Raw genomic sequence first — 56736 nt, forward strand, 5'->3', positions numbered from 1 at the left:
AGGGCGGATTCACACGTCCTATCATCAGGCTGTCGCGGCGACCGGGCGTTTGTCGTCCAGTGATCCGAACCTGCAGAACATTCCGATCCGCACCGCCGAAGGCCGGCGCATTCGTCAGGCGTTTGTTGCCCCCACAGGCTACAAACTGCTCGCGGCGGATTACTCACAGATCGAACTGCGGATCATGGCCCACCTGGCCAAGGACGAAGGTTTGTTGCATGCGTTCCGCAATGATCTGGACGTGCACAAGGCCACCGCCGCTGAAGTTTTCGGCGTGGAACTGGCGGACGTCACCACCGATCAGCGCCGCAGCGCCAAGGCGATCAACTTCGGCTTGATCTACGGCATGAGCGCGTTTGGCCTGGCCAAGCAGATCGGCGTGGATCGCAAACAGTCTCAGGCCTACATCGACCGTTATTTCGCCCGCTATCCGGGCGTGCTGCAATACATGGAGCGCACGCGCGCCCAGGCGGCCGAGCAAGGTTTCGTTGAAACGATCTTCGGTCGTCGCTTGTACCTGCCGGAAATCAACGCGAAAAACCCGGCCCTGCGCAAAGGTGCCGAGCGCACGGCGATCAACGCCCCGATGCAAGGCACGGCGGCGGACATCATCAAGAAAGCCATGGTGGCTGTGGATAACTGGCTGACCTCGTCAGGTCTCGACGCCAAAGTCATCCTGCAGGTGCACGATGAATTGGTGCTTGAGGTGCGTGAGGATCTGGTCGATCAGGTTCGCGAAGAAATTCGTATCCACATGAGTGATGCGGCGAAGCTGGACGTACCGCTTCTGGTGGAGGTTGGGGTCGGGAATAACTGGGATGAGGCTCACTGAGCCGTCTGAACAGTCGTTTTCTGCTGCGGCATAGTGCCGCGGCAGAAAATCAGGGAGCAGCATTATGTCGAAAAATGCTTGGGCTTATTTCCAATGGATTTGGAACTTCCTCGGAACTAATCCCGTCAACCGCCACTCAGAGTTACTGAATGGCTGGTGAAGCCCTTCGATGCTCCTATGTTGTGTTAAGTGTTGGCAGATATCTGGACCCCGCCCTAGCGGTCCGGAACTTGGACCCCGGAACTTCCCCCTCCCCATAGAAGTCCGGGGTTTTTTTTGCCCGCGATTTGCCTCAACGCCTTACTCGGCGGCCTCGGAACCCTTGTCCGCCAGCTCCATCCAGCCCGCCAGTACAGTGTAGGCGTCTTCCAGACCCAGGCGTTTTGGCGCCGAGAACAACTGGATACTGACCGCATCCCCCCAGCCCTTGCGGATATCGGCCTGAACCTTCAGCAGGACGTTTTTCGCTGCGCCGTACGTCAGCTTGTCGGCTTTGGTCAGCAAAATATGCATCGGCATACCGGCGGCGACGGCCCAATCGAGCATCAGCAGGTCGAAGTCGGTCATTGGATGACGGATGTCCATCATCAAGATCAGACCTTTCAAACTCTCGCGACCGCCCAGGTACGCTTCCAGGTGACGCTGCCAGTGCAGCTTCAACGGAATGGGTACTTTTGCGTAACCGTACCCCGGAAGGTCGACCAGACGACGATCATCGTCTAGCTTGAAGAAGTTCAAGAGCTGCGTGCGCCCCGGAGTTTTCGAGGTTCGCGCAAGACTGGCGTGCGTCAGGGTGTTCAGCGCACTGGACTTGCCGGCGTTGGAACGGCCCGCGAAGGCCACTTCAAAGCCTTCATCGTCCGGGCATTGGTCGACTTTGGCAGCGCTGAGCATGAAGGTGGACTGTTGGCACAGGCCGAGGATGGGATTCTTGAGTTGCATGGGATTTCCGATGTGGGCGGCGCCGGGAATGGACGCGGCAAGCGGTGTCGTTTCCGTTTCAGTGACGCCAGTATATAATGCCGCAGATTTTGTGTGCGCTTTGTCCCAGCGTAGGATGAAGTTCACGAGAGCGATTGACCTTGATTGCGCATTAGAACGCAGAACGCTCTCAACCCTGAAAAGGTCGTTTTATGACGAAATGGCTGCTAGCTGCCGGTGTCTTGATACCGCTTTACAGCGCTCAGGCTACACAGGATCCGGAAGCTGTGTACAACCGTGTTTGTGGTGCCTGTCATTCCGGCCAACTACCCATGGCGCCTCAAAAGGGCGATCAGGAAGCTTGGACGCCGAGGTTGGCGAAAGGTATGGAGACGCTGGTGCAACACGTGACCCAGGGTTTCAAGGCGATGCCGCCGCGTGGTTTGTGCATGGACTGCAGTGCCGAGGATTACCAGGCCATCATCCACTGGATGAGCGAGTGATCCCGGTCCATAACTCTTTAACCCTTAGCCGTAGTTGGATTAGCTGATGAACAAATTGATCGTGAGTCTGCTGTTGACCGTGGGGATCTCCGGCATTGCCCATGCTGCAGGTGATGCGACTGCTGGTCAGGCGAAAGCCGCAGTATGTGGCGCCTGTCATGGCCCGGATGGCAACAGCATGGCGCCTAACTTTCCGAAGCTGGCGGGTCAGGGTGAACGCTACCTGACCAAGCAATTGCACGACATCAAGTCGGGCAAGCGCACCGTTCTGGAAATGACCGGCCTGCTGACCAACCTGAGTGACCAGGACCTGGCTGATATCGCAGCCTACTTCGCCAAGCAGAATGGCAGTGTGGGCGCCGCCGACCCTAAAATCGTGGCTCGCGGTGAGGCACTGTTCCGTGGCGGCGACCTGGCCAAAGGCTTGCCAGCCTGCACCGGTTGCCACTCGCCAAATGGCGCAGGCAACGTTGCTGCCGGCTTCCCTCACCTGGGCGGCCAGCACGCTCAATATGTCGCCAAGCAGCTGACCGATTTCCGCAAGGAAGAAGGCGGACGCACCAACGATGGCGATGCCAAAACCATGCAAACCATCGCCAAACGACTGAGCGACGAAGATATCGCCGCCGTGTCCAGCTACATTCAAGGCCTGCACTAAGGCCGGTTGATCGAGCGTTGCGAGCGATGAACATCTCCTGCAACGTTAACGCTCGATTAATCCGTCGCAGCAAGTATAAAAAGGGTGGCTTTGGCCGCCCTTTTTTGTGGCCGCTGCCGTTACACTACAGAACTCAAGCCCGCCAGGACCTGTCTGAAAACAGGTCGCGCGAGGCGACCCAAATTGTCCAGGAGTAAAGCATGCGTAATCTGATCATCAGCGCCGCACTCGTCGCTGCCAGCCTGTTCGGCATGACTGCCCAAGCCGCCGAAGCACCCGCCGCCCCTTATGTCGAACTGACCAATCCGGTTCCGGTTGCCGTGCCTGGCAAGATCGAAGTCGTGGAGCTGTTCTGGTATGGCTGCCCGCATTGCTACGCTTTTGAGCCCGTGATCAATCCTTGGGTCGAGAAGCTGCCTTCCGACGTCAACTTCGTGCGCATTCCGGCCATGTTCGGCGGCCCTTGGGACGCACACGGCCAGATGTTCCTGACCCTGGAAGCCATGGGCGTCGAGCACAAGGTTCACGCCGCCGTTTTCGAAGCGATCCAGAAAGAACACAAGAAACTGGTCACTCCAGAAGAAATGGCCGAGTTCCTGGCCACTAAGGGCGTCGATAAAGACAAGTTCCTGGCCACCTTCAACTCCTTCGCCATCAAGGGCAAAATCGTCCAGGCCAAAGAGCTGGCCAAGAAGTATGAAATTTCTGGCGTACCAACCATGATCGTCAACGGTAAATACCGTTTTGACGTGGGTTCTGCCGGCGGTGCCGATAAAGCGCTGGAATTGGCCGACAAACTCGTCAACAAAGAGCGAGCGGCTAACAAGGCTGCCGCCAACTAAGCGAAGCACTGCCATGCGCCGCTGGGGAACTGAACGCGTTGTTGGCCTGCATGATCCACGGGTCAACGAACATCACCTGGAGTCCACGGGCCTGCCCGCAGACAGTCGTCTGCGCTTGCTCAGTTTTAATATTCAGGTCGGCATCAGTACCGAGCGGTATCGGCACTACCTGACCCGGGGCTGGCAACATTTGTTGCCGCACACCGGGCGTGCCGACAATCTGCAAAAAATCGGCAACCTGCTGGGCGACTTCGACCTGGTCGCCCTGCAAGAAGCCGATGGCGGCAGCCTGCGCTCAGGCTACGTCAATCAAGTCGAGCACCTGGCGCAGCTCGGTGCCTTCCCCTACTGGTATCAACAACTCAACCGCAACCTCGGACGACTCGGCCAGCACAGCAATGGTGTGCTCAGCCGCTTGCGCCCGTGGGCGATTGAAGACCACCCGCTGCCGGGGCCCAAGGGTCGCGGGGCCATTCTGGTGCGCTTTGGCGAAGGTCCGGAGGCGCTGGTGGTGGTCATGATGCATCTGGCGCTCGGCGCTCGCGTGCGCAGCCTGCAACTGGCCTACATCCGCGAATTGATCGGCGGCTATAAACACCAGGTGCTGATGGGCGACATGAACACCCATGCCAGTGACCTGCTGCAAAACTCCCCGTTGCGTGACCTCGGCCTGCTCGCGCCGCAACTGGAAGCGACCTTTCCCAGCTGGCGCCCGCAACGCTGCCTTGACCACATTCTGCTAAGCCCGACACTGACCCTCGAAAAGGTCGAAGTGCTGGCACAGCCCATTTCCGATCACCTGCCGGTCGCGGTAGAGATTCGTCTGCCGGGTTCGCTCACGGCTGATGCATTGCCCGCGTTGAGTCCTGCCCTTCGCGGATCCCATGAATGAGCGACGAAACACAGCGCTGGAAAGAGAAATACCTCAAAAGCATCGAACAACAGGAAAAGCTTGAGCGTCGCTGGGATGCTCGGCTCGACCTGCTGCGCCGTGGGCTGGTGCGCAGCACGCTGGCGGCGGAGGGCACTGACCGCGCTGTCGACCAATGCATGAAAGAGATGCGCGAAGTCGTGCGCACCGATGACATGGACGCCGGCTTGGCCGCCCTGCTGCCGCGACTCGAAAAAGCCGTGCTCGATTCCGAGCAGCGCCGGGAAACCCGAGTCAACCAGACCAGCGCCGCACTGACCGCGCTGGTCGCGCAACTGCAATCGCTGCCGCTGCCCCGGGAAGTCAGCCGACCGCTCAAGAGCTTCGCCAAAAAGCTCGATGGACGAGTCAGTCAGGCCCGCGAGATGCCACTTCTGCTCAGCGAACTGAGTGGCCTGCAAGGCAAAGCCTTGAGGCAATTGGAGAACCCCGCCGAACCTGACCGGCCCGGTTTTCTGCAGAGATTGTTCGGTAGCCACGAAGCGGATGAAGAAGTGCCGCAAGTCGTCGCTCCTGCCGTTCACGCACCGGCTGTGCAGGCTGAAGAGCGGGTTGTCGAGATGGCGCACGCCGATGACGCCGATGATGCAGATGAGGAGGACCTGCCGCCAGTCGCACCGCCAGCGGTGCACAGCGTCCACCCCACGGTGACTACCCCGGAGCCTCAAGAGACTCCCGCACCGGAGCCCGCTGCGGAGGTGGTCGCGTTTGTCCCGCCTGTTCTTCAGCCCGACATCGCGCCCGCGCCTGAATCGCCAACACCCTCGAACAGTGAACGACCGGAAGAGCCCGCCCTTCCCCTTCCAGCGCCAGCCATTCAGGTTCAACCAGCCATCAATCCCGATGAACTGACCCGGGCATTGACGACTGACGATCCGGAACAAACCGAACACGAGGACATCTTCTACGCCTTGCCCGATTCACCGGAGCCGTCCTATAGCTCCGTCGCCAGGCACATCGAAGACACCCTGCTGGGACTGCTCGACGACCTGACGCTGCCGGAACGCTACCGTCCGCAAGCCGAAGCGATGCGCGATCGCCTTCAACATGGCCTGAACTGGTACGAACTGATCCCGATCCTTGACGATCTGGCAACGTTGATGCTGGCGATCAACGACAGCGGCCAGCACGAATTCGAAGTCTATTTACAACAACTCAACGAACGCCTGGAGTCTTTCCAGAGTAATTTGCAGGCGGCCAGCGAAGGGCACGCCGACAACCGTTCTGCGGCGCGCCAGATGGACACGCAGATCCGCGAACAAGTCGACGGCTTGCACAGCAGCATGCAGGAAGCGGCAGACCTGGACGACCTGAAGCGGGTCCTGGAAAACCATCTTGAAGGCCTGCTCGGCACCATGGATCGCCACCAGAAGCAGCGCGACGAGCGCGAACAGGAAGTGGCGACGCGGCTGCACAGCCTGGCTGAACGGGTGGCGCACATGGAGCAAGAAGCGCAAGGCTATCGTGAGCACCTAGAAGAGCAACGCCAAAAAGCCCTGATTGATCCGCTCACCGGCCTGCCCAATCGCGCCGCCTGGAGCGAACGCCTGGATCACGAAATCGGTCAGTGGCAACAGCACGGCAATACCCTGTTGCTGGCCATGCTGGATCTCGATCACTTCAAAAGCATCAACGACAACTACGGCCACCTGGCAGGCGACAAGGTGCTGAAGATCATCGCCAACGTGTTGCGCAAGCGCCTGCGCGGGACGGATTTCATCGCACGATTTGGCGGTGAGGAATTTGTACTCCTGATGCCCGGTACAGCGCCGGCAGTCGGTGCAAAGCTGCTGGAAACTTTGCGCGCCGCGATCGAAGCCTGCCCTTTCCACTTCAAAGGTGAGCGGGTCACCATCACTATTTCCATGGGCCTGACGACGCTCAAGCCTGGCGAACATAGCGATGTGGCGCTGAAAAGAGCTGATCAAGCACTGTATCGCGCCAAAAACGCCGGACGTAATCGGGTGGAGACTGGCTGACGTCCAATTGTTCCATTTTGTTTAAAACCGGGCTTTTGCCGTCGGCACGCAAGGCAGTACGTTACACTGTTGCATTACTGTCTTGTGTGTACGTCTACTGCCATGAAATATCTCGCTCTCATTGTGTCGCTGTTGCTGTTGGCCGCTTGTTCCAGCGGCCCGCGTATCGACACCAGCCACCCTTCGGCCAACTACGACAGCCGCATCCAGTTCGTGGTGGTGCATTACACCAATGCCTCGCTGGAGCGCTCGCTTCAACTGCTGACCCACGGCGAAGTCAGCAGTCACTACCTGATCGGCGACGACAAGGGCGCCACTATCTATAAGCTGATGGACGAGAATTTTCGCGCCTGGCACGCGGGCGAAAGCGAATGGCAAGGCCGGACCTGGCTAAACTCCAGCTCCATCGGTATCGAGATCGTCAACCCGGGCTTCAAAGACACCCCCACCGGGCGCCTCTGGTATCCCTACAGCGAAGACCAGATCAACTCGTTGATCGTCCTGCTCAAGGACATCAGCAAGCGTTACAACATCAATCCCCACGCCATCATCGGCCATAGCGATATCGCGCCGCTGCGCAAACTCGATCCCGGTCCGCTGTTCCCCTGGAAACGCCTGGCTGCCGAAGGCCTGGGTGTCTGGCCCAACGAGCAGGCCGTGGCGCGCCAGCAAGCCCAGTTCGCGATACAACTGCCAAGCATCAGCTGGTTCCAGGGGCAACTGGCCAGGCTGGGTTATGCCACACCACAAACCGGTGAACTGGACGTAGCGACGCGTCATGTGTTGGCGGCTTTTCAGATGCATTTCCGCCCTTCCCGCTTCGACGGCACGCCTGACGCCGAATCCGCTGCGATCCTGCAGGTCCTGAATCAGACAAAATAATGGCGCCCGTCCGAAGGTAAGAGCTTTTTCCCAATCAGCAGCTATAACTCATTGGTAATTCTTCGGATATCAATAATGGCTGCCGCACGAGAGACACTCCGTAGCTGGTTTTATCGCCCCTGGTTTCTGGCGATACTGGCTGCTGCCCTCAGCGCAACTATCTTGATGGCCGGCAGCCTGTTTGTGGCGATGCATCAGGTTGAACAGAACGAAAGCGAAGAAATGAATGCTCAGGGTGAGCGCTTCCTTGCCCGCCTGGAGCAATTGTTCGGGCAACTGCGCGAAAGCCTCGATGACCTGGAAGCCCAGCCGCTTCGAGGCTGCGATGCAGAGATGATCGCCACTTTGCAACAGGTCAGCTTCAACTACCGCTTCGTCTACGAAGCGGCCTACATTGATTCATCCCGCCTGTGCTCCAACCGTCCTCGCCAGGAAGGGCTTTCGCTGCTGCGCCCTCCCGACATCCGGGGCCCCACCTACAGCTACTGGCTGAACACCACCACCGAACCCGATGAAAACCGTGCCGCGCTGATGCTCGGCAGAGGCAACTTTCGGGTGGCGACGTCTCGCGGGCATTTGACGGACATGGTCGACCTGACGCCCGGAAGCAGCCTGCTGGTGGTGCTGGACCACGGCACTCGCGCCATTCCCGTATTGGGTGCTGCCCAAGTCTGGCCACCGACGGAATCCTGGGCTCCCAAAAGCCGCGACGCATTGCAAGTCACGCAAACCCGCCTGATTTACCGCATGCCGACCAACAACCCTGAATACCAATTGGTATTGATCACACCACGCACAGGCATCCACGTGCCGGCGGTGTGGTGGTGGCTCCTTCCCGCCAGCCTGGTACTCGGGATCATTGTCGGCTTCCTGGTGTTTCTGCTGGTGCGCCAGCGTCAGTCGCTGGATGCCGAATTGCATGGCGCCATACGCCGGGGTGAGCTGCAGGTGTTGTATCAACCGATCTTCGATCTCGACAGCCGCAACTGCGTCGGTGCCGAGGCGTTGCTGCGCTGGCGAAGGCCTGATGGCACGCTGACCAGCCCGGACCTGTTTATTCCAATGGCGGAAAATACCGGCCAGATCCGCCAGATGACCGATTTCGTCCTGCAGCGCCTGCTCGAACAATTGGGACAACTGCTGCGCGCCAACCCGCAACTGTACATCTCGGTCAACCTGGCAGCGTGTGATGTGATGGTGCCCCGAATCGGCCAGGTGATGGCCCGCCTGCTGACGTTGCACCGTGTCGCGGCCAAGCAGATCGCCTTCGAGGTGACCGAACGGGGATTGATCGATGTGGTGGTGGCCAGGGAAAACCTGCAAGCGTTGCGCGATGTCGGGCATCAAGTGCTGATCGATGACTTTGGCACCGGCTATTGCAGCCTCGCCTACCTGCAAACCCTGCCCGTGGACTGCCTGAAGATCGACAAGGCATTCATCGACGCACTGGGTCATGACGCCGCCAGCAGTGGCGTGGCACCGCACATCATCCACATGGCGCAAGCGCTGCAACTCAAAGTGATTGCCGAGGGCATCGAGCATGAAGCGCAGGCGGCGTTTCTAAGCAGCGAAGGCGTGAAATTCGGTCAAGGCTGGTTGTTCGCTCATGCCTTGAGCTCCGTGCAGTTCATCGAACTGATTACCCGCGGCCGGCGAATGAAAGGCCGGCGCCTGGATGACGAGGCGTGAAAGCGCCTTACACCGCCAGCGCCATGTAGAACTGCGTACCCTGCCCCGGCCGCGAATAGACGCCCATGCGCCCACCATGCAGTTGCACGATTTCCTTGCACAGCGCCAGGCCAAGCCCGGCGCCGCCCTTCTTGCGGCCGACCTGGACAAAAGGCTCGAAAATTCGCCCTTGCTGGCCATAGGCAATGCCTTCGCCGTTATCCTCGACACTGATAATCACCCGCTCGCCATGGCGCCGGGCCTGCAATCGGATCAGGCCTTCCCGTGCGGTATGGCGCAAAGCGTTGTCGATCAGGTTGTCGAGCACCCGGTCCAGCTGCGGTTGGTCGGCCTGCAATCGGGGTAACGGCCCTTGCACCTCTATGCGCAATTCGATGCCCTGCTCAGTCGCCGCCTCGGCAAAGCGGGCATGGGCCTGCGCCAACAGTTCCTCGATGGAGCATGGGGCCAGGGTCAGTTTCTGCAAGCCGTTCTGGTAGCGAGAGAAGTTCAGCAGGTCGTTGATCAACTGCATCAGGCGCTGCATTTCTTCATTGACCGTATCCAGCAGGTCGGCTTCGCGAGAGTCCTGTGGAAATTTCGCCCGCTCACGGAACAGACCGAACGCCATGTGCATGCCGGTCACCGGCGTTCGCAATTCATGGGACGCGCGCAGGACAAACTCGCTGCGCACCCGTTCGAACGCCCGCTGTTCAGTCACGTCATGCAACACCATGACCGCGCCGAGAATGTGCCCTTGGGTATGGCTGACCGGCGTCAGGCTGTAAGTCAGCAACCTCGATTCACCATCGACCTCGATACTCAGGTCTTCCGGCGCACGCTCCAGCGTGCCGCCGCGCAGCACCAGTTGCAGCTGTTCATCCAGCTCGGGACGTTCAAGGGCCGCGCCCAGCCCTTGGCCAAGGCGATCGGTGTCCCAACCCAACTGGCGCTGAGCCACCGGATTGAGGTGCTCGAGATGACCGTCGCGATCGATCATCAACAAGCCGTCATCGATGCTGTCGAGCACGGCTTGCAGACGTTGCTGACCGGCGAGCAGTTCATCGATGTTGGTGGCCTGATGCTCACGCAATGCCTCAGCCATGATCCCGAAGCGCTTGGTCAGCAGGTTCAATTCCACAGCAGACGACACCGGCAGGGTCACCTCGAAATTGCCCTGGCCAATATGATCGGCGGCCTGCGCCAAGGCTTCGATCGGTTCGCCAAAGCGCCGGGCAATCGCGTGTGCCGTCACGAACCCGATGATCAACACCGCCAATCCCACCAGACCCAGCAAGCCCGCCACCAGTAACGCGCGCTCCCGGGACTGGCGTTCGGTGCTGTTGATGTCATCCAGCGCCCGCTTGTGCTCTGCGAGAAGACCGTTGCGCAAGGTGTTGAATTTTTCCGTGAGGGCTTCGCTGCCACTCAGAACCTTGGTGGGCTCAGTGGCCTGGCCGTAGGCCTGAACAAACTCCAGATAATCAACCTTGGCCTGTTTGAACCCGTATTGACCGCCATTGCCGTTTTGCTCAAGGGCAATGCCCTCATCGAGCAACTGCAAGTAGTGTTGCCTGGACGCCTCGAACCCGGCTGGATCCGGTTTTTCGTTGACCATGATCATCAGTTGATCGCCCAGGGTCTGGCGTAGTTTCAATCCCAGATCGAGCGTGACGAAGTTGTTGCGAACGAGCGCTTCCTGGGACCCGGCCATCTGCATCACGCTGACCAGTCCGAGCAAGAGCCCGAGCAGTGCCACGGTGATCAGTGCAGAAATACTCAGAAACAGCCGAGTACGCAGCTTCATCGCCAATTTCATCGGTGGCAGCTCACAAGTTGTATTGCTTGCGTTTGCGGTACAGGGTCGAGGCATCAATGCCCAGGGTCTTGGCCGCTTGATCCAGTGTATCCGCCGTGGCGAGGACTGCACCGATGTGAGCTTTCTCAAGTTCGTCCAGACTCAACGCCGCGCCAATGCGCGGCGCATTATTGACCGGGGTTTCGGCCATGCCCAAATGGCTGATTTCGACCCGTTCTTGTGGACAAATAATGCTCGCCCGCTCCACCACGTTACGCAGTTCGCGAATATTGCCGGGCCAGCGATAACCTAGCAGTGCCTCGCGGGCCTCATCGCTGAAGGCTCGGGCCGGGCGCGCATACTCCTTGACGAAGCGAGCGAGGAAACGGTCGGCCAGGTTCAGGATGTCTTCACGGCGCTCGCGCAGCGGCGGCAGGTGCAACGTGATGACGTTCAGGCGATAGAGCAAGTCTTCGCGGAAGCGGCCGTCGCGCACCATGTCTTCAAGGTTCAGGTTAGTCGCCGCCAGAATGCGCACATCGGCGCGGCGGGTCACCGGGTCCCCTACCCGCTCGTATTCCTTGTCTTGAATGAATCGCAGCAACTTGGGTTGCAAAGTCAGCGGAAAATCGCCGATCTCGTCGAGAAACAGCGTGCCGCCGTCGGCCTGGTTGACCCGCCCCAATGTACTTTCGCTGGCACCGGTAAAGGCCCCACGGCTGTGACCGAACAGTTCGCTTTCCATGAGTTCGGCGGTCAGGGACGGGCAGTTGATCGTGACACAGGACTTCTTCTGACGCTTGCTCCAGCCGTGAATCGCCTGGGACAGTTCACCTTTACCGGTGCCGGACTCACCCAGGATAAGGATGTTGGCATCGGTCCCGGCCACCTGGCGGGCGGTTTCGAGCACGACTTTCATCGCCGGGCTGTGGGAGTCCAGGCCATCCTTGGGTTTACGCACTTCACCTTCAAGGGCTTCCAGGCGGGCGGACAGTTGCCGCACTTCCAGTTGCTTGGCGGTGGCCAGACGCAATTGATCAGGGCTGCAGGGTTTGACCAGGTAATCGGCGGCGCCCGCCTGAATCGCATCGACCGCCGTGTCCACGGCCGAGTGCGCGGTGACGATCACCACACGCATCCACGGCGCCTGAATACGCATCTGAGCCAGCACATCCAGGCCATTGTCCTCACCCAGGCGCAGATCCAGAAAGCACAGGTCGAACACCTGACGCTGCAACAAGGCATCAGCCTGAGCGGCGCTGTTCGCGGTTGAGACGCTATAGCCCTCGTCTTCGAGGCAATAGCGGAAGGTTCGCAGGATAGCGGACTCATCGTCTACCAACAGAATGCGGCCTTGATGCACCGTGGCTGATTCCATGTTCCTGCGCTCCTTTAATGATTGATCTTGGTTAGTCCCGGATAAATCGGGCAAGTTGCATGGTCGATTCTGATCCATTCCAGCACCGGCAGGGTAGCTATCTAAGGCCTGTCTGACTAATTCGCTGATTTTCATGGCTTTTTATCAAAACACCGCATTTTTGGCGGTTACCCGCTTCCCTTTCTGACATCTGCGCCCGTCGCGCAATTCAAAAATATTCAAAGTGCCTGCGAATCTATCGTGCATTTCGCACGACCCTGGAGGGGTCATCGTGCAGGATGCGTCGCAAACGATTTTCATAAACTTGTTAACTTGTTGATTTTATTCAGTTTTATTCGCGCAAAAAAGCTGGCATGCAGGCTGCAATGGTCTGAGTAATCAGGGCATTTATCTCTATGCCCACCAACAAGATCACCACCAAAGTGGGAGGAGCTTCAGGATGAATCGCTACCGTGCCGCCCAACTGCGAATCTCGCCACTGCATATCCAGCAAGGCTTATTTGCTGTTCTGGCCTTGCTGATCACGCTGATCGCCGGCCAACAGTTCATGCGTTGGGAGCAGAGCCAGCAGCCAGAGGCACCGCACGTTTCGATTCAACCTGCAGCCCAAACCCACTTCAGCGCCGCCAGCAGCAGTCAGGCCGACCTCACCCCCATGCGGATGATGGACGTCGACCAGGCGCAGCCACTGGACGAGATGCCTCGTCAGGAGCGCTGGGTGTTTTAGGTAATCGAACTTGGCGTGCGGTCTGCGCCGGGACAAGCACCAAAAGCGACACCTCTAAATAATGAAGCGTAAGGAGAATCACCATGTTGAGCTGGGCAATCACCTTCTTGATCATTGCCATCATCGCTGCAGTACTGGGCTTCGGTGGTATCGCGGGCACCGCCACGGGTATCGCCAAGATTCTCTTTGTCGTGTTCCTGGTGATGTTTATTGCTTCCTTCTTCTTTGGCCGTCGCGGTCGAGGCTGAACATGAGCGTTTTGTACAAGACACTGGCAGCCGCCCTGCTTTTGGGCGGTAGTGCCATGGCAATGGCGGCCAATGACGGCCAAATGCGGGCCAACGGGTTACTCACCACCGACCCGCAGTACCGTGACACATGGCAAGGCGTGGTGAAGAAGGAAGAACGCCTGCCGGAATGGGTGATGAACCTGTCTGGCGATGCCGAACAAATGAATGCTGTTGAGGAAGATGGCCACAAGTATCTGGTTGGGCCGCTGTGTGAATCACAGCCCACCTGCCTGAAGGAACGCTTGATCGTGGCTTTCAGTTTCGACAAGGAAGATGCCTACGCCATGCTGGTCGAAGTGCCCGCAGGACTGCCGGCCGACAAGTCGCCCACGCGACATGCCAGTTACCGCTTCCTCGGCAAACCGGACCAGGGCATGCAGGACCTGTTGATGGAACAGCTGAAAAAAGATCCGAACTGGTACTGAATTTGTCATATGAAAGAAGCACCCTGCTTCTCTCTACTGCGCTACCCGAGGAAGGTAGACGCATGACCATGGGGCCGGGACGTTCTGACTGTTGCAGGGTCGGAGTGACCTACGGGTACAGGGAGTACCTGCGCAAGGGCCGGGTCAGGCAAAAGCTGCGACGCAAATTCGCCGGGTCATCGGGACTCGACGAATTTGCGGAGAGCTTCATTCGCAAAAAAGCAGCGATCCAGAGCGCATCGCTCATTTATCTTTATGCCATTTCCGCTACAAACCCCGCAAAAACATTTCGCGGTATTTCTTCGCGACCGTATATCGAGAAATCTGTCTGCAAATGACTGCGATTTTTTACAGCTAAACGTAAGTTTTTCCTGAAGTTTTAACCCTGAATCCCCCGCTCAAAAAACAACCAACCTCCTCTGAGATGGCCGGTTCACGGCACTTATGGCTGCCGAAATGGCGTATTCGAACCGGTTGGGACGCCAGTTTCATTTGAAAAAGCTCATGCCGATTCGGCATAGGGTAGGCGTTTACGGCATTAGACGTCGCTTCCTTGCATCGGAATAGTTGCGCCTTTTTTCGCCTGCCAGAGAGCCACTAACAAGCGCTCCGGGGCTCCTTATACGGGGGCAGATGCACGCACTTTTCGCCACAAGCGAACCAGTGAATGCGTCTGCCTGAGTCAAACGCAAGTAAGGGTAATGATATGAAGAAGGCAAAGCTTAGCCTCGCCTGGCAGATCCTCATCGGTCTGGTATTGGGGATTGCAATCGGTGCGCTGCTCAACCATTTCAGTGCCGAAAAAGCCTGGTGGATCAGCAACGTCCTGCAACCAGCAGGCGATATCTTTATCCGTCTGATCAAGATGATCGTGATCCCGATCGTGATCTCTTCGCTGGTCGTCGGCATCGCTGGCGTCGGTGACGCCAAGAAACTCGGGCGCATCGGCCTGAAGACCATCATCTACTTCGAGATCGTCACCACCATCGCCATTCTGGTCGGTCTGGTGTTGGCCAACGTGGTCCATCCAGGCACCGGCATCGACATGAGCACCCTGGGTACCGTGGATATTTCCAAGTACCAGGCCACTGCCGCCGAGGTTCAGCATGAACACGCGTTCATCGAAACCATCCTCAACCTGATCCCGTCGAACATCTTCGCGGCCATGGCCCGCGGCGAGATGCTGCCGATCATCTTCTTCTCCGTGTTGTTCGGCCTCGGTTTGTCGAGCCTGCAATCGGACCTGCGCGAGCCGCTGGTGAAGATGTTCCAGGGCGTCTCGGAAAGCATGTTCAAAGTCACCCACATGATCATGAACTACGCCCCGATCGGCGTATTCGCACTGATCGCGGTGACCGTGGCCAACTTCGGCTTCGCTTCCCTGCTGCCACTGGCCAAACTGGTCGTGCTGGTGTACTTCGCCATTGCGTTCTTTGCCTTCGTGGTGCTGGGCCTGATCGCCCGCCTGTTCGGCTTCTCGGTGATCAAGCTGATGCGCATCTTCAAGGATGAGCTGGTACTGGCCTACTCCACTGCCAGCTCCGAAACCGTGCTGCCGCGCGTGATCGAGAAGATGGAAGCCTACGGCGCGCCGAAAGCCATTTGCAGCTTCGTGGTGCCGACCGGGTACTCGTTCAACCTCGACGGTTCGACCCTGTACCAGAGCATCGCGGCAATCTTCATTGCCCAGCTGTACGGCATCGACCTGTCGATCAGCCAGCAATTGCTGCTGGTGCTGACCCTGATGGTCACCTCCAAAGGCATCGCCGGCGTACCGGGCGTGTCCTTCGTGGTGCTGCTGGCCACGTTGGGCAGCGTCGGTATTCCGCTGGAAGGCCTGGCATTCATCGCCGGTGTCGACCGCATCATGGACATGGCCCGTACCGCATTGAACGTGATCGGTAACGCGCTGGCCGTGCTGGTCATCTCGCGCTGGGAAGGCATGTACGACGACGCCAAGGGTCAGCGCTACTGGAACTCCCTGCCGCACTGGCGCAGCAAGGAAAAACTCCCGGCTGGCGAGGTTTCCAAGAACTGACGCAAAACCTTGCAGGAGTGAGCCTGCTCGCGATAGCGGTGTATCAAACAACAGAGATGTTGGATGTGCCGCCCCATCGCGAGCAGGCTCACTTCTACAAAGGTCCGGTGTAAGCCGAACAAACAAACCCCGGAGAAATCCGGGGTTTGTCGTTTCTGGCTACCCCGCTATCATTCGCCGCATATTCCGGGGGATTTGACTGATGCTTAATGGCCTGTGGCTTGGCTTCTTCATCGTGGCGGCCGTTTCGGCGCTGGCGCAATGGCTGATCGGTGGCAACGCCGGGATCTTCGCGGCGATGGTGGAGAGTATTTTCGCCATGGCCAAACTGTCGGTCGAAGTCATGGTCCTGCTGTTCGGCACCCTGACCTTGTGGCTGGGCTTTCTGCGCATCGCCGAGAAAGCCGGAATCGTCGAATGGCTGGCCAAAGCCCTGGGCCCACTGTTCCTGCGCCTGATGCCGGAAGTGCCGCCTGGTCACCCGGCCCTCGGCCTGATCACCCTGAACTTCGCCGCCAACGGCCTGGGCCTGGACAACGCCGCCACACCGATCGGCCTCAAGGCGATGAAAGCCCTGCAGGAGCTCAACCCCAGCGCCACCGTGGCCAGCAACGCGCAGATCCTGTTCCTGGTGCTCAACGCCTCCTCCCTGACCCTGCTGCCGGTGACGATTTTCATGTACCGCGCCCAGCAAGGCGCGCCGGACCCGACGCTGGTGTTCCTGCCAATTCTGCTCGCCACCAGTTGCTCGACTGTCGTCGGCTTCCTGTCGGTCGCATTCATGCAGCGCCTGCGCATCTGGGACCCGGTGGTGCTGGCGTACCTGATTCCCGGTGCCCTCGCCCTCGGTGGCTTCATGGCGCTGCTGGCGACGCTCTCAGCCACCGCGCTGGCCGGCCTGTCATCGATCCTCGGCAACCTGACGCTGTTCGGGCTGATCATGCTGTTTCTGATCATCGGCGCACTGCGCAAAGTAAAGGTCTACGAAGCGTTCGTCGAAGGCGCCAAAGAAGGCTTCGACGTGGCCAAGAACCTGCTGCCGTACCTGGTGGCGATGCTCTGTGCGGTGGGTGTGCTGCGGGCGTCCGGCGCGCTGGACTTTGGTCTGGACGGAATTCGGCACCTGGTGGAGTGGGCCGGTTGGGACACGCGCTTCGTCGACGCATTGCCGACGGCGATGGTCAAACCGTTCTCCGGCAGCGCCGCGCGGGCGATGCTGATCGAAACCATGAAAACCTCCGGGGTAGACAGCTTCCCGGCGCTGGTGGCGGCCACGGTTCAGGGCAGCACCGAGACCACGTTCTATGTGTTGGCGGTGTACTTTGGTGCGGTGGGCATCCAGCGCGCGCGGCATGCGGTGGGGTGTGCGTTGCTGGCAGAACTGGCCGGCGTACTGGGCGCCATCGGGGTGTGCTACTGGTTCTTCGGCTGACCGATATCCCCCTGTAGAAGTGAGCCTGCTCGCGATAGTGATGTAACAGTCGGTATTTATTGCGACTGATACACCGCTATCGCGAGCAGGCTCACTCCTACATTGGGTTTGTATTGGCCTTAAGGTCTCGCGGGCAGCTCGACCTTCTGCCCTTGCTCAACCGCCCAGTTCACCACCTGCACCGTCAATTGGTCGCTCGCCTGGCCAAACCCCGCAACCACTGCGGGCACGTTCACATCGCTCAGTGGCTGGCGCACTTCGAAGCGGCGGCTGGCGAGGATGCGCTGGTCATAACCGCGCACCAGCAAGGCATCCAGGCTTACGACAACAGTGGCGGTCGTGCCCTGATACTCAGTCTGAAACGCCTGCAAATGCCCGCCCAGCTCAAGATCCGCCTGGAAAATGCTGTCGTCGGTGCTCAACAGCGGCACCCGGCCGTCACGCTGAAAGCCATCCAGCAGACGATTGCGCAGCAGTACCGGCGCCGGATCGCTCCAACGTGAGCCCTTGTAGCTGCTGATCACATCGCCTTGGGGGATTACCGCGATGTTCGGGCCGTCCAGTGCGTTGCTGGCCTGGAGTTTGGTCAGGCGCAGCGACCAGCGTTGCGGCGTGCCATGACCGGCCGACGCGGAGCTCTGGGCCGACGGCAATCGATAAACATCGAACGGCTCGGGCTTGGGCAGGATCGAGCACGAACTGATCAGCGTGAAGCCGGCGAGGAGGGCGATACGAGTCAGCTTCATGGCGTGAATTCCTTGCTCTTGTCACTGCCCAGCAGGTAACCGCTGGGGTTTTCCTCGAGGCGTTGAGAGATGGCGCGCAACGAGGTCAGGGTTTCACGCAGCTCGCGCACCGCCGGGGCCAGGCCATTGAGGCCCTGCATGCCGCTGTTGAGCGAATCCTGATTGGTGGCGAGCAACTTGTTGATCGTCGCGGTGCTCTGCTGCAGCGATTTCATTGCCTGCTCGGCGCTGCCCAACGCGTCCTTGCCATGGTCATTGAGCAGGCCGTTGGCATTGCGCATCAACGCCGTGGTCTGTTCCAGCATGTTGTTGGCCTGCTTGCCCACCGACGCCAGTTGCTGCATCGCCTGACGGATATCGCCGCGCTGATCGGCAATCGCCCCGGTGGTTTGCTCCAGGTGCTCCAACGTGTTGCTGATGCGCTCGACGTTTTCCGTGGAGAACAACAGGTTGGCATTCTGCATCAGCGTGTTCACCCCGGACATCAGGTCGTTGCTGTCATTGAGCAGGCGCGCGATGGGCGAGGGCGAGGCGACGATGGTCGGCAGGTTGCCGTCCTTGCCCTTGAGCGCCGGGCTCTGCGGAGTGCCGCCGCTGAGCTGGATGATCGAAGTCCCGGTGACGCCGGTCAGTGCCAGTTTGGCCTGGGTGTCTTCCTTGACCGGAGTGTCACCACCCAGACGAATCCGCGCCAACACCCGGCGCGGGTCTTTCGGGTCCAGGCGCAATGTCACCACGTCGCCGACCTTGATCCCGCTGTACTGCACCGAACTGCCTTTGGACAGGCCGCTGACCGCCTCATTGAAGACCACTTCGTAATCCTTGAACTCGGTGTCGACGCTGGACTTGGCCAGCCACAAGCCGAAGAGCAGGGCGCCTGCCACCACAATCACGGTGAACAGGCCGATCAATACATGATGGGCTCGGGTTTCCATGTCAGACCTCGTTCAACTGTTGAGCGGCCGTCAACGCCGCGCGGCCGCGAGGGCCATGGAAGTATTCGTGAATCCACGCGTCATCGGTTTCCGAGACCTTGTCGATGGCGTCCGCCACCAGCACTTTCTTCTGCGCCAGCACCGCCACCCGGTCGGTGATGGTGTAGAGCGTGTCGAGGTCGTGGGTTACCAGAAACACACTCAGGCCCAGCGCATCGCGCAGGGTCAGGATCAATTGATCGAATGCCGCCGCGCCAATCGGGTCGAGGCCGGCCGTGGGTTCGTCGAGAAACAGGATGTCCGGGTCCAGCGCCAGCGCGCGGGCCAGCGCCGCCCGCTTGATCATGCCGCCGGACAGCGAAGCGGGGTACTTGTCGGCAGCCGACAGCGGCAGCCCGGCCAGCGCCAGTTTGACCGCCGCCAGGTGCTCGGCGTCTTCACGGCTCAGGCCGGCGTGTTCGATCAAGGGCAGGGCTACGTTTTCGGTCACGGTCAGCGAAGAGAACAGGGCACCTTGCTGGAACAGCACACCAAAACGCCGTTCAACCTTCGAGCGCTCCAGCTCGGACAAGGTCGCCAGGTTTTTACCGAACACCTTCACGTCCCCATCGTTAGGCCGACGCAGGCCGACAATGCTGCGAAGGAGCACCGATTTGCCGCTGCCGGAACCGCCGACCACGGCGAGAATTTCACCTTTGTACAAATCGAGGTCGAGGTTTTCGTGCACGCTTTGACTGCCAAAGCGATTGCATAGCCCGCGGACTTCGATCACCGCCTCGGAAGGCGCTCGGGGTAAACGACTCACCAGCCCATCTCCATGAAAAACAGAGCGGCCACCGCGTCGAGCACGATCACCACAAAAATCGACTGGACCACGCTGGACGTAGTGTGCGCTCCGACCGACTCGGCGCTGCCGCTGACTTTGAACCCTTCAAGACAGCCAATCGAGGCGATCAAAAACGCGAAAATAGGTGCTTTGACGATCCCCACCAGAAAATGCTGAACACCGATGTCCGATTGCAGCAGCGAGAGGAACATCGCTGGCGAAATATCCAGCGACACCGCACAGACCACGCCGCCGCCAATGATCCCCGAGAGCATCGCCAGAAAGGTCAGCATCGGTAAGGCGACCAGCAATGCCAAAACACGCGGCACCACCAGCAACTCCATCGGGTCGAGGCCCAGGGTGCGGATGGCGTCGATTTCTTCGTTGGCCTTCATCGAGCCGATCTGCGCGGTGAACGCACTGGCGGTGCGCCCGGCCATCAGAATCGCCGTCAACAGCACCGCGAATTCGCGCAGGAAGGAAAAGGCCACCAGGTCCACGGTGAACACCGTGGCGCCGAAACGGGCTAACACCGTCGCCCCGAGAAACGCCACCACTGCGCCCACCAAAAAGGTCAGCAGGGCGACGATGGGCGCGGCGTCGAGACCGGTTTGTTCGATGTGCGCGACCATGGGCGTGATGCGCCAACGCTTGGGCTGAAACAGGCTGCGGGCGATGGTTTCGATAATCAGTCCGACGAAACCCAACAGTTGCAGGGTGTCCTGCCAGACCGCGTCCACGGCACGGCCAATGCGGGTCAGCAATTGAATACTGACGCTGATTTCCGGTTCCTTGATGGGCACACAGAAATCGGTCATTGAGCGGTAGATGGTCTGCAGCAGGGCGCGATCGGCGGTGGACAGGGTGCAATCGGGGTGTTCGGCGGACCGGCCGAGGCGCTCGGTCCCCAGCAGCTCGACCAGAAGCGAGGCACCGGCGGTGTCGAGGGCACCGAGACTGTTGAGATCGATGTGGGTGTTGTCGTCGTACTGGCCGCGAAGCTTTTCGCACAAGGTCTTGAGATCGGCGTAATGGGCAAGCGTCCAGTCACCCGTAACCCGCAGTTGAGCAGGGGAGTGAGAGTCGTCCAACTGGGCATTACCGGCCATTGTGCTGCTGGTCATAAGCTCCGTGCTTGTTCGGTTAATTACACAGAGCTACGTAATAGCATGAACCGAGCTACTTTTCTTTGGTCGGTGTGCTGTCCGTGACGATGAAGCGCAGCACGCCGATAACCTGGCCATCTTCGGTCAACACCCGGACCTGCCATTTGCCCGCCGGGTTACCCGGGAAGTTCTGTTTGTGGGTCCAGGCGCGGTAGCCTTCCTTGCGTCCACCATGGATATCCAGCGGGATGCGGTCGACCTCTTTACCGTTGAACTGCCACACGTGATAGATGCGCTCATCCAGACCGCGCGGGGCGTTGATCGCGGTGTAGGCATACAGCCCGCCACCACGAATCTGCTCGGCAGTCACTTCATCCAGGCTTTCGCCGGGGGTGCGGTCCTGCATTTGCGTGCTGATTGCCACGTCGGTCATCCACAGGGTCGCCGGCGGCACCCACGAACGCAGCACCCAACCGAGGGCGCCGATGCCCAGGGTGATACTGAGGATCGCCAAAGCGTTGCGCACGGTGCGGATCGGGAAGATCGACGCCAGGCTCGGGAACGACAGCAGCACGGCGATCCCCAGCGCCAGTTTGAAACTCTGGGACGTGGTGAGGTGCATGATGACGGGCAGGGCGGTCAGCAACGCCGCGAACAGCGTCAGGGTATGCAGCGCCAGGAACGCCCAGCGCCGGGGCGCCAGCCATTTGTAGTAGAGCGGGTCGATGATGGAAATCAGCGCGGCGATGCTCAACAGCCCGGTGAAGAATAATTGGCCGCTGTTCCAGGTGGTGGTGATGAAAAAGAACGGCAGGACGAAGAACAGGCTTTCCTGGTGGATCATCTGCGTGGCGTAACGCAGCAGCGGCTGGGGAATCTCGCGTTTGAAGATTTTGGTGAACAGCTGGGTGAGGCTGTTTTCCAGCATCAGCCAGACCCAACTGAGCACCATGATGATGGTGATCCAGGTCGCCAGGCCTTGTTGGCGATCCACCAGGATGAAGCTGCCGACACCGGAGATGAAACCACCGAGCGCGATGACCCCAGGATAGCGCTTCATCAATTCCAGGATGCGCTGGACGTATTGGGTCAGGATCGGCATTCGGCGGTTCACATTCGTCGTAGGAAATATCCTCGACAGGTTACCCGCCGGCGGGCGACGTGGCGAGGCCCGCGGTCGACCCGGAGCCCTTGTAGCAGCTGCCGAACGCAGCCTTCGGCAGCGGCTACACGGTGGGCGGTGTCCTTCTGTACAAGCGCCAGCCCAATAAGCCGAACACCAGCAGCCCCAACACCCCGGCAATTACCCACATCAACTGGTCATCACCCATCAGCGGCTTCTCGATCCGCAAATACCCGGGCTGCAGCAGCAACTCACGCAACGCCTTGTTCGCTTCCTCCAGCGTCACCCCTTGCAGTTCCCTCGCCGGATCAGCGAAGCGCCCGTCCTCATAGTCGCCAAGGGCACTCCAGTAATAATCCGCCAGCGCGCTATTGCCTTGCACGGCCCAGGCCTGACGGGCGATGGCCGCCTGCTTGAGACGGTTGAAGGTGTCGGCGTCGAGACCGTCCTTGAGCAACTGCGCCTTCAACGCCTCAAGGACCCGTTCAGCCTGAGGCACATCATCGCGCTCAAGGTCGGCGTTCAGGCTCATAAAGCCCACACCGCCGAACAACTCGCGTTCCGCCGAAGGCCCGTAGGACAAGCTATGGACCAGACGCATCTGGCGATACAGCGCCCAGTCCAGATAGTCCTTGAGCAGGTCGAACGTCTCGTCGTGCTCATCCTCAAGCACCGGCTCCGGCACCAGCCAGTGCAACTTGGCACCATCGCCGACGAAACCACTGCTCAGCGTGCGTTCATGGGCGGCACTGGAACGAATTTCCGGCAGGGGCAAGTGCTCGCTCGGGTCGACTGCCACCAGCTCCCCCCAGGCCCGTTCCAGATAGGCCGGCAGCAACCGGTCGAGGTCGCCGACCATGATCAGCGTCATGTTGTTAGGCGCGTACCAGAGCTTGCGCACCTTCTCCAGTTGTTCACGGGTCAGGTGATCGACTTCAGCGCGCTGTGGGCATTTGAGGCCCAGTTCCACCGCCAATTGATTACTGGCTGTATGGCCAAGGTCCTGGCGATCCAGCCAACGTTGCAGGTGAGTGTAATGACCGCCGTCTTCGCGCTCGACCACTTGCTTGGCGGCGTTGATGGCGTTGTCGTCGATGCGGGTCTGGGTCAGCAGCGCCAGCAACAGGTCGAGGACCTTGCGCTGGTTTTTCGCCGGGGCTTCGATGACGAACGTGGTGTCGGCGTTGCTGGTGTAAGCGTTCCACTCACCCCCCAGCGCCTGCATGCGCTCCTCCAGCCCCCCTTCGCCGGTGGCGTCGATACCGCTGAACAACAAGTGTTCGAGCAGATGGGGCAGTTCTTTGTCGGCGCAATTGAAATCATCCAGGCCTACGCCGACCACCAGGCGAATCGCCACATGCCCGCGGTCAGCGCCCGGTTTGAGCAGCAATTGCAGGCCATTGGGCAGCGTATAGCCCTCGACCTGAAAACGATCCAGGGCAAACGAAGGAAGTGAACCCAGCAACAAACAGGCGAACAACAGACAACGCATAACAGGTTTCCATACGGCTGATTGGAGATCCGTGTCGCTTTCCGGCAGCCATCGCGAGCAGGCTCGCTCCCACAGTTTCACCGAAGCTCCAGTGTGGGAGCGAGCCTGCTCGCGATGCTTTTAAGCCGGAACCCATGTAACTGACTGATCACACTGCCAGACGTTCAAGGCGAATGCGTGATGTCCGCGAAATCGTCGACCGACAATGCCCCCGTGTCGGACGTTTCCAGCACCACATACGCGCTGCTGCAAAACAGCGAATTCAAACGTTTCATGTCGGCAATCAGCTCCAGGTGCAGCGAACTGGTCTCGATGCTTTGCACAATCTTACGTTGCAAGCGGCTGACATGGGCATGGGCCAGACGCCTTTCCTGTGCGCGAAAACGACGTTTTTCGCGCAACAACTGACGGGCACTTTCCTTATCGGAGCTCAGGAATACGGACAACCCCAGTCGCAGATTGGAGATTAGCTGGCTGTGCAGCCCGGCCAATTCCTCCAGCCCCACCTCGGAAAAAGACCGGCGCTGCGAGGTTTTCTGCTGCTGAACCTTGCGCAACATACGTTCGATCAGGTCGCTGGCGAGTTTCAGGTTGATCGCCAATTCAATGATTTCAGCCCAGCGCCGGCTGTCCTGGTCGCTGAGGTCTTCACGGGGCATTTGCGCCAGGTAGAGTTTGATTGCGCTGTAGAGCGCTTCGACATCATCGGTCAGGCGGCGCATTTCCTGGGTCACGGCGGTTTGCTTGCCGCGCAGCACATCGAGCATCGCTTCGAGCATGTTGTCGATCAGATCGCCCATGCGCAGGGTTTCCCGCGCCGCATTGGCCAGCGCCAGGCTCGGCGTGTCCAGCGCGGTCGGGTCGAGGTGCCGGGGTTTGGCCATTCCGTTGACGACCGGCCGCTCTGGCAACAGCCAGGTGCATAGCCTGGCCATCCCTGCGACAGTCGGCGTCAGAATCAAGCAGCGGACGGTGTTGTAGAGCAGGTGGAAGCCGATGACCGTTTCCTGAGGACTGAAGTCCAGGCCATCGAGCCAGTGCACCAATGGGTTAAGCACCGGAATGATCAACACCAGGCCAATCAGTTTGTACAACAAGCTGCCCAAGGCCACTTGGCGCCCGGCGGAGTTCTGCATGCTGGTGCTGAGAAACGCGAGAACACCGCTGCCGATATTGGCGCCGATCACCAGACCGATGGCCACCGGCAAACTGATGACCTTGGCCCCGGCCAGCGTCGCCGTCAGCAGCACCGCGGCCAGGCTCGAGTAGGAGATCATCGCGAACAATGCGCCGACGAGGGCGTCGACCAGAATGTCGCCGGTCAACGAGGCAAAGATCACCTTCACCCCTTTGGCGTGGGTGATCGGCGCAGCCGCTTCGACGATCAATTGCAGCGCCAGAATGATCAATCCAAGGCCTATGGCCACGCGGCCCATCTGCCCGAGCCGGGTCTGTTTGCGCGACAGGAAGAAAATCACCCCGACAAAAATCAGCAGCGGCGACAGCCAGGAAAGGTCCAGGGTCAGCACCCGCGCCATCAGTGCTGTACCGACGTCGGCCCCCAGCATGGTCACCAGCGCAGGGGTCAACGCCATCAGGCCTTGCCCGACAAACGAAGTGACAAGCATGGCGGTGGCGTTACTGCTCTGCACCATCGCCGTCACCACGATCCCGGCGATAAACGCCAGCCAACGCTTGGACATGTTCTGGCCGATCACATGGCGCAGGTTGGTGCCGTAAACCCGCAGGATGCCGGTTCGGACGATGTGCGTGCCCCAGATCAACAAGGCCACAGCCGATAACAAATTGAGCAGGGTGAGCATAAAGGCCCCCTGTGATGGTCGCGCCCCAGAGGGGCAAATTGACGGTACCGCGCGTTCTTCTACGTTCTGTACTTAAGCTGTAGTTGGCTAACGGTCTGGGCGCCAGCATTGCACAGCTAAAGACGTGAATGAAACAAAACTGTCATGAAAATAGTGTCACCCTTGTGGGGGCGAGCCTGCTCGCGATGGCGGTATTGCATTCATCCCAATGTGGGCTGACCTCCGCTCAGGGGGGCTCAGTCACTGAAATGATCCTCACCCAGTCCTACGTCGATCAGATACTTGGCTGTTTCGGTGTTTCGCTTATCGCAGCGGGCATAGCATTTGATATGAAGGATCAAGCTGTACTTGTGCGGGATCAACAGGATTACACCGTCCAGTTGATCGAAGAGTTTGGCCTGAAGTCGATTTTTTCCTCTTTTGTTTCTATTTTTAGCCAATCGTTAACTTCAACAGGTTCTGGAGTCCATCCGACTTGCTTGAACTTTTGTTGTAATTCATCAAGGAGTAATACCGCTTGCTCAAATGGCAAGGTTTCAAGCATCGGCGACGTAGTCAGGGTAATCGCTTTGAAATCGGACCACCCAATCGCGCCAAACCTGGTAGCTGGCAACGTGAATCCATGCTGCTTGTCATCAAAGGTGATAATGACTGGGGTGCTAATCCAGGTTGAGCTCGGGTGAGGTGGCTCACTGGGATAAATGGCAGTTTTACGCAATACAGGAAACGTCGAACCCCTCACGACGCTTTCGTATAGCTTACCGATGTGAATAACCAAAAATCCATTGGGTAGTGAAAAGACGTCAGGCAAAAAAACAACATGAAAAAACGCTACACCCTCCAGCATGTAACGCGCCTCTTACAGCGATTGCTCATGTCCCGCTTCGATCCCGGCCCACACTAATATCGATCAGATATTTAGCCGCCACCGAATCACGCGTACCACAGCTTCCATAACACTTGATCAATAGCAGCAGACTGTATTTTCCCGGTACATACAAATCGATGCCCACTGGCTGATCGAAGAGCTTCACCTGCAATCGCTCACGCTCTGCAGCAGAGTCGACACTGAACCAGTCGTTATTTTCCAAAGGCTCAAGCATCCACCCTCCGGACTTGAGGGTGTTTTGTACATCCACCAATCGATCCACAGCGGCCGTGAATGGCATCGTTTCCAACATGGGTGATGTGGTTACAGTCGATACTTTCTGCCCTCCATAAGTAACGGCACCAAACACCGTCGGAGGAAGTTTGAATCCATAAGCTGGATCATCAAACTCAATGACAGTCGGGCTGCTGATCCACGTGGAACCAGGTCTACGAGGATCTTTCGCGTTATTAGGGTCACCTGGATAGATAGCCGTTTTTTCTTCGACAGGGAAAGATGAGTCTTTAATGACCTGTTCGTAGGGCTTTCCGATATGGACGGATAAGGTTTTGGTGCTCAAACGGGCATACACCAGGCTTCCCGACACCAGAAGAATGAAAACAATAAAAATCAACCAGCGCTGCTTTGATTCAGTCACTGGTGCACTCCATTTCCACTTGCGATGTCGGTTATAGAGCGTTGCAGCTGTCTTTTAGTCGCGGGATTATTTAGCAAGGCATTGAACTGTGCTGCGGCCCGAAGCACGAATGTCATCCTTTGATCCTTGTCCGCCAGATTTGCCAACGGGTTGCTGCTGAAAGTGACGCTTCGACTGTCGGGAGCTTTGCACTGACTGGCCAAGGTGAGCTGTATCCCCTCTGGAACGCCGGAAAGCAGACCAGTAACGACGGAAACGATGTCAGAGGCATGCGTACCACGGATGAGCGAGGCGAAGTGCACATCGTCATACATCGCCGGTTGCAGAATATTGATCTGCTCGTGCGCAGCCATGTAGTTAACGCTGTCGGCGATGTTTCCCGCTTCGATTGCTTCAAAGGTATCAAAAATTTCTTTATGGGCAACGCCGAAACGGACGCTATCACCGATGGACCACATCACGTCTTTTGCGATTTCTATCCGACTTCTCAGGCATTTCTCCATTTCCTTATACCCCCGAACCATGAAAAACCGATGGAGAGGATAAACATCCAGAAATAGCGCAGTGTTTCCCAACGCCAACATTTCGTACACATAGTCGAGTTGTTGTTGAACCAACGACCGAGAATTGTCGCCGAGCGTGATGTCCGTCGTGGGTACCGGATTCTCTGACCTAGCTTTGTCTACTTCAGACTGAATATCAGGATCAGTTCGGCTTAGCTTGAACCCAAGCCCTTCAAATAAGGTTTCTGATGGGGCCTGACGCAATCTTTGGTGGGCTTTCTTTTCTGCGGCAATACCTTTTTGCAACTTGGCCGCGTGCAACAACCCACACCCCACCTGCTTCGACGCAAACGCCGCCAACCCCGCCCATTGAAACCGGTTATCCGCCAGCCACAACTGCGCATATGCGGCGTTGATCTTGCGGTTACGTGATTGTGGGTCGGCGATCAGTACGCCACCCGGAGCGACCCATTCTTCGGCTTCTTTCTGAAACCGGCGCCACAGGCAGTTGCAGGTCAGCAACGGCACTTCGACGCGGGTCTTGGGGTTGGGACCGCCTGTGGTGGTTTCGCGCTTGCAGGCAGGCAGTTCGCAGGTGCTGTTCCAGAGTTTTTTCATGTCCAGGTCGTCTGGGGCGATGCATTGTCCGGTCAATTGATTCTTCCTTGAGGCTTAGACGGTCCAGCGGACGACGGCGAGATCGGGTTTTAGCGTGGCGACACTTTGGGTCATGCCCAAGGCGTTGGTCTGGCCTTTGACGATGCGGCCTTCGGCGGTTTCGATTTCGTAGCCTCGTTCGGCTATCGGTTCGCCATTGCCAGCGCTGACGGCTTTGAATTCCACGACGGGCTGGCCAATGATCGGGAGGGGCGGAATGAACGGCGCCGGGGTATGGGTGCTGCCGATGATTACGTTGCCGGAGCCGCCGACTATTACGCCGCCGTGCTCGTGGTGCCATCGAGGGTCATGGCGTTCAGGCCGTTGATGAACACCGTGGAGGAGAAGCCGCCGCTGAGTGCCTGGCCGCAGGTGCAGGTGTCGCTGACTCTCGCAGCGGCGAGGCCATTAAAAAACACATCGGGGGAGCCGCTGGCGATGGGGTTGGTGCCATGGCCCGGAATCGGGCAAGTGGTCGGGTCCGTGACGCGTGCAGCCGGTTTTCCAGACATATGCACTCCTTGTCATTGTCGTTTGAGGCGAGTGCGGGACGCTAACCACCAAGGGGCTGTGCGTCAACCTTGGAGTGCGACCGTATCAAGCACCACGCGCGATGGCTGTAGGAAAATGCTTAAATGTTCGAGCGCGGGGAGCCCTGTTTAAAAATACTCCGAGTTACTTCTCAGAGGCTACAACGCCTTGCGTCGTTGCCTACGGTTACTACAGAATCCGCCGGCTTGTGCGCCTTGAACCAGGCCTCTATCGTTTCCCGGTCGCTGAAAACAGTGATCGGGTTTGGTAGCCCGGAGTTCTGGCGCATAGCCACTTTCTGCGGACGCTTTCTCAGTTCGCAGCTTTATGGTGGCCATGCGCAGGGTCCCTTCGGGGGCGCCGGTTCCAGTACTCCGGTCTACCAACCTGTGTATGGCCACCACCTTCGTTTGGTAGCGAGTGTGAGGGCTCCACGTAACCAGTACTGGAGTTCTATTTATGTTCAAGGTAACGCCCAACCCACCGGACAGCGATCCGGTCCCCCACGACTTCCCGCCGCGCAAACCCAGCACCATCTTCCTTATAGACCCCAAGATTGATAACGAAACCCTGCTAGCGCATGCCTGCGAATCGTTGGCGTCAGCCAGCGTCATGGCGAGTGATCTCGCCGGGTTTCTGGGGGGCCCGCAACGCCATACGTTGCTGGGGATTCAGCAGGTCATCATGCTAGGAGAATTGGCGGTGAATCGAGTGCTGGATAACCTCGATCCGCCCGCTACCCACTAGTCCCTGAACCCTGCACAAAAAAAATGTGGGAGCGAGCTTGCTCGCGATGGGGCCTTCACATTCAACAGTGCTGTTGACTGAAAGACCGCTATCGCGAGCAAGCTCGCTCCCACAGGGTATTGCGCTGACGTTTGGGTTATTGGCCCGGAATGTCCTTGCGCAGTTTCACCGGATCTTGCTGTTTCTTCTTTTTCGCGATGGCAGTGCGCATCTTGATGTTGATCGCTTCAACCGCCAGCGAGAACGCCATGGCGAAGTAGACGTAGCCTTTTGGCACGTGTACGTCCAGGGATTCGGCAATCAGCACGGTACCGACGATCAGCAGGAACGACAGCGCCAGCATCTTCAGCGACGGGTGCTTGTCGATGAACTCGCTGATGGTGCCGGACGCCCACATCATCACCAGCACAGCCACGACGATCGCGGCGACCATGACCGGAACATGGGAGACCATGCCGACGGCGGTGATCACCGAATCCAGCGAGAACACGATGTCAATGATCGCGATCTGGATGATGGTGTAGAGGAAGTTGCCGCCCTTGCCGCTCGGCTCTTCGTTGGTTTCGTCTTCACCTTCCAGCGCGTGGTACATCTCTTGCGAGCTCTTCCACAGCAGGAACAGACCACCGAAGAACAGGATCAGGTCTCGCCCGGAAATACCCTGGCCGAACACCTCGAACAGGTCGGCAGTGAGGCGCATGACCCAGGTGATCGACAGCAGCAACAGGATCCGCGTGATCATGGCCAGGGCCAGACCGAAAATCCGGGTGCGCGCCTGCATGTGCTTGGGCATGCGGCTGACCAGGATCGAAATCATGATGATGTTATCGATACCCAGGACGATTTCCAGGGCGGTCAGTGTAAAGAAGGCAACCCAGATTTCAGGGTTGGTCAGCCATTCCATGTGTATTCCTTTGAGCGAGTGTTAAACCACGAAAGGCCCGGGCTTCAAACCGCGAAGACCGGACCCGTCGTGATGAGTCTTTGGTTATAGAGTGCTGAACAGCGGAAAAATCCCCATCAGCAACGCTGCAACCAGTATGCACATGCACACCAGCACGGCCCATTTCAGGGTAAAGCGCTGATGGTCACCGAATTCGATACCGGCCAGGGCCACCAACAAATAGGTCGATGGTACCAGCGGGCTCAGCAAGTGGACGGGCTGACCGACGATCGAGGCACGTGCCATTTCCACTGCGGTTATACCGTAATGACTGGCGGCTTCGGCAAGCACTGGTAACACGCCGTAATAAAATGCGTCGTTCGACATGAAAAACGTAAACGGCATGCTCACCAGCGCAGTGATCACGGCCAGGTACGGCCCGAGGAAATCCGGGATGACCCCCAGCAGGCTTTTGGACATCGCGTCGACCATGCCGGTGCCGGACAGGATACCGGTGAAGATACCCGCCGCGAAGATCAGACCGACCACCGACAACACGCTACCGGCGTGAGCCGCAACGCGGTCCTTCTGCATTTGCAGGCAAGGATAGTTGACGATCATCGCGATACTGAACGCCACCATGAACAGCACCGGCAGCGGCAACAGGCCGGCGATCAGGGTGCACATCAGCGCGAGGGTCAGCAAACCGTTGAACCAGATCAGTTTCGGACGACGGGCGTCCGGGAACTGCGAAACGCTGATTTCACTGTGGTCGATTTCATCGCCGGCCAGGTGCAATTCACCCAGGCGCGCACGCTCGCGCTTACCGTAGAAGTAGGCAATCGCCAGGATCGCCACCACGCCCGCCAGCATTGCCGGAATCATCGGCACGAAAATGTCCGACGGGTCGACATGCAGGGCGCTGGCCGCACGAGCGGTCGGGCCACCCCATGGGGTCATGTTCATCACGCCACCGGCGAGGATGATCAGGCCGGCCATGATCCGCGGGCTCATGCCGATGCGGCTGTAGAGCGGCAGCATGGCGGCCACGCAGATCATATAAGTGGTCGCGCCGTCCCCATCGAGGGAAACGACGAGCGCCAGTACGGCGGTGCCGACCGAAACTTTCAGCGGGTCGCCCTTGACCAGTTTGAGGATCTTGCGCACGGCCGGGTCAAACAGGCCGGAGTCGATCATCAGGGCGAAATACAGAATGGCGAACATCAGCATCACGCCGGTCGGCGCAAGCTTGGTGATGCCTTCGAGCATCATCGGACCGATCTTCGGCGCAAAACCGCCGAACAGGGCAAAGACGATCGGGATGATGATCAAGGCGATCAGCGCGGACAGGCGCTTGGTCATGATCAGGAACATGAACGTGATGACCATGGCAAAGCCAAGGAAAGTCAGCATGGGAATACTCCAGGCGTAGCGCGGCTAGGGGAAATGGGCGAACCGGTTGGGTCAGCGCAGAACGGGAAGCACGAGGCGTACGGGCGGAGTGACAGCGAAGCGGCGGGTAGCAAAGGACATCAGGATCACCATTGTTGTTGTTAAATGGGCCGTGCGAGCGATAAAACACTCATTGGCCAACCGGTCTGTTGCCGGCAGTGGGGGCGATCCTAATCGGGGAAGCTTTCAGCCAGCTTTCGCCGGTAAAAGCATTGCGCGGATGGGCGACCGGTCGTCGGACCGGTTTATCCAGATGGACCGAGTTGCGGCCTTCGCGAGCAGGCTCGCTCCCACCATAGATCTGTGGCCACTGAGACCCCACTGTGGGAGCGAGTCTGCTCGCGAAGGGGTCAGCACATAGGCAACAGGAGCAAACAGGATGACCAACATTCACACCGGCGGCTGCCACTGCGGACATCTGCGCTATCAATTCAACGGGCCGTTGCACGACATCGCCCACTGTCATTGTTCGATTTGCCGACGGGTCAGCGGCGGGATCGTCACCACCTGGATCACCGTGCCCGCGTCAGCCTTTCAATGGCTGAAAGGAACACCCGCGCAGTACCTGTCTTCTTCAACCGGCGTGCGCAATTTCTGCCCGAACTGTGGGGCGCAACTGACGTTCATGAACCCTCTCAGCCCCGAGAGCATCGACGTCACCGTCGCCACCTTCGACCATCCAGAGCTGGCACCGGCCGAGCGGCATATATGGACCGACAGCCGCTTGCCCTGGCTGCACCTGGACGAACACTTGCCCGGCGAAGCAGAAGAAACGATCTGATCAAAAAATAGACAGATCCAGGGCCCGGATCGCGCCCATCCAGATCGCGTGCTCGGTGTGATCGAGCAAGTCATTACCGGTGTCCGGGTGCAGGAACACCACCAACCCGTTGCGGTTGAGCGCCAGCCACGGCAGCACGTCACCAATGAGTTCGGGCCCGAACGCCAGTTGGCAGCTCCAGTCCGGGTGCGGGCCGACCGGGCGTTCGTGTACGCGGCCCATTTTTAGCGAGAACAACTGCGCCGCCTGTTCGCACAGTGTCCGAGCCTGATCGATGGTGCTGGCGTCGAAATACACATGGGCGTGATAACCCTTGATCTGCTGCATCTGAATCCCCCTGAAACCCGGTCGAACCCTCACCGTTTCCTACAGGTCACACGCCATATACGCAGGAAACAAGGAACTTCAGCAATGAAAAATGCCGAAACCCCGGTGGTAAAAGTGGTGCTTTATGGTGCCATGAGTAGCCTGGGCAGTGCGCTGATGGCTGAAATGCTGCGGCGCCAACATGAAGTGATCGCCATTCTGGACGACCTGACGGCGTTGGCGCCACGCCCGGGCCTGCGCACAAAAACCGGCGACCTGTTTGAAGCCGAGCGCGTTAAACAAAGCGTGGCGGGGTGCTCAGCCGTGATCTGTTTACTGGATGCGCCAGGATTGCCGTTCAACAGCGAATACGTCGAAAAAACCATCGTGCCGGGTCCGGTCGAGCAAGTGCTTGCCGTGGATGCGTTGATCGATGGCATGCAGGCAGCAGGCATTACGCGGCTGTTTCTGGTAGGTGATTTTGAATTGCTGGACGATCCGGAAATAGAAGATCGATTGCAACGCCACGCCGCCGAAGAAATCCGCGAAGCGCTGCAAAACAGTGCTTTGCGCTGGACGCTGGTCAATGCGCCGCGCGGTGTGCCCGGTCTGACGATCGAGCACTTCAGCCATGTCAGCGACAGCCTCGAACCGGGCTTGGCAGAACCCCTTCAACGGTTGAACCGCGTGGCCGTAGGGATTGCCGATGAACTGCATCTGAACCTGCATGTTAGCGAGCACGTGAACTTCATCGCGGCTGAGACTAAACAGCAATAGAGGGCAATGGCAGGCCATTAAGCGATTGCGCGCTACTGGCCTGTTCCTCCATCAACCAGTCCACAAACTGTTGAATCAACGCTCCACGCCGTTTTCGCTGGGGCAGGACCACGTAATAGCCCAGCCTGGAAATTACCGTCTCGGCAATCGGCCGACACAACAAATCCTGCGCCAGCAAGTTATCCACAAGGTGCCGCCAGCCAATCGCTACGCCTTGTCCGCCAATCGCCGCTTGAATCAATAGCGTGTAATTGTCGAAGCGTAACTGCCCCGGTGCGGGTGCCGACGTTATCCCCAACTCGCGAAACACACCGCTCCAGTCGAACCAGTTACTGCTGTTTTCACCCCTTAAATGAAGCAGCGGAAACTCCAGCAACGACTGTGCAGACAAGGGCAGGGAACGATCCTTGAGCAACAGCGGGCTGCACACTGGAAACACTTCTTCGCTGAACAGCCAATGGCTTTCACCCTGCTTGAAGCGTCCGTCGCCAAACAACACCGCCACATCAATATCGGTGCGCAGCATGTTGTGGCTGCGTTCACTGGTGACCAGGCTGACGTCCACCTGTGGATTGGCTTTGTGAAAACGGTGCAGACGCGGCATCAGCCAGTAAGCGGCGAATGCGAAATCGGTCGCGACTTGCAGCACCTCATGTTGCTGCTGTGCGCTGATCGCGCTCAATCCCGCGTCGATATTCTGCAAACCGAGCTGAACTTGCTCAAAAAGAATAGTCCCGGCTTCTGTCAATTCAATACCGCGATAAATGCGGTCAAACAACCGCGTCGCGAGTTGCTCCTCCAATCGCTTGATCTGCTGACTGACCGCCGGCTGCGTAGTGCCAAGCTCAACCGCCGCCGCGGTAAAGCTGCGATGACGGGCGGCTGCTTCAAAGGCACGAAGCAAGTCGAGCGACAAATCACCAAGGGCGTCATACATAAGCTGGGCTAATCCTAGTCATTGCCTGGCATGGGCTTTACCGCAAAGTGCATGGGTAACATGCTCGGTCGCAGCACTCTCGCATAAATATTCACTATGGAATGCCGCGATCACATGAAGCGCAAGAACATTCTTTTCATCATGGCCGATCAAATGGCCGCGCCAATGTTGCCGTTCTACGGTCCTTCGCCGATCAAACTGCCGAATCTGAGCCGCCTCGCCGCCGAAGGTGTGGTGTTCGACGCTGCTTATTGCAACAGCCCCCTATGCGCGCCGTCGCGCTTTACCCTGGTCAGCGGTCAATTGCCGAGCAAGATCGGCGCTTACGATAACGCGGCCGATTTCCCCGCTGACGTACCGACCTACGCCCACTACCTGCGTCGCCTCGGCTACCGCACTGCGCTGTCCGGCAAGATGCACTTTTGCGGCCCGGACCAACTCCATGGCTACGAAGAACGCCTGACCAGCGACATCTACCCGGCCGACTACGGCTGGGCCGTGAATTGGGATGAGCCGGATGTGCGTCCGACCTGGTATCACAACATGTCGTCGGTGCTGCAAGCCGGGCCGTGCGTGCGCACCAATCAGCTGGATTTCGACGAGGAGGTGGTGTTCAAGGCCCAGCAATACTTGTTCGATCACATCCGCGAGGACGGCGACCAGCCGTTTTGCCTGACCGTTTCGATGACTCACCCGCACGATCCGTACACGATCCCCAAGGCTTTCTGGGACATGTACGACGATGCCGACATTCCGTTGCCTGAAACCCCGGCGCAGACCGCACTCGATCCGCACTCCCAGCGCTTATTGAAGGTCTATGACCTGTGGGATAAACCGCTGCCTGTGGATAAGATTCGCGATGCCCGCCGTGCCTACTTCGGTGCATGCAGCTATATCGACAGCAACGTCGGCAAACTCCTGCAAACACTTGAGGAAACCGGTCTGATTGACGACACCATCATCGTATTTTCCGGCGACCATGGCGACATGCTCGGTGAGCGCGGACTCTGGTACAAAATGCACTGGTACGAAATGGCCGCCCGTGTGCCCCTGTTGATAAGTGCGCCGGGGCAGTTCGGGGCTGGGCGGGTCAGCGCCGCCGTGTCCACCGCCGACCTTTTGCCGACCTTCGTGGAACTGGCCGGTGGCTCGCTGGAGCCAGGTTTGCCACTGGACGGTCGCTCGCTGGTTTCGCACCTGCAAGGGCAGGGCGGTCATGACGAAGTGTTCGGCGAATACATGGCCGAAGGCACTATCAGCCCGTTGATGATGATCCGTCGCGGCGCTTACAAATTCATCTACAGCGAAGATGATCCCTGCCTACTCTTCGACGTACACAACGACCCGCGAGAACTGGAAGAACTCAGTCAATCGCCGCAACATCTGCAGCTTTTCGAAGAATTTCTAGCCGAAGCACGCGCCAAATGGAACATTCCGGAGATTCACCAACAAGTGCTCGCCAGCCAGCGGCGCCGTCGTTTCGTTGCCGAGGCGTTGACCATCGGCAAGCTGAAGAGCTGGGATCACCAGCCGCTGGTGGACGCCAGTCAGCAGTACATGCGCAACCATATCGACCTCGATGATCTGGAGCGCAAAGCACGTTATCCACAACCCTGCCAAAACCAATAATGTTAAGGGGAAGTCCATGCAAAAGTTATCCACAGTACTGACGGTCGGGCTTTTGGCTCTGGGCAGCGCATCGGCCTTTGCCGATCAAAGCTGCGAGACGGTGAAAATGGCCGACCCTGGCTGGAGCGACATCGCCGCGACCAACGCCATCACCGGGTTTCTGCTGGACGGCATGGGCTACAAGGCCAAGGTCGACACCCTCGCGGTGCCGATTACCTTCGGCGGGTTGAAGGATGGCCAGGTCGACGTGTTCCTGGGTAACTGGATGCCGGCGCAGCAGGGCTTCTACGACAAGTTCGTGGCCACCGGCGATGTCACACAGTTGGCGAAGAACCTCGATGGCACCGAGTTCACCCTCGCCGTTCCCGATTATGTTTGGGACGCGGGTGTGCATAACTTTGCCGACCTGAACAAATTTGCCGACAAGTTCGACAAGAAGATCTACGGCATTGGCTCGGGCGCACCAGCGAACATCTCGTTGCAGGAAATCATCAAGAAAAACGATTTCGACATGGGCCAATGGAAACTGATCGAGTCCAGCGAGCAGGCGATGTTGGCCGAAGTGTCTCGCGCGGTGAAGAAACAGAAATTCGTGACCTTCCTCGGCTGGACCCCGCACCCGATGAATGTGCAACTCAAAATGCATTACCTGAAGGGTGGTGAGAAGTACTTCGGTGACACCGGCAGCGTGCACACCCTAACCCGCAAGGGCTACGCCGAAGCCTGCCCGAACGTGGGCAAACTGCTGACCAACCTGAGCTTCACCCAGGACATGGAGAACAGCATCATGGCCGAGGTGGTGAACAAGAAAGTCAGCAATGCGGACGCGGCCAAGGCGTGGATCAAGGCCAATCCGGCGGTGCTGGACAAGTGGCTGGAGGGCGTGAAGACAGCGGATGGCAAGGACGCGTTGCCGGCAGTGAAAGCCAAACTCTAAACCCATGTGGGAGCGAGCCTGCTCGCGAAGCGCCCGTCAGATCCGACAATTATGTCGACTGACACTCCGCATTCGCGAGCAGGCTCGCTCCCACAAAGGGAACATTAGGCTTGCGTCCTGCTACCCTTGCGCCAAAACCCCACCCGAGAGGACCCATGGCCTTCCCCAGCCGTCACTCACTCTTTCCCTTCCTCAGTTGGTTGCCCCGGCAAACCCGCGCCAGCGTCGGGCGCGACCTGATCGTCGGCCTCAGCGGGGCGATTCTCGCGTTGCCGCAGTCCATTGCCTACGCACTGATCGCCGGTCTCCCACCGGAATACGGTTTGTACGCCGCGATCATCCCGGTGTTGATCGCGTGCCTGTGGGGTTCGTCGTGGCATTTGATCTGCGGTCCTACAGCGGCGATCTCCATTGTCCTGTTCGCCAGCGTCAGTCCGCTGGCCGTCCCCGCGTCACAGGACTACATCACGCTGATCCTGCTGCTGACACTCCTGGCCGGTATTTTCCAATGGCTGCTCGGCATGCTGCGGTTCGGTGCCCTGGTGAATTTTGTCTCGCATTCGGTGGTGCTGGGTTTCACCCTCGGTGCGGCGGTGGTGATTGCCATCGGGCAGTTGCCGAACTTGCTGGGGCTGGATTTGCCCAGCCAGGCCACGGCGCTGGACAGCTTCCTGACGCTGTTCAAACACCTCGGTGCTTTGGATAAACCGTCGTTGGTACTGGGACTGGCGACGGTCGTCGTCGGCGCAGTGTTGAAGATGATGCTGCCTCGCTGGCCGACCTTGTTGATCACGCTGGTCCTCGGCGGGCTGCTGGTGTGGCTGTGGCCATCGATGTTCGGCCATGTGAAGTTGGTCAGCGCCTTTGTCGGGCGCTTGCCGCCGTTCAGCCCGGTGCCGCTGGATCTGGACTTGATCCTGCGCCTGCTGCCAAGCGCGGTGGCGGTGGGCATGCTGGGATTGGTGACCAGCCTGTCGATTGCCCGCTCGTTGTCGGCCCGCTCGCAGCAATTGCTCGACGCCAATCAGGAAGTCCGCGCCCAAGGCCTGTCGAACATCGTCGGCGCGCTTTTTTCCGGCTCGCTGTCAGCCGGATCCTTCACACGTTCGGGTTTGAGTTATGAAGCCGGTGCCTGCTCACCAATGGCCGGGGTGTTCTCGGCCGTGTGGGTCGCACTGTTCGCGATCTTCGGTGCAGGCTTAATCGCTCACATCCCGATCCCGGCCATGGCCGGCAGCATTCTGCTGATCGCCTGGGGGCTGGTCGACCATCGCGGCATACGGGCGCTGTTGCGCGTCAGCCACGCGGAATTCGTGGTGATGGCGCTGACCTGTGTCGCCACGTTGCTGCTGGAGTTGCAGACGGCGATTTATGCCGGGGTGCTCGCTTCATTGTTCTTCTACCTCAAGCGCACCTCGCAACCGCGGGTGCAGCATTCATACGAAGGGGATGAAGACATTCTGAGGGTGGGCGGTTCGATCTTCTTCGGCGCCAGCCATTACCTGCAAGTGCGCCTGCAACGCCTGCACGGTGCGCGCGTGGTGATCGAGGCGCAGCAGATCAACTTCATCGATTATTCAGGGGTAGAGATGTTGCATCAGGAAGCGCGGCGACTGCTGAAGCAGGATCGCAGCCTGACGCTGCGCAGCGCGCGGCCGCAGGTGGTGGAGGAGTTGAGGAAGCTGGAAGGGGCGGAGAAGTGCCCGATCCGGTTTGAGGATTGATCCGACTTCGCGGCGATCCCTTGTAGGAGAGCCTGCTCGCGATGTGGCCGGTACATTCAAACATTGATGGCGCTTTACACTCCACCATCGCGAGCAGGCTCACTCCTACACTGATTACAGTGTCAGCTGACGGCGCAGTTCGGCCAGTACCGGCGCTGTGTCCGGGCGCACGCCGCGCCACAGGAAGAAGGCTTCTGCCGCTTGCTCCACGAGCATGCCCAAACCATCCATCGACACCGCCGCGCCCTGTTCCGTGGCCCAACGGCAGAACGAAGTCGGCTCCTTGCCATACATCATGTCGTAGCAAACGGTCTTGCCCGGCTCGATCAAGCTGCCGGCAATCGGCGGCACATCACCGGACAGGCTCGCCGACGTCGCGTTGATGATCAGGTCCACCGATTCCTTCAACCAATCGAAACCGCTGGCCGACACCGGCCCCAGGTCCGCGAACAATTCCGCCAGCAACTCGGCTTTTTCCACCGTGCGGTTGGCGATGATCACCGACGCCGGGTGCTCGGCCAGCAAAGGTTCCAGTGCACCACGCACCGCGCCGCCCGCGCCGAGCAGCAGAATGCGTTTGCCCTTGAGGCTGAAACCGGCGTTGACCGTCAAATCGCGCACCAGCCCGGCGCCGTCGGTGTTATCCCCCAGCAGGCTGCCGTCGGCGAGTTTGCTCAAGGTGTTCACCGCGCCAGCTCGTTGCGCACGTTCCGTCAGGCTGTCGGCCAGGCGAAAGGCGTCTTCCTTGAACGGCACCGTCACATTGGCACCACGACCTTCGCGGAAAAACGCCCGGGCGAAGTCGGAAAAGTCGTCGAGTGGCGCCAGCGAGGTGCTGTAGTCAAGTTGCTGCGCGGTTTGCTCGGCGAACAAACGGTGGATCAGCGGCGACTTGCTGTGGCCAATCGGGTTACCGAATACGACGTAACGGTCCATCAGAACTCCTCGTTCAGGCCTCGGCCAACCAATCGCGGTCTTGCAGGAAATACTCGGTCAAGCGCGCTTCTTCGCTGCCCGGTTCGGCTTTCCAGTCGTAGCTCCAGCGCACTTGCGGCGGCAGCGACATCAGGATCGACTCGGTACGCCCGCCCGATTGCAGGCCGAACAAGGTGCCACGGTCGTAGACCAGGTTGAATTCGACGTAACGGCCACGACGGAATTCCTGGAATTCACGCTGCTTGGCGGTGAACGCATCGTGCTTGCGGCGCTGCACGATTGGCAGGTACGCGTCGATGTACGCGTCGCCGATGGCGCGCATGAACGCGAAGCTGGTGTCAAAGTCCCACTCGTTCAAATCATCAAAGAACAGGCCACCGATGCCGCGCGGCTCGTGGCGATGCTTGATGTGGAAATAGCTGTCGCACCAGGCTTTGTAGCGCGAATAGACGTCCGGCCCGAACGGCGCACACGCCTGCTCGGCAACGCGGTGCCAGTGCACGCAGTCTGCTTCGTTGCCGTAATAAGGGGTCAGGTCGAAACCGCCGCCGAACCACCAGACCGGATCTTCACCTTCTTTTTCAGCGATGAAAAAGCGCACATTGGCGTGGGACGTCGGCACATGCGGGTTGTGCGGGTGAATCACCAGCGACACGCCGAGGGCTTCGAAGCCCCGGCCGGCCAATTCTGGCCGATGGGCGCTGGCGGACGGTGGGAGACCGCTGCCAAAGACGTGGGAAAAGTTGACGCCGCCCTTTTCGATCACCGCGCCATTTTCGATCACTCGCGTGCGACCGCCACCACCGGCAGGCCGGATCCAGGCGTCTTCGACGAAGCGTGTGCCGCCGTCCTCAGCTTCGAGGGCCGAGCAAATACGGTCTTGCAGGTCGAGCAGGTAGGCTTTTACGGCCTCGGTGCGGGTTGTCATGTCATCACCTTGAATCGGGCAAAGCGGCGCGGCGCATCAATGGCCGGCGGCAAATTGCTGCGTAGGATAACACTGCACCTTGCTCCACCGCAGTTGACGAAGATCAGGGTTAGGAGTCCGATAGGGCGCTTGGCAAATGACCTAAGGAGAGTTCTGATGGCAAAGCGAATCCAGTTCCGCGCCCATGGCGGCCCCGAAGTGCTCGAGTACGTCGAATTCCAACCCGCCGAGCCCGGTCCGCAGCAGGTCCGCGTCGCCAACAAGGCCATCGGCCTGAACTTCATCGACACCTATTACCGCAGCGGCCTCTATCCACCACCTGCCCTGCCATCGGGTCTGGGATCGGAAGGCGCGGGCATCGTCGAAGCGGTGGGCAGCGAAGTGACCCGCTTCAAGGTCGGTGACCGTGTGGCTTACGGCAGCGGCCCGTTGGGTGCTTACAGCGACGTTCACGTCTTGCCCGAGGCCAATCTGGTGCTGCTGCCGGAGGCGATCAGCTTCGAAACGGCGGCTGGGGTGATGCTCAAGGGCCTGACCGTGCAGTACCTGTTGCGTCAGACCTATGAACTCAAGGGTGGCGAAACCGTGCTGTTCCACGCCGCCGCCGGGGGGGTCGGTTCGCTGGCCTGCCAATGGGCGAGGGCGCTGGGCGTGAAGTTGATCGGCACGGTCAGCTCGCCGGAGAAAGCCGCACTGGCCAAGGCCAACGGTGCCTGGGCGACCATCGACTACAGCCATGAAAACGTCGCACAACGTGTACTGGAATTGACCGACGGGAAGAAGGTGCCGGTGGTGTACGACGGCGTGGGCAAAGACACGTGGCTGACGTCGCTCGATAGCGCAGCGCCTCGCGGGTTGGTGGTGAGCTTTGGCAATGCGTCAGGTGCGGTGGACGGGGTGAACCTGGGGATACTGGCGGCGAAGGGTTCGCTGTACGTAACCCGGCCGACGCTCGGGACTTACGCCAACAATGCCGAGAACCTGCAGCGGATGGCGGATGAGTTGTTTGAGATGATCATCAGCGGAAAGCTGCACGTGGACATCAGTCACACGTATCCGCTGGCGGATGCGGCGAAGGCGCAGACCGAGTTGTCGGCACGACGGACTACCGGCTCGACTGTACTGTTGCCTTGAGGGCCTCATCGCGGGCAAGCCCGGCTCCCACAGGGATAACCGAAATCTGTGGGAGCCGGGTTTACCCGCGATGAACGATAACGCGGTATCAGCCCTGACGCACAACGTGGCCGGTCGCCAGATCCCGAATGACGCTCGGATTCTTGCGCCCCCCCAGGTTCCCGCCCAACACCAAATCCAGCTGTCCACGGAAATACTGCTCCACGCGAATCCGCGTGCGCGCCGCCGGCCGTCCCTGCGGATTGGCCGAGGTCGACACCAGCGGCCCGACAATTGCGCACAAATCCCGCACCAGCGGATGATCGCTGACCCGCAATGCCACGGTTTCATGCACCCCGGTGATCCACTGCGGCAACAGGTTCTGATGCGGCACCAGCCAGGTGTTCGGTCCCGGCCACGTGCTGGCCATGCGGTCCATCCACAGTTCCGGGAAGTCTTCGAAGAGAAAGTCGAACTGCCGGATATTGTCGGCAACCAGAATCAACCCCTTGCCCACAGACCGACCCTTGAGCATCAACAGACGCTCAACCGCTTCTTCGTCCCATGGGTCGCAACCCAGCCCCCAGACCGCTTCGGTTGGATAGGCAATCACCGCCCCTGCGCGAACGGCTTGCGCGGCTTGTTGCACACGCCAACTGTTGACCATGAAAAACTCTCCGGAATAAGGCTCTGCGCAGTTTACCGATCTTCCTTATAAAACCTAGCTCACCCGCGCAAACCAGCGACCACTTTCGCAAACGGCGCGGCCCTCCATTTCCAGCTCGGTCAGCGCCGCCAGCACTTTGGGCAAGGCCCAGCCGCTGGTGACGGACAACGCTTCGCTGGTGTGCGGGGCCGCGTGCAACAGCATGAGCAACGGATGGGTCACCGAAGGAGCCTCGCCGTACAACGGCAACTGTTGCCAGCCGCGCAAGGCTTCGAGGATATGTTCGATGGTTTCCACCAGCATCGCGCCGTCCCGGATCAACTGATGACAGCCTTTGGCGCCGGGATGATGGATCGATCCAGGAATCGCATACACCTCCCGACCTTGCTCCGCCGCCAGCCTCGCGGTGATCAGCGAACCACTCGCCACGCTGGCTTCAACCACCAGCACACCAAGCGACAAACCGCTGATGATTCGATTGCGCCGGGGGAAGTTGCTGGCGGTGGGGCCGGCGTCCAGCGGGAACTCCGAAAGCACCGCACTGCCCGATGCAATCATGGCGTCGGCCAGTCGTCGATTGCGCTGTGGATAAAACTTTTCAAGTCCCGTGCCAAGTACACCGACCGTTCGCCCGCCCACGTCCAGTGCGGCTTGATGCGCGGCCGCATCAATGCCCAGCGCCAGACCGCTGGTGATGACGAAACCGGCGCCCGCCAGGCTGCGGGAAAATGCGGCAGCGGTGTCCATGCCCGGCCGTGAAGCGCGGCGACTGCCAACCATCGCCAGTTGCGGTTTTTCCAGAATTCCCGGATTACCCGCCACGAACAACAGCGGCGGCGCGTCGCTGATTTGCGCCAGCAACGCCGGGTAGTCAGGCTGGTCCCACATCAGTAAATGCTGGCCCGGACGCTCTAGCCAGGCCAATGCGTGGCTGGCGCCATCGCGCACATCATTGGCCCGGCGAGCCTCGGCGCACGCCAACGGCAAGCCCAGCGAACGCCAGGCACTGGCCGGCGCGCTGATGGCCTTGGAGGCCGAACCGAACGCTTCAAGCAGCTTCTTGAAACGCGCCGGGCCGAGTTCCGGTAAACGGTGCAAACGTAAACGAGCTTCCAGTTCCGCGGGGGAAACCGGTGTAACGGCAGGCAGCGACATGGATCATCCTTGATCGTTATGGGCCCCGTTCAAACGGGAATAAGCTGTGGATAACTCTGTTGGTAACTTGTGGAGCCTGCTTACGGATTTCGCACCTTGTCCATCACGGCCAACGAGCGCGAAGCGTTGAGCACCAGCCCGTAGCTGAGCTTGTCGTAGGTGCGGAAAACCATCAGCAATCCGGCCCGCTCATCGGGGATCTTCAGCGGCTGGCCAGTGATCCGGTCGCGCACGGTTTCACCGGTTTTCATCACCACCAGCACGTTGCCTTCGACGAGGCCATCACGCTGCCCCTTGTTCAGCGTGACCACATCCAGCGCGCCAATCTGTGTCACGCCGCGCGGCACATCGATGATCAGCCCGTTGACCGGGGTTCTCGGCGCGCTGGGCATGAAGGTCGAGTTGATCGAGCGTTCTTCGCCGCTGAACAAGCGGTCGCCGAGGCGCACTTCCTGGGTCGTGCGCTGTAAGGCGAGAGTGGCGACATCGCCTTCAGTGGCAACAATTTCGCCGCCACCGATGTCGTCGGCGTTGATCCCCAAAAACTCCTTGGTCTCGGGGTCGGTGTAAACCTTGCCCTGACGGAAGATCCCGTAAACCGGCTGATCCGGATCGAAATGACCGCGGGCGAAGATGCGGTCTCCGGTGCCGCTGAGCACGCGTTCGGCATCGCCGGCGACGATGTAAGGCGCCTCGTTGAAATCCTCGACCTTGTCGACGATGCGGTTACTCAGCAAAAAGCTATTGATCGAACGCAGCGGAATGCTCGGGATGGCTTCGGCCACCGGCGAACTGCGTACGCGAGGCGAAAGCTTGATTGTGCCGCGCGATGCACCGCGATTGAGGGTCAGGCGCGGCTGGCCGTTGACATAGACCAGCGCCAGCGAATCGCCGGGATAGATGAGATTGGGGTTTTCGATTTGCGGATTGGCCTGCCACAGCTCTGGCCATTGCCATGGCTGGCGCAGGTATTTACCGGAGATGTCCCAGAGTGTGTCCCCCGCAACCACGGTGTATTGCTGTGGAAAACCTTCCTTGAGTTGCACTTGCCCGTGCGCCACACCGGCCGAAGCCAGAAGGAGCAAGGCGAGTAGTGATTTCCTCATGCGGTGAATCCCTTTATTATGTGCGTTCGCGTAAAACGCCAGAGCCTTCGTGGCTCGCTCCCCGTGCTTTACTTAGAAAAGGGAGCTACGTTTTACAACGGTAGCCTGCATCTTCGGACCCGCCAGGCCATCGACCCGACTTTCCTCACATGTGCAGCAATCAAGCTTATGGCCATTTTAGACATCCTCGAATTCCCCGACTCGCGCCTGCGCACTATCGCCAAACCTGTGGCCGTAGTGGACGACGAAGTGCGTCAGTTGGTCGATGACATGTTTGAAACAATGTATGAAGCGCCAGGCATCGGCCTCGCCGCGACCCAGGTCAACGTGCACAAACGTATCGTGGTGATGGACCTCTCCGAAGACCGCAGCGAACCACGGGTGTTCATCAACCCCGAGTTCGAGACCCTGACCGACGAGATGGAGCAATACCAGGAAGGCTGCCTCTCGGTGCCGGGTTTCTACGAAAACGTCGATCGCCCGCAGAAGGTCAAGATCAAGGCCCTGGACCGCGACGGCCAGCCTTACGAACTGATCGCCGAAGGCCTGCTCGCCGTGTGCATCCAGCATGAATGCGACCACCTGAATGGCAAATTGTTCGTCGACTACCTGTCCAGTCTCAAACGCGACCGAATCAAGAAGAAACTGGAAAAGCTCCATCGCCAGAACGCTTGATGCCCTCCTTTCAAAGGCTTGCTGCGGCAAGCCTTTTTCTTTTGCGACTGCTTTGTAATTGAGAGTTTTACATGACTGAGCCACTGCGCATCGTTTTTGCCGGCACCCCGGAATTCGCCGCCGAACACCTCAAGGCCCTGCTCGACAGCCCTTACGAGATCGTCGCCGTCTACACCCAACCGGACCGTCCGGCGGGCCGTGGGCAAAAGCTGATGCCGAGCCCGGTCAAGCAGTTGGCGTTGGAAAACAACATCCCGGTGTTGCAACCGCCGACCCTGCGCAACGAAGACGCTCAGGCCGAACTCGCCGCGCTCAAGCCAGACTTGCTGGTGGTAGTCGCCTACGGCCTGATCCTGCCGCAAGTGGTGCTGGATATTCCGCGCCTGGGCTGCATCAACAGCCACGCGTCCCTGCTGCCACGCTGGCGCGGGGCGGCGCCGATCCAGCGCGCCGTCGAAGCGGGCGACAGCGAAAGCGGCGTGACCGTTATGCGCATGGAACTGGGCCTGGACACCGGGCCGATGCTGCTCAAAGTCACCACGCCAATCAGCGCTGACGACACCGGCGGCAGCCTGCATGATCGTCTGGCCGAGATGGGCCCACCGGCGGTGATTCAGGCGATTGCCGGCCTTGCCGCGGGTACGCTCGACGGCGAAGTGCAGGACGACAGCCTCGCCACTTATGCTCACAAATTGAACAAGGACGAAGCGCGCATCGACTGGACTCGCCCGGCGGTTGAGCTGGAACGGCTGGTTCGCGCCTTCAATCCATGGCCGATTACCCACAGCACGTTGAACGGAGAAGCGCTGAAAGTGCTGGCCGCGAGCCTCGCTGAAGGGAAGGGCGCACCAGGCGAAATCCTCAGCGCCAGCAAGGACGGCTTGCTCGTCGCTTGCGGTGAGCAAGCGCTGTGCCTGACCCGCCTGCAATTGCCCGGCGGCAAGGCGCTGAACTTCAGCGATCTGTTCAACAGCCGCAAAGAGAAATTCGCCGTCGGCACTGTGCTAGGTCAAGCGGCGGACGCTCAATGAACCCGCGTCTGGCCGCCGCCAAGGCACTCGCCGCTGTTCTGAACGGAAAAGCCTCGCTCAACAGTTCTCTGCCGACACAAATGGACAAGGTTGAAGACCGCGATCGTGGCTTCACTCAGGACCTGGCGTTCGGCACCGCGCGCTGGCAGCCACGTTTGTCGGCACTGGCGGCCAAACTGCTGCAAAAGCCCTTCAAGGCTGCCGATGCGGACGTCGAAGCGCTGTTGCTGGTCGGCCTTTATCAACTGCTCTACACCCGCGTTCCGGCCCACGCCGCCATCGGTGAAACGGTCGGTTGCGCGGACAAGCTAAAGAAGCCTTGGGCCAAAGCCTTGCTCAACGCCGTGTTGCGCCGTGCCCAACGGGAAAGCGAAGCACTGCTGGCCGAGCTGGAACACGACCCGGTGGTGCGTACCGCGCACCCGCGCTGGCTGCAAAAATCCCTGAAGGCATTCTGGCCTGAACAATGGGAAGCCATTTGCGCGGCGAACAACGCGCACCCGCCGATGATTCTGCGGGTCAACCGTCGCCATCACACTCGCGACGCCTACCTTGGTTTGCTGACCGAAGCCGGGATCGCCGCGACGCCGTGCGTCTACAGTCAGGACGGCATCATCCTCGAAGCCGCCGCCGACGTGCGCAGCCTGCCGGGCTTCGCCGAAGGCTGGATCAGCGTGCAGGACGAGGCGGCGCAACTGGCCGCCGACCTCCTCGATCTGGCGCCAGGCCAACGGGTGCTGGACGCCTGCTGCGCACCGGGCGGCAAGACCTGCCACATCCTCGAAGCCGAGCCAAAACTGGCCGGCGTCGTCGCGGTGGACCTGGAAGCCAAACGTCTGGTGCGGGTGCGCGAAAACCTGGCGCGTCTGGGCCTCAGTGCCGAGCTGATCGCCGCCGATGGTCGCGACACCCAGGCCTGGTGGGACGGCAAACCGTTCCAGCGCATCCTGCTGGATGCGCCGTGCTCGGCGACTGGGGTCATCCGTCGTCACCCGGACATCAAGCTGACCCGCCAACCCGACGACATCGCCGCCCTCGCCGTGCTGCAAGGCGAATTGCTCGACGCCCTGTGGATAACCCTGGAAGTCGGCGGCATCCTGCTTTACGCCACCTGCTCGACGCTGCCGACCGAAAACACCGAAGTCATCGAAGCTTTCCTCGCCCGCACGCCGGGCGCCCGTGAGCTGGACCTCGCCACGGCGGCCGGCATCAAGCAACCTCACGGTCGCCAATTGCTGGCCCAGGAAGGCGGGCACGACGGGTTCTACTACGCCAAGCTGATCAAGATTGCCGCCGCGCGCGGTTAAACGGTTTTAATGGAGTGACTGGATGAAAATCATCATCCTCGGTGCAGGGCAGGTTGGCGGTTCGCTAGCGGAGCACTTGGCCAGCGAAGCCAACGACATCACCGTGGTCGACACCGACGGCGATCGCCTGCGCGACCTCGGTGATCGGCTGGACATCCGCACTGTGCATGGTCGCGGCTCACTGCCGACAGTGCTGCGCCAGGCCGGCGCAGACGACGCCGACATGCTGGTGGCCGTGACCAACAGCGACGAAACCAACATGGTGGCCTGTCAGGTCGCCCACACGCTGTTCCACACACCGACCAAAATCGCTCGCGTGCGCGAAGCGGCGTACCTCACGCGCTCCGAATTGTTCGATAACGACGCGATCCCGGTGGATGTGCTGATCAGCCCGGAACAAGTGGTGACCAACTACATCAAGCGCCTGATCCAGCATCCGGGCGCCTTGCAGGTGATCGACTTTGCCGAAGGCAAAGCGCAACTGGTCGCGGTGAAGGCGTATTACGGCGGACCGCTGGTGGGTCAGCAGCTGCGGCAATTGCGCGAACACATGCCGAATGTCGAAACCCGCGTTGCCGCGATCTTCCGCCGTGACCGGCCGATTTTGCCCCAGGGTGACACCGTCATCGAGGCCGACGACGAAGTGTTTTTCATCGCCGCCAAGGACAATATCCGCGCGGTAATGAGCGAAATGCGCCGGCTGGATGAAACCTACAAACGCATCGTCATTGCCGGTGGCGGGCAGATCGGTGAGCGTCTGGCCGAGGCCATCGAAAGCCGTTATCAGGTGAAGATCATCGAGATGAACCCGGCCCGCTGCCGTCATCTCTCGGACACCCTCGACAGTACCGTGGTGTTGCAGGGCAGTGCGTCCGACCGCGATTTGCTGATGGAAGAGAACATCGCCGACGCCGATATTTTCCTGGCCCTGACCAACGATGACGAAGCCAACATCATGTCCTCGCTGCTGGCCAAGCGCCTGGGCGCGAAGAAGGTGATGACGATCATCAACAACCCGGCGTACGTGGATCTGATTCAGGGCGGCGACATCGACATCGCCATCAGCCCGCAACTGGCGACCATCGGCACCTTGCTGGCCCACGTGCGCCGTGGCGATATCGTCAGCGTGCACTCATTGCGCCGGGGCGCGGCAGAAGCCATTGAGGCGATTGCCCATGGTGATGCGAAGTCGAGCAAGGTGATTGGCAAGGCGATCGAGAACATTGGTCTGCCACCGGGAACGACGATTGGCGCGATTATTCGTGACGAGGAAGTGATCATTGCGCATGACGACACGGTGATCGAAACGGGGGACCATGTGATTTTGTTCCTTGTGGATAAAAAGCATATTCGGGATGTGGAGAAGCTGTTTCATGTGGGATTGAGCTTTTTCTAACCGATCATTCCCACACTCTGCGTGGGAACAATCGCTGACTGAGGGAAAACACTGATGCTCGAATCCCTGGAAAAAATGCTCGCCAAGGGTGTGGATAACTCATTGCTGCGCTTCGGCCTGGGCAAGGGTTATCTGGACCTTGGGGAAAACGCCAAGGCGGCCGAGCATTTCCAGCGCTGTGTCGAATTCGATCCGAAGTATTCAGCGGCCTGGAAGCTGTTGGGCAAGGCCCATCTGGCGCAGGAAGATTTCGCGGCAGCCCGGCAGGCATGGGAACAAGGTCTGGAAGCCGCCCGCGCCCATGGCGACAAGCAGGCAGAGAAGGAAATGACGGTGTTTCTGAAGAAACTCGAGCGCAACGCTCACTGATCAGAGGTAGCGCAGGCCTATCCCGTCGGCATCGACCTGAATCACTTCCATGCGCACACGCGGCGCACCTGTGGGTAAGTCTTGCACCTGCCCATACACCACCGCGCCTTTGGGTAACGACGACAGGCGCGGATGCTTGACATAGACACCCGTGGTCGACAGGTGGCGGGTCTGGCCCAGGCATTCGCCGAAGCTTTCATGGCTGATCTTGATGCGAAACGATTTGCGGTGTTCGGACATCTGCTGCGCCCTTTAATGAACAGCTGTGGATAACCCTGGCCCCAGAATTATCCACAGATCATGCCAACGTACTCAATACCAGCGTTCTTCACCCGGTGGACGCTTCTTGAAGCGCTTCATGCTCCACATGTATTGGCTGGGGTACGCCCGCACATAACGCTCGACCACTTGGCTCATGGCCGCGCAGGACGTCTCGGTATCCGTGCTGTACATGGCCTCTGGCGCCGCTTCCAGGATCACTTTGTACCCCGAACCGTCCGGCAAGCGCAGGGCATGCAGGAACACGCCGACCGCTTTGCCGCCGGCGAGCATGTTCGGCACAAACTTACTGGTCAGGGCCTGGGTGGCGAAGAAGGGCACGAAGATTCCGGCGGATTCGGCCGGTTCCGGGTCAGCGGGAATGCCCACTGCACCACCTTTGCGCACTTCCTTGATGACGCTGAGGATGCCTTCCTTGGTGGAAGCGGCCACCCTGTTGCCCAATTGCACCCGCTGTTTGCGCAGCAAATCATCCACAGCCTTCAACTTCGGTGGCCGGTAGAAAATGATCGGTTTGCACTGGCTGCAATAGAAGTGGTTCAGCACTTCCCAATTGCCCAGGTGGCTGGTGATACCCACGACCCCTTTCCCAGAGGCGAGGGCGTCCTTCAAGACGTCGAGGCCTTCGACTTCGCGCACCAGGTCAATGGAACGCTGGGCCGGCCAGATCCACGCGCAGGCGCTTTCGGTCAGGGACTTGCCGATGTCTTTCAGGCTCTGGCCGACCAGACGCTCACGCTCGGCCGGGTCCATCTCGGGGAAACACTTGGCGAGGTTGATCCGCACCACGTCGCGGGAACGGTTCGGGGTTTTCCACATGACCCAGCCAATCGCCGAGCCCACGGCCTGCACGGCCCGCCACGGGAGCAGGGCAAACAGCCGCAGAGCGCCTACCAGCAAGGCGCCTTTAAACTTATCCACAGGTCACTCCTGATTATGTGCTGTGCGCGAGGCGGCTATTCTAACCGCCGTTCGCCAAGGTCGCGTAGCGATCGCAATCCCGGGTGTGGTCCATGACCATGCCCGAGGCCTGCATCAGCGCGTAGCAAATGGTCGGCCCGACGAACGTGAAACCGGCCTTTTTCAGGCCTTTGCTCATCTCTACCGCCACTGGCGTGACCGCCGGGACTTCGGTGCGATCCTTGAAATGATTGATCACCGGCATGCCGCCAACGAAGGACCAGAGAAACGCCACCGGGTCCTCCAGCGCCAGCCAGGCCTGGGCATTGCGCCGGGCGGCATTGAGTTTGAGGCGGTTGCGGATGATGCCAGGATCGAGCATCAATTCATCGATTTCCGCGTCGCTCATTTGCGCCACGCGCTGTACGTCGAAGCCGAACAGCACCTCGCGATAACGCTCACGTTTACGCAAGACCGTGATCCATGAGAGGCCGGCCTGGAACCCTTCGAGCAAAAGCAACTCGAACAATCCCTGCGCATCGCGTAGCGGCGTGCCCCACTCCTGGTCGTGATAAGCCATGTACAGCGGATCTTCGGAACACCAAAAGCAGCGTGGCATAAGGCTCCAGGGGGCGTGCGCAGCAATGAATCGGGTATACTCCCGCTCTTTAAATCGCAGCCCAAGAAACAGGTGAATTTCGTGAGCCAGCCTACGCCAGCCGTGCGTACCTTCCAAGACTTGATCCTCGCGCTCCAGCAATACTGGGCCGAGCAAGGTTGTGTGGTACTTCAGCCCTACGATATGGAAGTAGGCGCCGGCACTTTCCACACTGCCACATTCCTGCGGGCCATTGGCCCGGAAACCTGGAACGCCGCTTATGTGCAGCCCAGTCGTCGCCCGACTGACGGCCGCTACGGCGAAAACCCGAACCGTCTGCAGCACTACTACCAGTTCCAGGTGGTATTGAAGCCGAACCCGGACAACTTCCAGGAACTGTACCTGGGCTCCCTCAAGCACGTCGGCCTGGACCCGTTGGTCCACGACATTCGCTTCGTCGAAGACAACTGGGAATCGCCGACCCTGGGCGCCTGGGGTCTGGGTTGGGAAGTCTGGCTCAACGGCATGGAAGTGACGCAGTTCACTTACTTCCAGCAAGCGGGCGGCATCGAATGCTACCCGGTGACCGGCGAGATCACCTACGGTCTGGAGCGTCTGGCCATGTACCTGCAAGGCGTAGACTCGGTCTACGACCTGGTCTGGGCTGACGGTCCGTTCGGCAAAGTGACCTATGGCGACGTGTTCCACCAGAACGAAGTGGAGCAGTCGACCTACAACTTCGAACACGCCAACGTCGAGAAGCTGTTCGAACTGTTCGACTTCTATGAAAGCGAAGCCAAGCGCCTGATCGAACTCGACCAGCCGCTGCCGTTGCCGAGCTACGAAATGGTGTTGAAGGCTTCCCATACCTTCAACCTGCTGGATGCGCGCCGGGCAATTTCGGTGACTGCGCGTCAGCAATACATTCTGCGTGTACGCACCCTGGCGCGTTCCGTTGCGCAAGCCTACCTGCTGGCTCGCGCCAAGCTGGGCTTCCCGATGGCGACCCCGGACCTGCGTGATGAAGTACTGGCCAAGCTGGAGGCTGCACAATGAGTGCTCTGGATTTTCTGGTTGAACTGGGCACTGAAGAACTGCCACCCAAAGCCCTGAACACCCTGGCCGAGGCGTTCCTCGCCGGTATCGACAAGGGCCTGCAAGCTGCCGGCCTGAACTACGAGACCAAAACGGTCTATGCCGCGCCGCGTCGCCTGGCCGTGCTGATCACCTCGCTGGCCACCCAGCAACCGGATCGCAGCATCAACCTCGATGGCCCGCCACGTCAGGCGGCGTTCGATGCCGAAGGCAACCCGACCCAGGCAGCACTGGGTTTTGCCAAGAAGTGCGGTGTCGAGCTGAGCGAAATCGATCAGAGCGGTCCGAAACTGCGTTACAGCCAAAGCATCGCCGGCAAGCCGACTGCGAGCCTGCTGCCGACCATCGTCGAAGATTCGCTGAACGACCTGCCGATCCCGAAACGCATGCGTTGGGGCGCTCGCAAGGAAGAATTCGTTCGTCCGACCCAGTGGCTGGTGATGCTGCTCGGTGACGAAGTCATCGATTGCACCATCCTCGCCCAGAAGGCTGGCCGTGATTCCCGTGGTCACCGCTTCCATCACCCGCAAAACGTACGCATCACCTCGCCGGCCAATTACCTCGCCGACTTGCGTGCCGCGTACGTCCTGGCCGATGCCAACGAACGTCGCGACATCATCAGCAAGCGCACCGAAGAACTGGCTACCCGCCAGGAAGGCACGGCGATTGTTCCACCGGCGCTGCTCGACGAAGTGACCGCGCTGGTCGAATGGCCAGTGCCGCTGGTGTGCTCGTTCGAAGAGCGTTTCCTCGATGTGCCGCAAGAAGCACTGATCACCACCATGCAGGACAACCAGAAGTATTTCTGCCTGCTGGATGCCGATGGCAAGTTGCTGCCCCGTTTCATTACCGTGGCCAACATCGAAAGCAAAGATCCGCAGCAGATCATCGCCGGTAACGAGAAAGTGGTTCGCCCACGCCTGACCGACGCCGAGTTCTTCTTCAAGCAAGACAAGAAGCAGAAACTCGAAGACTTCAACCTGCGTCTGCAAAACGTGGTGTTCCAGGAAAAACTCGGCAGCGTCTACGACAAGGCCGAACGCGTTTCCAAACTCGCTGCGTTCATCGCGCAACGCATTGGCGGCAACGCTGCATGGGCTTCCCGTGCCGGCCTGTTGTCCAAGTGCGACCTGGCGACCGAGATGGTCGGTGAGTTCCCGGAGATGCAAGGTGTCGCCGGTTACTACTACGCCCTCAATGACGGCGAGCCGGAAGAAGTCGCCCTGGCGCTGAACGAGCAGTACATGCCGCGCGGTGCCGGTGCTGAACTGCCGACCACCCTGACCGGTGCGGCCGTGGCTATCGCCGACAAGCTCGACACGCTGGTGGGTATTTTCGGTATCGGCATGCTGCCAACGGGTAGCAAAGACCCGTACGCCTTGCGCCGTGCTGCACTCGGCGTGCTGCGTATCCTGATCGACAAGAAACTCGATCTGGACCTGAACGACGCCGTGGCTTTCGCCGTGAATGCGTTCGGTGCCAAGATCAAGGCCGCCGGCCTCAACGACGCGGTGCTGGAGTTCGTCTTCGACCGTCTGCGTGCCCGTTACGAAGACGAGGGTGTAGACGTTGCGACTTACCTGTCGGTGCGTGCCCTGAAGCCGGGTTCGGCACTGGACTTCGACCAACGTGTACAAGCGGTAGAAGCTTTCCGCAAATTGCCGGAAGCCGCGGCCCTGGCTGCGGTGAACAAGCGCGTATCGAACTTGCTGAGCAAGGTCGAAGGCTCCGTTCCAACGGTGGTTGAAGCCAAATACTTCGACAATGCCAACGAGTTTTCCCTGTATTCGGCGATCCAGCAGGCAGACCAGGCTGTCCAGCCGATGGCTGCTGCGCGTCAGTACAGCGAATCGCTGGCACGCCTGGCCGCCTTGCGCGAGCCGGTGGATGCGTTCTTCGAAGCGGTAATGGTCAACGCGGAAGATGCCAAGGTCCGCGCCAACCGTTATGCCTTGCTGGCGCGTCTGCGTGGGCTGTTCCTCGGCGTCGCTGATATTTCGCTGCTGAGCTAAGGGGCTGCTGTTGAAACTGCTGATTCTCGATCGCGACGGGGTGATCAATTACGACTCCGACGCTTACATCAAGTCGGTGGAGGAGTGGATTCCACTCCCCGGTTCGATCGAAGCCATCGCGCAGTTGAGCAAGGCCGGCTGGACGGTAGCGGTCGCTACCAACCAGTCGGGCATCGCTCGCGGCTATTACGACATCGCCACCCTGGACGCCATGCACGAGCGCTTGCGCGCGCTGGTGGCGGAGCAGGGCGGTGAAGTCGGCCTGATCGTCTATTGCCCGCACGGGCCGAACGACGGCTGCGATTGCCGCAAGCCGAAACCCGGGATGCTGAAAGCCATCGCCGAGCATTACAACGTGTCGCTGACCAATCTCTGGTTCGTCGGCGACAGCCTTGGTGACCTGGAAGCCGCCAAAGCCGTCGATTCTCAGCCAGTTTTGGTAAAGACCGGGAAAGGCGAAAAGACTTTCGGCAAGACCCTACCGGTAGGCACCTTGATTTTTGACGATCTGGCGGCGATTGCCGCAGAACTTATCCACAATTAAAGTGCTTCGATTGTTCCGATTAAGGACTGATCGGGAGTGCGCTTATAGACGGGCAGAGCCCGCACGGTAAACGTCACCATGTCGATACTGCAGGCCATCAGAACGTTCCTCTTTTATCTGTTGCTGGGCACCAGCTCTTTGCTTTGGTGCAGCCTGAGCTTTTTCATCGCGCCGTTTCTGCCGTTCAAGGCGCGATATCGCTTCATTAATGTGTACTGGTGCCGCTGCGCCTTGTGGCTGAGCAAAGTGTTCCTGGGCATCAGCTACGAAGTGAAGGGCGCCGAGAACGTGCCTGACCAGCCCTGCGTGATTCAATCGAACCACCAGAGCACCTGGGAGACGTTCTTTCTCTCTGCTTACTTCGAACCGTTGAGCCAGGTGCTCAAGCGTTCATTGCTTTATGTACCTTTCTTCGGCTGGGCCATGGCCATGCTGCGACCGATTGCCATCGACCGCGACAATCCGAAAGCCGCGCTCAAGCATGTGGCAAAGAAGGGCGATGAGCTGCTCAAGGATGGTGTCTGGGTGCTGATCTTCCCTGAGGGGACGCGCGTTCCTTTTGGCACCATCGGCAAGTTCTCACGCGGTGGCACCGCGTTGGCCGTCAACGCCGAGCTTCCTGTACTGCCGATTGCGCACAATGCGGGCAAGTTCTGGCCTAAAACTGGTTGGGCAAAGAAGCAGGGTGTCATCACCGTAATCATCGGCGAACCGATGTACGCCGTGGGCAGCGGGCCTCGCGCCATCGCCGATCTGAACGACCGGGTACAAGCCTGGAACGAGCAGATGCAACGGGAAATGGGGTCGCTGCCAGCAGCCCCGGCGGCACCGAATTCGACGGATCAAGTGGCTGTCTGAGATTCTGTGGATAACCTGTGTACCGTTTTATCGAAAAACAGCGATATCGTTTTATAAGTTAATGATTTATATACATATTTCTTAAACACATAAAACGCAGAAAATGGTGCATAAGTTTTTTCGGGCGCAAAAAAACCGGCGGATATAGCCGGTTTTTTTATGCCTGAAATTTGCAGTTTTCCACACTATGTACTAAGGGGAATGACGCTGGTAATTCGGCATGATTCCGTACGAATTACAGATAATAAAAAAGGCCAACGCTGAGCGTTGGCCTTTTTTTGTTTGGCAGGTTCGCTGGATCAGAAATCCAGGTTGGAAACCGCCAGGGCGTTGCTTTCGATGAAGTCACGGCGAGGTTCGACCGCATCACCCATCAGGGTGTTGAAGATCTGGTCTGCGCCAATGGCGTCTTCGATAGTCACTTTGAGCATCCGGCGCTGTGCTGGGTCCATGGTGGTTTCCCACAGCTGATCCGGGTTCATCTCGCCCAGACCTTTGTATCGCTGGATGGTGTGACGCTTGGTGCTTTCAGCCATCAGCCATTCAAGGGCTTCCTTGAACTCGGTGACCGGCTTCTTGCGCTCGCCACGCTGGATGTACGCACCGTCGTCCAACAAGGTGCTCAGTTGAGCGCCCAGCGAAACAACCGTGCGGTAATCGTTGCTGCCGAAGAAGTCGCGGTTGAAGGTGACGTAGTTCGACAGGCCGTGGGAGATCAGTTCGACCTCTGGCAGCCAGACGTTACGTTCACGGTCTTCACGCAGGCTGGCTTTGTAGACCAGGCCAGACTTCTCGACGGTGCGCAGGCGAACTTCGTACTGAGCCAGCCAATCCTGCATCGCTGCATGATCGGACAGTTGATCCATGCTCACTGCTGGCAGGTAGATGAAGTGCTCGGTCAGCTCCTGTGGATACAGGCGCGACAGACGCTTGAGGGTCTTCATCACCAGACGGAAGTCATTCACCAGGCGCTCAAGCGCTTCACCGGAGATGCCAGGGGCTTCTTCGTTCAGGTGCAGGCT

General features: G+C 59.4%; 55 protein-coding genes and 1 pseudogene (2 of these 56 running past the window's edge). 29 read left to right on the forward strand and 27 right to left on the reverse strand.

Annotated elements, in window-relative coordinates:
• Positions 1 to 832 carry the 3' portion of a DNA polymerase I gene (gene polA / locus D882_RS0127225; RefSeq protein ID WP_027926150.1) on the forward strand. 1940 nt of this gene lie to the left of the window's left edge, so only the last 832 of its 2772 coding nucleotides appear in the window; the start codon falls outside the window, past its left edge; its stop codon occupies positions 830 to 832.
• 300 nt (positions 833 to 1132) lie between these two features.
• On the opposite strand, the gene yihA is transcribed toward polA, so the two are convergent.
• A complete protein-coding gene (yihA, locus tag D882_RS0127230; protein WP_027926151.1) occupies positions 1133 to 1774 on the reverse strand; it encodes a ribosome biogenesis GTP-binding protein YihA/YsxC in 642 nt (213 codons plus the stop codon).
• A gap of 191 nt (positions 1775 to 1965) precedes the next feature.
• On the opposite strand from yihA, the gene D882_RS0127235 reads away from it, so the two are divergent.
• The 7 genes from D882_RS0127235 to D882_RS0127265 all read left to right on the forward strand — a co-directional run bounded on the left by D882_RS0127235 (position 1966) and on the right by D882_RS0127265 (position 9237).
• Positions 1966 to 2256 carry a cytochrome c5 family protein gene (locus tag D882_RS0127235; RefSeq protein ID WP_027926152.1) on the forward strand — a complete coding sequence of 97 codons (291 nt, stop codon included), beginning with the start codon at positions 1966 to 1968 and terminating at the stop codon, positions 2254 to 2256.
• Between the two features lie 46 nt (positions 2257 to 2302).
• Complete coding sequence (locus D882_RS0127240; RefSeq protein ID WP_027926153.1) at positions 2303 to 2914, forward strand: cytochrome c4; 612 nt, start codon at positions 2303 to 2305, stop codon at positions 2912 to 2914.
• Between the two features lie 200 nt (positions 2915 to 3114).
• Positions 3115 to 3756 (forward strand): thiol:disulfide interchange protein DsbA/DsbL, encoded by a 642-nt coding sequence (locus D882_RS0127245; protein ID WP_027926154.1) that lies wholly within the window; start codon positions 3115 to 3117, stop codon positions 3754 to 3756.
• Between the two features lie 13 nt (positions 3757 to 3769).
• Complete coding sequence (locus tag D882_RS0127250; protein WP_027926155.1) at positions 3770 to 4648, forward strand: endonuclease/exonuclease/phosphatase family protein; 879 nt, start codon at positions 3770 to 3772, stop codon at positions 4646 to 4648.
• The gene (locus tag D882_RS0127255) at positions 4645 to 6666 is read left to right on the forward strand and encodes a diguanylate cyclase (RefSeq protein ID WP_027926156.1); all 2022 of its coding nucleotides are present in this window, start codon (positions 4645 to 4647) and stop codon (positions 6664 to 6666) included. The genes D882_RS0127250 and D882_RS0127255 overlap by 4 nt, the downstream gene beginning before the upstream one ends.
• A 102-nt stretch (positions 6667 to 6768) precedes the next feature.
• Entirely contained in the window at positions 6769 to 7548 is a 780-nt protein-coding gene (locus D882_RS0127260; protein ID WP_027926157.1) for an N-acetylmuramoyl-L-alanine amidase, read from the forward strand.
• 75 nt (positions 7549 to 7623) lie between these two features.
• Positions 7624 to 9237 carry an EAL domain-containing protein gene (locus tag D882_RS0127265; protein WP_027926158.1) on the forward strand — a complete coding sequence of 538 codons (1614 nt, stop codon included), beginning with the start codon at positions 7624 to 7626 and terminating at the stop codon, positions 9235 to 9237.
• 7 nt (positions 9238 to 9244) lie between these two features.
• On the opposite strand, the gene D882_RS0127270 is transcribed toward D882_RS0127265, so the two are convergent.
• Positions 9245 to 11035: an ATP-binding protein gene (locus D882_RS0127270; RefSeq protein ID WP_027926159.1), complete on the reverse strand. Its 1791-nt coding sequence runs from the start codon at positions 11033 to 11035 to the stop codon at positions 9245 to 9247.
• Between the two features lie 10 nt (positions 11036 to 11045).
• Entirely contained in the window at positions 11046 to 12392 is a 1347-nt protein-coding gene (gene algB / locus D882_RS0127275) for a sigma-54-dependent response regulator transcription factor AlgB (RefSeq protein WP_027926160.1), read from the reverse strand.
• A 439-nt stretch (positions 12393 to 12831) separates the two neighbouring features.
• Between algB and D882_RS0127280 the strand changes: the two genes are divergently transcribed.
• The 5 genes from D882_RS0127280 (at position 12832) to D882_RS0127305 (ending at position 17304) form a co-directional block, all read left to right on the forward strand.
• Positions 12832 to 13119 carry a hypothetical protein gene (locus D882_RS0127280; RefSeq protein WP_027926161.1) on the forward strand — a complete coding sequence of 96 codons (288 nt, stop codon included), beginning with the start codon at positions 12832 to 12834 and terminating at the stop codon, positions 13117 to 13119.
• Between the two features lie 83 nt (positions 13120 to 13202).
• Positions 13203 to 13367, forward strand: coding sequence for a DUF1328 domain-containing protein (locus D882_RS1000000132410; RefSeq protein ID WP_003177151.1), 165 nt, complete (start codon positions 13203 to 13205; stop codon positions 13365 to 13367).
• 2 nt (positions 13368 to 13369) lie between these two features.
• Positions 13370 to 13834, forward strand: coding sequence for an inhibitor of vertebrate lysozyme family protein (locus D882_RS0127290; protein WP_027926162.1), 465 nt, complete (start codon positions 13370 to 13372; stop codon positions 13832 to 13834).
• Between the two features lie 706 nt (positions 13835 to 14540).
• Positions 14541 to 15872, forward strand: a complete 1332-nt coding sequence (gene gltP, locus D882_RS0127300) for a glutamate/aspartate:proton symporter GltP (protein ID WP_027926163.1) — start codon at positions 14541 to 14543, stop codon at positions 15870 to 15872.
• A 202-nt stretch (positions 15873 to 16074) separates the two neighbouring features.
• Complete coding sequence (locus tag D882_RS0127305) at positions 16075 to 17304, forward strand: nucleoside recognition domain-containing protein (RefSeq protein WP_027926164.1); 1230 nt, start codon at positions 16075 to 16077, stop codon at positions 17302 to 17304.
• Between the two features lie 119 nt (positions 17305 to 17423).
• Here the strand turns inward: D882_RS0127305 and D882_RS0127310 are convergent, their stop codons facing one another.
• From D882_RS0127310 to D882_RS01000000131520, 11 genes and pseudogenes are all read right to left on the reverse strand, one after another.
• The gene (locus D882_RS0127310; protein WP_027926165.1) at positions 17424 to 18050 is read right to left on the reverse strand and encodes an ABC-type transport auxiliary lipoprotein family protein; all 627 of its coding nucleotides are present in this window, start codon (positions 18048 to 18050) and stop codon (positions 17424 to 17426) included.
• On the reverse strand, positions 18047 to 18985 hold the full coding sequence (locus tag D882_RS0127315; RefSeq protein WP_027926166.1) for an MlaD family protein: 939 nt from the start codon (positions 18983 to 18985) through the stop codon (positions 18047 to 18049). Before D882_RS0127315 ends, D882_RS0127310 begins: the two co-directional genes overlap by 4 nt.
• Before the next feature lies 1 nt (position 18986).
• Entirely contained in the window at positions 18987 to 19790 is an 804-nt protein-coding gene (locus D882_RS0127320) for an ABC transporter ATP-binding protein (protein WP_027926167.1), read from the reverse strand.
• Positions 19787 to 20935, reverse strand: coding sequence for an ABC transporter permease (locus D882_RS0127325; RefSeq protein WP_027926168.1), 1149 nt, complete (start codon positions 20933 to 20935; stop codon positions 19787 to 19789). The genes D882_RS0127320 and D882_RS0127325 overlap by 4 nt, the downstream gene beginning before the upstream one ends.
• Positions 20936 to 20990: 55 nt before the next feature.
• Positions 20991 to 22019, reverse strand: a complete 1029-nt coding sequence (locus D882_RS0127330; protein WP_027926169.1) for a DUF5924 family protein — start codon at positions 22017 to 22019, stop codon at positions 20991 to 20993.
• A gap of 124 nt (positions 22020 to 22143) precedes the next feature.
• Entirely contained in the window at positions 22144 to 23532 is a 1389-nt protein-coding gene (locus tag D882_RS0127335) for a pitrilysin family protein (RefSeq protein ID WP_027926170.1), read from the reverse strand.
• Positions 23533 to 23696: 164 nt separating this feature from the next.
• The gene (locus tag D882_RS0127340; protein ID WP_027926171.1) at positions 23697 to 25355 is read right to left on the reverse strand and encodes a Na/Pi cotransporter family protein; all 1659 of its coding nucleotides are present in this window, start codon (positions 25353 to 25355) and stop codon (positions 23697 to 23699) included.
• Positions 25356 to 25722: 367 nt separating this feature from the next.
• Positions 25723 to 26202, reverse strand: a complete 480-nt coding sequence (locus D882_RS01000000131515) for a hypothetical protein (RefSeq protein WP_050590255.1) — start codon at positions 26200 to 26202, stop codon at positions 25723 to 25725.
• Positions 26203 to 26227: 25 nt separating this feature from the next.
• Positions 26228 to 26881 (reverse strand): hypothetical protein, encoded by a 654-nt coding sequence (locus tag D882_RS0127350; RefSeq protein ID WP_231986528.1) that lies wholly within the window; start codon positions 26879 to 26881, stop codon positions 26228 to 26230.
• Positions 26878 to 28038, reverse strand: a complete 1161-nt coding sequence (locus D882_RS0127355; protein ID WP_027926173.1) for a DUF2515 family protein — start codon at positions 28036 to 28038, stop codon at positions 26878 to 26880. Before D882_RS0127355 ends, D882_RS0127350 begins: the two co-directional genes overlap by 4 nt.
• 18 nt (positions 28039 to 28056) lie before the next feature.
• Positions 28057 to 28553 (reverse strand): annotated as a pseudogene (locus D882_RS01000000131520) (PAAR domain-containing protein).
• Positions 28554 to 29031: 478 nt separating this feature from the next.
• Between D882_RS01000000131520 and D882_RS0127365 the strand changes: the two are divergent.
• Positions 29032 to 29319: a DUF6124 family protein gene (locus D882_RS0127365; RefSeq protein WP_027926174.1), complete on the forward strand. Its 288-nt coding sequence runs from the start codon at positions 29032 to 29034 to the stop codon at positions 29317 to 29319.
• A gap of 136 nt (positions 29320 to 29455) precedes the next feature.
• Here D882_RS0127365 and D882_RS0127370 read toward each other — a convergent pair whose 3' ends face one another.
• Entirely contained in the window at positions 29456 to 30223 is a 768-nt protein-coding gene (locus D882_RS0127370) for a TerC family protein (RefSeq protein ID WP_027926175.1), read from the reverse strand.
• 84 nt (positions 30224 to 30307) lie between these two features.
• On the reverse strand, positions 30308 to 31615 hold the full coding sequence (locus tag D882_RS0127375; protein WP_027926176.1) for a CitMHS family transporter: 1308 nt from the start codon (positions 31613 to 31615) through the stop codon (positions 30308 to 30310).
• Positions 31616 to 32033: 418 nt separating this feature from the next.
• Between D882_RS0127375 and D882_RS0127380 the strand changes: the two genes are divergently transcribed.
• A complete protein-coding gene (locus D882_RS0127380) occupies positions 32034 to 32435 on the forward strand; it encodes a GFA family protein (RefSeq protein ID WP_027926177.1) in 402 nt (133 codons plus the stop codon).
• On the opposite strand, the gene D882_RS0127385 is transcribed toward D882_RS0127380, so the two are convergent.
• Positions 32436 to 32762 (reverse strand): DOPA 4,5-dioxygenase family protein, encoded by a 327-nt coding sequence (locus tag D882_RS0127385; protein WP_027926178.1) that lies wholly within the window; start codon positions 32760 to 32762, stop codon positions 32436 to 32438.
• Positions 32763 to 32846: 84 nt separating this feature from the next.
• Between D882_RS0127385 and D882_RS0127390 the strand changes: the two genes are divergently transcribed.
• Positions 32847 to 33518 (forward strand): NAD(P)-dependent oxidoreductase, encoded by a 672-nt coding sequence (locus D882_RS0127390; RefSeq protein ID WP_027926179.1) that lies wholly within the window; start codon positions 32847 to 32849, stop codon positions 33516 to 33518.
• Here D882_RS0127390 and D882_RS0127395 read toward each other — a convergent pair.
• Positions 33505 to 34455 carry a LysR family transcriptional regulator gene (locus tag D882_RS0127395; RefSeq protein ID WP_027926180.1) on the reverse strand — a complete coding sequence of 317 codons (951 nt, stop codon included), beginning with the start codon at positions 34453 to 34455 and terminating at the stop codon, positions 33505 to 33507. The two genes, D882_RS0127390 and D882_RS0127395, sit on opposite strands and share 14 nt — an antisense overlap.
• A gap of 114 nt (positions 34456 to 34569) precedes the next feature.
• On the opposite strand from D882_RS0127395, the gene betC reads away from it, so the two are divergent.
• The 3 genes from betC (at position 34570) to D882_RS0127410 (ending at position 38745) form a co-directional block, all read left to right on the forward strand.
• Positions 34570 to 36084, forward strand: a complete 1515-nt coding sequence (betC, locus tag D882_RS0127400) for a choline-sulfatase (RefSeq protein ID WP_027926181.1) — start codon at positions 34570 to 34572, stop codon at positions 36082 to 36084.
• A gap of 16 nt (positions 36085 to 36100) precedes the next feature.
• The gene (choX, locus tag D882_RS0127405) at positions 36101 to 37021 is read left to right on the forward strand and encodes a choline ABC transporter substrate-binding protein (RefSeq protein WP_027926182.1); all 921 of its coding nucleotides are present in this window, start codon (positions 36101 to 36103) and stop codon (positions 37019 to 37021) included.
• Positions 37022 to 37176: 155 nt separating this feature from the next.
• Complete coding sequence (locus D882_RS0127410; protein ID WP_027926183.1) at positions 37177 to 38745, forward strand: SulP family inorganic anion transporter; 1569 nt, start codon at positions 37177 to 37179, stop codon at positions 38743 to 38745.
• 114 nt (positions 38746 to 38859) lie between these two features.
• Here D882_RS0127410 and aroE read toward each other — a convergent pair whose 3' ends face one another.
• Both aroE and hemF read right to left on the reverse strand, forming a co-directional pair.
• A complete protein-coding gene (gene aroE / locus D882_RS0127415; RefSeq protein WP_027926184.1) occupies positions 38860 to 39681 on the reverse strand; it encodes a shikimate dehydrogenase in 822 nt (273 codons plus the stop codon).
• 13 nt (positions 39682 to 39694) lie between these two features.
• On the reverse strand, positions 39695 to 40609 hold the full coding sequence (hemF, locus tag D882_RS0127420) for an oxygen-dependent coproporphyrinogen oxidase (RefSeq protein ID WP_027926185.1): 915 nt from the start codon (positions 40607 to 40609) through the stop codon (positions 39695 to 39697).
• Positions 40610 to 40765: 156 nt separating this feature from the next.
• On the opposite strand from hemF, the gene D882_RS0127425 reads away from it, so the two are divergent.
• Entirely contained in the window at positions 40766 to 41743 is a 978-nt protein-coding gene (locus tag D882_RS0127425; RefSeq protein WP_027926186.1) for an NADPH:quinone reductase, read from the forward strand.
• Positions 41744 to 41831: 88 nt separating this feature from the next.
• Here the strand turns inward: D882_RS0127425 and D882_RS0127430 are convergent, their stop codons facing one another.
• From D882_RS0127430 to D882_RS0127440, 3 genes are all read right to left on the reverse strand, one after another.
• Positions 41832 to 42389: an L-threonylcarbamoyladenylate synthase gene (locus D882_RS0127430; protein WP_027926187.1), complete on the reverse strand. Its 558-nt coding sequence runs from the start codon at positions 42387 to 42389 to the stop codon at positions 41832 to 41834.
• Between the two features lie 54 nt (positions 42390 to 42443).
• Positions 42444 to 43544, reverse strand: coding sequence for a DNA-processing protein DprA (gene dprA / locus D882_RS0127435; RefSeq protein ID WP_027926188.1), 1101 nt, complete (start codon positions 43542 to 43544; stop codon positions 42444 to 42446).
• A gap of 80 nt (positions 43545 to 43624) precedes the next feature.
• Positions 43625 to 44650, reverse strand: a complete 1026-nt coding sequence (locus tag D882_RS0127440) for a LysM peptidoglycan-binding domain-containing protein (protein WP_027926189.1) — start codon at positions 44648 to 44650, stop codon at positions 43625 to 43627.
• Positions 44651 to 44818: 168 nt separating this feature from the next.
• On the opposite strand from D882_RS0127440, the gene def reads away from it, so the two are divergent.
• The 5 genes from def to D882_RS0127465 all read left to right on the forward strand — a co-directional run bounded on the left by def (position 44819) and on the right by D882_RS0127465 (position 49428).
• Positions 44819 to 45325, forward strand: a complete 507-nt coding sequence (def, locus tag D882_RS0127445) for a peptide deformylase (protein ID WP_027926190.1) — start codon at positions 44819 to 44821, stop codon at positions 45323 to 45325.
• A 71-nt stretch (positions 45326 to 45396) separates the two neighbouring features.
• Positions 45397 to 46356, forward strand: a complete 960-nt coding sequence (gene fmt / locus D882_RS0127450; RefSeq protein ID WP_027926191.1) for a methionyl-tRNA formyltransferase — start codon at positions 45397 to 45399, stop codon at positions 46354 to 46356.
• Positions 46353 to 47663, forward strand: coding sequence for a 16S rRNA (cytosine(967)-C(5))-methyltransferase RsmB (gene rsmB / locus D882_RS0127455; RefSeq protein WP_027926192.1), 1311 nt, complete (start codon positions 46353 to 46355; stop codon positions 47661 to 47663). Before fmt ends, rsmB begins: the two co-directional genes overlap by 4 nt.
• Positions 47664 to 47685: 22 nt before the next feature.
• Positions 47686 to 49059, forward strand: coding sequence for a Trk system potassium transporter TrkA (gene trkA / locus D882_RS0127460; protein ID WP_027926193.1), 1374 nt, complete (start codon positions 47686 to 47688; stop codon positions 49057 to 49059).
• Positions 49060 to 49110: 51 nt separating this feature from the next.
• The gene (locus D882_RS0127465; protein WP_172825961.1) at positions 49111 to 49428 is read left to right on the forward strand and encodes a tetratricopeptide repeat protein; all 318 of its coding nucleotides are present in this window, start codon (positions 49111 to 49113) and stop codon (positions 49426 to 49428) included.
• Here D882_RS0127465 and D882_RS0127470 read toward each other — a convergent pair whose 3' ends face one another.
• The 3 genes from D882_RS0127470 to tag form a co-directional block, all read right to left on the reverse strand.
• A complete protein-coding gene (locus D882_RS0127470) occupies positions 49429 to 49668 on the reverse strand; it encodes a pilus assembly protein PilZ (protein ID WP_027926195.1) in 240 nt (79 codons plus the stop codon).
• Between the two features lie 72 nt (positions 49669 to 49740).
• Positions 49741 to 50628, reverse strand: a complete 888-nt coding sequence (locus D882_RS0127475) for a lysophospholipid acyltransferase (RefSeq protein ID WP_027926196.1) — start codon at positions 50626 to 50628, stop codon at positions 49741 to 49743.
• A 40-nt stretch (positions 50629 to 50668) separates the two neighbouring features.
• Positions 50669 to 51226 carry a DNA-3-methyladenine glycosylase I gene (gene tag / locus D882_RS0127480; RefSeq protein WP_027926197.1) on the reverse strand — a complete coding sequence of 186 codons (558 nt, stop codon included), beginning with the start codon at positions 51224 to 51226 and terminating at the stop codon, positions 50669 to 50671.
• An 81-nt stretch (positions 51227 to 51307) separates the two neighbouring features.
• Here tag and glyQ point away from each other — a divergent pair, with 81 nt between their 5' ends.
• The 4 genes from glyQ to D882_RS0127500 all read left to right on the forward strand — a co-directional run bounded on the left by glyQ (position 51308) and on the right by D882_RS0127500 (position 55714).
• Entirely contained in the window at positions 51308 to 52261 is a 954-nt protein-coding gene (gene glyQ, locus D882_RS0127485) for a glycine--tRNA ligase subunit alpha (protein WP_003213601.1), read from the forward strand.
• Entirely contained in the window at positions 52258 to 54312 is a 2055-nt protein-coding gene (glyS, locus tag D882_RS0127490; protein WP_027926198.1) for a glycine--tRNA ligase subunit beta, read from the forward strand. The genes glyQ and glyS overlap by 4 nt, the downstream gene beginning before the upstream one ends.
• Positions 54313 to 54316: 4 nt before the next feature.
• Positions 54317 to 54856, forward strand: coding sequence for a D-glycero-beta-D-manno-heptose 1,7-bisphosphate 7-phosphatase (gene gmhB, locus D882_RS0127495; protein ID WP_172825962.1), 540 nt, complete (start codon positions 54317 to 54319; stop codon positions 54854 to 54856).
• Between the two features lie 78 nt (positions 54857 to 54934).
• A complete protein-coding gene (locus tag D882_RS0127500; RefSeq protein ID WP_027926200.1) occupies positions 54935 to 55714 on the forward strand; it encodes a 1-acyl-sn-glycerol-3-phosphate acyltransferase in 780 nt (259 codons plus the stop codon).
• A gap of 299 nt (positions 55715 to 56013) precedes the next feature.
• Here the strand turns inward: D882_RS0127500 and gyrB are convergent, their stop codons facing one another.
• Positions 56014 to 56736, reverse strand: the 3' end of a protein-coding gene (gyrB, locus tag D882_RS0127505) for a DNA topoisomerase (ATP-hydrolyzing) subunit B (RefSeq protein WP_027926201.1). The gene runs 1695 nt beyond the window's last position; only the last 723 of its 2418 coding nucleotides appear in the window; the start codon falls outside the window, past its right edge — the gene reads right to left on this strand; the stop codon is at positions 56014 to 56016.

The sequence above is a fragment of the Pseudomonas sp. URMO17WK12:I12 genome (assembly GCF_000514395.1).
GTDB classification, from domain to species: Bacteria; Pseudomonadota; Gammaproteobacteria; order Pseudomonadales; family Pseudomonadaceae; genus Aquipseudomonas; species Aquipseudomonas mucoides.

Coding starts and splice junctions, on each gene's coding strand:
- D882_RS0127365 (WP_027926174.1), top strand. CDS start 29,032: ATGTTCAAGGTAACGCCCAACCCACCGGACAGCGATCCGGTCCCCCAC.
- tag (WP_027926197.1), bottom strand. CDS start 51,226: ATGCCACGCTGCTTTTGGTGTTCCGAAGATCCGCTGTACATGGCTTAT.
- D882_RS0127380 (WP_027926177.1), top strand. CDS start 32,034: ATGACCAACATTCACACCGGCGGCTGCCACTGCGGACATCTGCGCTAT.
- D882_RS0127260 (WP_027926157.1), top strand. CDS start 6,769: ATGAAATATCTCGCTCTCATTGTGTCGCTGTTGCTGTTGGCCGCTTGT.
- D882_RS0127390 (WP_027926179.1), top strand. CDS start 32,847: ATGAAAAATGCCGAAACCCCGGTGGTAAAAGTGGTGCTTTATGGTGCC.
- dprA (WP_027926188.1), bottom strand. CDS start 43,544: ATGTCGCTGCCTGCCGTTACACCGGTTTCCCCCGCGGAACTGGAAGCT.
- D882_RS0127425 (WP_027926186.1), top strand. CDS start 40,766: ATGGCAAAGCGAATCCAGTTCCGCGCCCATGGCGGCCCCGAAGTGCTC.
- fmt (WP_027926191.1), top strand. CDS start 45,397: ATGACTGAGCCACTGCGCATCGTTTTTGCCGGCACCCCGGAATTCGCC.
- D882_RS0127430 (WP_027926187.1), bottom strand. CDS start 42,389: ATGGTCAACAGTTGGCGTGTGCAACAAGCCGCGCAAGCCGTTCGCGCA.
- D882_RS0127395 (WP_027926180.1), bottom strand. CDS start 34,455: ATGTATGACGCCCTTGGTGATTTGTCGCTCGACTTGCTTCGTGCCTTT.
- D882_RS0127335 (WP_027926170.1), bottom strand. CDS start 23,532: ATGCGTTGTCTGTTGTTCGCCTGTTTGTTGCTGGGTTCACTTCCTTCG.
- algB (WP_027926160.1), bottom strand. CDS start 12,392: ATGGAATCAGCCACGGTGCATCAAGGCCGCATTCTGTTGGTAGACGAT.
- D882_RS0127385 (WP_027926178.1), bottom strand. CDS start 32,762: ATGCAGCAGATCAAGGGTTATCACGCCCATGTGTATTTCGACGCCAGC.
- D882_RS0127235 (WP_027926152.1), top strand. CDS start 1,966: ATGACGAAATGGCTGCTAGCTGCCGGTGTCTTGATACCGCTTTACAGC.
- D882_RS0127500 (WP_027926200.1), top strand. CDS start 54,935: ATGTCGATACTGCAGGCCATCAGAACGTTCCTCTTTTATCTGTTGCTG.
- D882_RS0127240 (WP_027926153.1), top strand. CDS start 2,303: ATGAACAAATTGATCGTGAGTCTGCTGTTGACCGTGGGGATCTCCGGC.
- glyS (WP_027926198.1), top strand. CDS start 52,258: ATGAGTGCTCTGGATTTTCTGGTTGAACTGGGCACTGAAGAACTGCCA.
- D882_RS0127250 (WP_027926155.1), top strand. CDS start 3,770: ATGCGCCGCTGGGGAACTGAACGCGTTGTTGGCCTGCATGATCCACGG.
- trkA (WP_027926193.1), top strand. CDS start 47,686: ATGAAAATCATCATCCTCGGTGCAGGGCAGGTTGGCGGTTCGCTAGCG.
- D882_RS0127325 (WP_027926168.1), bottom strand. CDS start 20,935: ATGACCAGCAGCACAATGGCCGGTAATGCCCAGTTGGACGACTCTCAC.
- aroE (WP_027926184.1), bottom strand. CDS start 39,681: ATGGACCGTTACGTCGTATTCGGTAACCCGATTGGCCACAGCAAGTCG.
- gltP (WP_027926163.1), top strand. CDS start 14,541: ATGAAGAAGGCAAAGCTTAGCCTCGCCTGGCAGATCCTCATCGGTCTG.
- yihA (WP_027926151.1), bottom strand. CDS start 1,774: ATGCAACTCAAGAATCCCATCCTCGGCCTGTGCCAACAGTCCACCTTC.
- def (WP_027926190.1), top strand. CDS start 44,819: ATGGCCATTTTAGACATCCTCGAATTCCCCGACTCGCGCCTGCGCACT.
- D882_RS1000000132410 (WP_003177151.1), top strand. CDS start 13,203: ATGTTGAGCTGGGCAATCACCTTCTTGATCATTGCCATCATCGCTGCA.
- D882_RS0127470 (WP_027926195.1), bottom strand. CDS start 49,668: ATGTCCGAACACCGCAAATCGTTTCGCATCAAGATCAGCCATGAAAGC.
- betC (WP_027926181.1), top strand. CDS start 34,570: ATGAAGCGCAAGAACATTCTTTTCATCATGGCCGATCAAATGGCCGCG.
- D882_RS0127280 (WP_027926161.1), top strand. CDS start 12,832: ATGAATCGCTACCGTGCCGCCCAACTGCGAATCTCGCCACTGCATATC.
- D882_RS0127310 (WP_027926165.1), bottom strand. CDS start 18,050: ATGAAGCTGACTCGTATCGCCCTCCTCGCCGGCTTCACGCTGATCAGT.
- D882_RS0127270 (WP_027926159.1), bottom strand. CDS start 11,035: ATGAAATTGGCGATGAAGCTGCGTACTCGGCTGTTTCTGAGTATTTCT.
- D882_RS0127255 (WP_027926156.1), top strand. CDS start 4,645: ATGAGCGACGAAACACAGCGCTGGAAAGAGAAATACCTCAAAAGCATC.
- D882_RS0127265 (WP_027926158.1), top strand. CDS start 7,624: ATGGCTGCCGCACGAGAGACACTCCGTAGCTGGTTTTATCGCCCCTGG.
- D882_RS0127305 (WP_027926164.1), top strand. CDS start 16,075: ATGCTTAATGGCCTGTGGCTTGGCTTCTTCATCGTGGCGGCCGTTTCG.
- D882_RS0127440 (WP_027926189.1), bottom strand. CDS start 44,650: ATGAGGAAATCACTACTCGCCTTGCTCCTTCTGGCTTCGGCCGGTGTG.
- rsmB (WP_027926192.1), top strand. CDS start 46,353: ATGAACCCGCGTCTGGCCGCCGCCAAGGCACTCGCCGCTGTTCTGAAC.
- D882_RS01000000131515 (WP_050590255.1), bottom strand. CDS start 26,202: ATGCTGGAGGGTGTAGCGTTTTTTCATGTTGTTTTTTTGCCTGACGTC.
- D882_RS0127315 (WP_027926166.1), bottom strand. CDS start 18,985: ATGGAAACCCGAGCCCATCATGTATTGATCGGCCTGTTCACCGTGATT.
- hemF (WP_027926185.1), bottom strand. CDS start 40,609: ATGACAACCCGCACCGAGGCCGTAAAAGCCTACCTGCTCGACCTGCAA.
- D882_RS0127245 (WP_027926154.1), top strand. CDS start 3,115: ATGCGTAATCTGATCATCAGCGCCGCACTCGTCGCTGCCAGCCTGTTC.
- D882_RS0127340 (WP_027926171.1), bottom strand. CDS start 25,355: ATGCTCACCCTGCTCAATTTGTTATCGGCTGTGGCCTTGTTGATCTGG.
- D882_RS0127370 (WP_027926175.1), bottom strand. CDS start 30,223: ATGGAATGGCTGACCAACCCTGAAATCTGGGTTGCCTTCTTTACACTG.
- choX (WP_027926182.1), top strand. CDS start 36,101: ATGCAAAAGTTATCCACAGTACTGACGGTCGGGCTTTTGGCTCTGGGC.
- D882_RS0127330 (WP_027926169.1), bottom strand. CDS start 22,019: ATGCCGATCCTGACCCAATACGTCCAGCGCATCCTGGAATTGATGAAG.
- D882_RS0127375 (WP_027926176.1), bottom strand. CDS start 31,615: ATGCTGACTTTCCTTGGCTTTGCCATGGTCATCACGTTCATGTTCCTG.
- D882_RS0127410 (WP_027926183.1), top strand. CDS start 37,177: ATGGCCTTCCCCAGCCGTCACTCACTCTTTCCCTTCCTCAGTTGGTTG.
- D882_RS0127290 (WP_027926162.1), top strand. CDS start 13,370: ATGAGCGTTTTGTACAAGACACTGGCAGCCGCCCTGCTTTTGGGCGGT.